This window comes from Belliella aquatica, assembly GCF_014637795.1.
Lineage (GTDB): Bacteria > Bacteroidota > Bacteroidia > Cytophagales > Cyclobacteriaceae > Belliella > Belliella aquatica.
This window is the reverse complement of record NZ_BMFD01000004.1, coordinates 323,193-380,863: the sequence shown is the minus strand read 5'-3', so window position 1 is coordinate 380,863 and position 57,671 is coordinate 323,193. Positions and strand designations below refer to the sequence as shown.

Here is a 57,671-nt window from a genome sequence, read left to right as displayed (position 1 = left end):
GCAAAACGAGATTTGTAATTTATAAGTCACAAAAAGTGCTGATTGAAGATTTGATCAGCACTTTTTGTGACTCTTAATAAAGTAATACTTAACATCCTGCAGGGCAATAGCAATATTTAATTCAGTAAGGTTAGCTTTGTCCATAAAAAAATCACTCAATAACCTTTTCTAAAATAGCGAAGTACTATTTTCCATACTTCAGCACTCTTGCCAATTGACCAGCATGATAAGCAGTGTGCGTAGTAATTCTTCCCAAACCTTCTGCTTTAGTTTTTTTGCCAAATTCTTTTGTTTCTATGATTGAATCCCAGTCCTCCTGACTATTGATGGCCTTTTCCAGTTGGACTCCTGCTTTCTCTACTATGGATTTCAAGGACTCCAAATCCGTCCATTCACCAGTGTCTTTTCCTGCTTTGAGCGTTTGGGCATCTACCCTGACATCCGTATTGCCAAATACATTTTTAGCAAATAGCAATTCCACCTCAGCCATATGCCTGATTAGAAACCCAGCGGAATTAGGACTTGCCCCAAGTTTTTTGCTAAGGTCTTCGTCTTTAAGATTTGCCAATTGATTGGTGAGTCTTGTGCGACCTTCTTTCCCAAGGTCTATAAATGCTGTCATGATACTGTGGTTTAAATGTGACTATTTCCTTAGAGGCAAACAAAGCTGCCAAATTCCATTGATGACGAGGTCTTCAATATGCCCTGCCTCTTCTTTGTCAGTTCTAATGTAATGCATGTGTAGTTCACTTGCAGGATTATTGCCCATAGCAGGTATGGCAAAACGTCCTCCCGCAGTTTTACCAGCGAAACCAATGATCCAGACATTTTGATCTTCCAAAGCCAGTGGATAATCATCCTGTTTTTTACCTTGTGGGGTGAAATTAGTCACGGTTTCAAGTCTTAGAAAGGCTATATGTGCTTGGATTTGGTCAGCTTTTGCTCGTATTCTAAAAGGAAAGCCACCGACGGTGTCCAAGCCTGCTTTTGAAGCTTCCCGCATAATGATTTTTGTGAGTTCCTGCCTATTTGAAATAGGATCATCTCTAAAAACTGTCTTGTGCCAGGCATCCACATTACTTCTTACCAAGAAAATAGCTTTCTTATCAAATGTTTGTTCCCAATAAGGTAGTCTGTTCTCATCCAATCCAGCATAGAGCGGTTTCCCGTTGAATACAATGATTTCACCCTGGAGATTTTCCATTGCTCCTATGGCATAGAGGAACTTCCTATTGGTGATGGTATCCAAATCAATGTTTGCGGAAAGATTTTTCTCTTTCATGATTTGGGCTGTTGAGCCAATGAGTTGGATATTTTGGGCTTGACTCCAAATTGGAATCATCAAAATAGAAATGAATAAGTACTTTTTCATGATAGAAATATTAAAGTGTGCAGCTGTCTGCATTTTTATTCAGGATATCTGTTTTGGTGAAATCTCCTTTGAGTACAGGATTCCACTTAAAGTCTTCCAACGTGGTGATTTGGAATATTACCTTGGCATCAGCTTTCAAAAGAAAATCGGTAAAATCATCTTCTATACTTTTTAACTTATCCAATTCACAGCCCGTCAATTTTTGATTGACTGCCATTTCACCCATTTCAACTATTACTATTGGCTTAACACCTTTATTGAGGTTAACTTGATAGGTGCTTCCATTTGAAATTTTCTGAACCACATATATCCCATCGATGGCATCATCCACATAGAAAGTTCCAAACTGATACCTTGCCCCTGTTAGGTAAATTGCCACATCAGTAAGACAGGGAGAGGATTTGGAAACAATCCTCAAGTCTGTTCTGTCGATTACGCCATCAGGAAAAAGGGCTCCCAAAACTTCATTTAGACCCATAGCTCCCAATACCAATCCATCACAAAGATGTCCGTGGAATTTTACCAAATCACCAAGATCTATCTCTTGTAGAAAGCCCAAGCGACCTTTGGAGAAATCTGTATCATTGGTTTTGAAATTGAGCATGGTTTTAGTTTTTGGTAGATATAATGTTACAGCTTCAAGTCCAGTCTGGATTTTATCCAAATGTCCTGTAAAAGACTGTTGACCGTTTATAAAATGCACATGAATATGGCTGCTTTGAGCAGTATATATTCCTTTTCCGATTTGAGAATAAACTCCAATCAATTCTCCGGATTCGTTTTCATGATTGAAGTTTTCTTGATTTCTTCCTTGTTTGAAGCCTTCTATATCAGGAGATCTTGGGGTCACAATATGGGTCACCATTTCTTCAAAATTTCCTTCCAGTTTGAAGAAGAAAGGCTGACTTATGTCTATTCCGTTTTTTGGAGCCATTTTTTCGATCAACTTTTCTAGCTGAGACATATTTTCCAACTTACCCTCAAGAGGAATTTGCATCCATTCCTCCACTTCACCATATACAAAAAAAGGTGATTCAATAACCCAATTTTTTTGAATGTAAGGTTGCCCTTCCAAATCTGCATATCCAGAATAAGGAACCCCGTCGGCAAAAGTGATTTCTCCTTGCATTTTACCTAAGGGACCCATTCCGAAAATCCGGGGATATTGCTGTAGGGTATCCATTGAAATGGTAGGAGCAAAACCAGTTTTACCCATTTCACTCATGGCACCAGCTGATTTAACTTTATTTTCTTGACCCAAGGCAGCAAAGGAAATTAAAGCAACTGAAAGAATAAGACTTAAATTTCTCATAATAAGAGGTTACTATTTTTGAATATAAAATTGAAGATGAATCCTGAAAGAATAATGAAGAATGTGACCGTTCCAAAGAAGATGGTGATCAGTTTCAAACTCATTACTTTTTTTAGTAGGGTTCCCTCAGGAATAGAAAGGCCGATAGTTGCCATCATAAAGGCAATGGCAGTTCCAACGGGAATGCCCTTGACAACCATCACTTGAATGACAGGAATAATACCTGCGGCGTTTGCATAAAGAGGTACGGCCAGAATTACGGCAAGTGGTACTGTCCACCATTGGCCATCTCCGAGATATTGCTCAAAGAAGTTCTCGGGAACGTAACCATGCATAAATGCGCCAATGGCGATACCGATGATTACATAAAGCACAATGCTTTTGACAATGCCCCACGCTTCTTGGGTGATGTAAGGTAAGCGTTTCAAAAAAGGTGTTTGCTCGGACTCGAAGTCTTCCTGCACCTTGTTTTTGTTTAAGATCAACTGTTGCACCCAATCACTGAGGTAGCGTTCAAGCTTTAATTTTCCTAAAACCATCCCGCCTAGCATTCCTAGAATAATACCTAAAATGGCATAGATCAAAGTGAATTTTATTCCAAACATCCCTAAGAAAATAGCCAAGGCAATTTCATTGACCAAAGGAGAAGTAATCAAGAAAGCGAAAGTCACGCCTAGTGGAATCCCTCCCTGCACAAAACCAATAAATAAGGGAACTGAAGAGCAGGAACAGAATGGCGTGACGGCTCCAAAAAATGAAGCGAAGAAATATTCCAAACCATAGAGTTTACGCTTGTTCAGGAAATCCCTCAATCGCTCCACCGGAAAATAGGCATTTACGATCCCCATCAGCACCGTTATGACAAAGAGTAGGATCAGGATTTTCAAAACGTCATATACAAAGAAGTTTAGGGCCATTCCTAAGTGACTTTCTGCTTCTATTCCTATGACCTGAAAGATCAACCAGTCCGCAAAACTCTGAAGCCAATCAAACATATGCTATTTGCTTTAAGCCAAAGCGGCTATGATTTCCTGTGCAGATGGCACTTTACCTTTGATCTTGACAACTTCATCCACCACTACTGCAGGAGTGGAAAGGATATTGTACGCCATGATTTGCTGGATATCTTCTACTTTGATGACGTTTGCTTCAATACTTTCTTTGGCAATCACTTCTTTGATGATAGCCTCGGTCTGTTTGCACTTCGCACAGCCTGTACCTAGTATTTTGATAATTTTCATAGTTTTTGAGAATTAAATAAGTTTTTAAATAACTGTTGGGCTTCTTCCCAAGAGTCTTTATTAAGACAATACCTGATTTTTGGAGGCATAATTTCTCCTTGGATTAGTCCCGCCTCTTTTAAGGATTTCAGGTGCTGGGAAATAGTAGATTTTGCAAATGGAATAATCTCGGTCAAATATCCATTAAAACAGCAGGATTGCTGATTTAGGATATTCAAAATCTGAATCCGTACTGGGTGGCCCAAAGCTTTGGCATACTTTGCTAGCCTTTTCTCCATGATAGAAACCTCCACATTGTTTACTATTCCTTCCATTGAGGATTTTTTATATCGTGAAATTACGATAGATATAAAACCAATCAGGTGATGAATGTCACTATCAAACAAAAACATTATCAATGTCTGATTTCAAAAAAATGAATGATATCGCTTTATTAATAATAATTTGTTTGGAGAATTTAACAAAATCTATTAGACTAATTTTATGAAAAGCTTTTTACCAAAATTCTGTCCTTTTCTCTTTTCTGAATAATCAAACCCCTCAAACCAGGACTATCCGTCATTCTTTCAAGTTCTATTTCAACCAGTGACAGGATTTCAGCCTTTATTCATTGGAAATTATGAATTATATCATTTTTAACCCTACTAAAATAATTCAAAAAGCTGTTCTTTGTTTGCGATTTGCAAACAAAGAACAGGATATTTAACTTTGTCAAATGCGAGAACACAACGGAATGCGACCACAGGATATCGTTATCCTAATGAAAATTGTAGCTTTAAAAGAAAAGCCTTGGCAATACAGAGATTTGTCATCTTCTATTTTCATTAGTATATCTGAGATTTCAGAATCTTTAAACAGAAGTAAACTTGCTGGTTTAATTGATATTGAAGGAAAAAAAATTAAAAGAAATGCTCTTATGGAGTTCATACAACATGGTTTTAAATACGTTTTTCCTCAACTCCCTGGTGCTATTGTGAATGGAATCCCTACTGCCCATTCGCACTCATTTTACAAAAATCAAATTGTAAGTCAATTACTAATTGTCTGGCCAACTCCTGACGGGTCTGTTAGAGGCCAATCAATTCAACCTTTGCATAAAGGAGTGGTAAAAGCTATCGAGTATGATGAGTTATTTTATAAATTATTAGCAAGTCTCGATATCATTCGTATTGGAAAAGTAAGAGAGGTAAAGTTGGCTATTGAGGAACTTAAAAAACATATTTTATGAATAGTCATCTAAACATTCTTCGAATTAAAGCTGTGGCACAAGCTCTTCAAGAGTTAAGTGAAAATGTAGTCTTTGTTGGTGGCGCTACAGTCTCACTTTATACTGATAGGAATTCTGAGGAAGTTCGCCCTACGGATGATGTAGATATTTTAGTTGAACTTGTAAGCTATAAAGAATATTGATGATGGAAGGACAAGTACAGATTTTGAAGATATAGTCTTTTTTCTCAATAACAGGTCTGTCATTTGGGATGAGTTAGCAAATACAACTTCGCCATTATTTGAATATCTGAAAGGTGAAATTTCAGGACTACTGCAACAAATGTATATAGATGAATGGATAGGCAGCCATCTTGAATATTCAGACCAGTTGAGAGTAGCATATATTCTTTCTTCCTTAAAAAAATTCATCTGTGTTTAAATCCAATTGAAGAAAGAAGTTCAATCTAGTCTGATCTGTCTTATTCTCTTCTCTGAATAATCAATCCAGCCAATCCAGGACTATCCATCATTCTTTCAAGTTCTATTTCAACCAATGACAGGATTTCAGCCTTTATTCTTTGGTAATTATGAATTACATCAGATTCCTGAAGCGTTCTGATTTTTGGAATAGGTTTAAATTGCTTCTCTTCCTCTTTTAAACCTTGGTGATCATTGATGATTTTGGCATGAAATCGTTTCAGAGTAATTTCTTGATCTGGATTATCCGCCACAATTCCAACAAACTCTCCTGAAGTAAGGGTGGAAATAGTAGATGGAGGAACTGCCAAATCCATCTGAAATGAATGGCTCACTGATGTATCATTACTATTAATCGATAGACTTTGTCGAGGCTGCATGATTTTACCGAAGCGATCAGAAAGCTGCTTTGCCGTATCGCCCAAAACTTGACCTGATATGATATTGCCAACCGTATTCATAATCACTTCAGCCTGCTCTCTTCCGTAATCCTTTTTCAATTGACTATAGTCTTGAACTCCTAAGGTTGTAGCAACTTTGTTTCCTCTAGCAGTGGCAATCAGACTATCTATGCCATTAAAATAGATAGTGGGAAATTCATCAAATATCAAACTTGATTTCAATTGATTTTTTCTGTTCACCAGTTTGGTAATTCTTGAAATAAAGAGTGACAAAACAGCGCCATAAACCTGCTGTTTTTGTGGATTGTTCCCCATACACACTATTTTTGGATCAACTGGATTATTGATATCCAAAGTGAATTCAGATTCTGAAAGCACATAATAAAGCTGAGGAGATGAAATTCTTGCCATGGTAATTTTCGCACTGGCAATTTGTCCTTCAAGTTGTTCTGCGGCACCTTGAAGGTAAGCCGAAACAAAAGGGTTGATCAAAACCTCAATTTCAGGCTCTGTTCGTAAAACAGAAAAGAGTTTATCATATTCTACCTGCATCAACTCAATCACATGAGGCAAAGTGCAATATTTTCCAGCCTTGTATTTCTTCAAAAACCAAATCACTGCTGTTAAGAAATTGATTGGTGATTCAACAAAAAAGTCTCCTTGCTTTTTTATCCATTCTCTATTCAAACCCATCATGATTGTTCTCGAGGATTCAGAAGCATCAGTAATATCCAACATGGTACTGGGCTCCAAAGGATTACACCGATGACTTTGTTCTAAATAATCAAAGTTTATTGTAAAAAACTTGGGTACAACTGAATATGATTTTTTGTTTTTTAAAAGCGCATTGTATGCGATTTTAGATAAATCGTCATATTTAAAATCATAGATAAACATGGCGAAACCCTTAGCGATATGTTGAGTAATAATATGTCTAATCACAAAATAACTTTTTCCTGATCCTGGTGTACCTACGACCAAAATAGCTCTAAATGGATTAATAAAGTTTATCCAACTTTTGCGGACTTTTTTTCCAAGCTTATAAACTGCGGGTAAGTTGATCGCAAATTCGTTCTCTAATTTCCTTTCTTCTTGAGGAAAAGTCTCGTTGAGTTTATTGAATATATCTGTATTCCTATTCCCCCATATTACCCTTGTGAAAAGAGCCCCTCCACTTAAGATCATCATATATCCAAAAGAAGTCACTCCAAGATAGCCCAGTTCTTTTATGAATTTATCTGGTTGATTGACAAACATAAGATGAGATAGTGCAAATAAACATAGCCCAAGCAAAACCAAGAAAATCACGAATCCAGCTTTAATCTTCATTGATTTCTTCCCTTTTGCCCCAAGAAGTGAGACCAATAACAACAATAAGCTTAGCCCTTTAGCAAACCAGAATTTCTCAAATAATCCAGTTTTCGAAAGTTCAAGCATAAACTGGTATAGGATCTTAAAATCTAAGCCCCAAAACTTAACCAAATATGTGCATTCCCAGTAAAAATGAAATATCAGAAGAGCAACTGAAACTCTTCTAGTCAAATCAAGTATTTTCCTTAATGCTTCCGCATTTTCTCCAGTTGCCATAATACTATCTCTTTTTCTTTTTACGTTTCTTTTTTAGGTTGCCAGCATCAAATTCATTTTTAGTATGATAATCTGGACCAAGTATTTCAAATGCTGATTCAAAAACAGACACAGAATTTTCAATCATGAAATTCTCGTTATTATTACTTACTCCTGTGGATTTCTGATCGAAAGCTTTAGAACTATTTGACTTTTCTTTGAGAGATGTAGCATTCAAATTCTCCTCATTTACTCCCACCAATTCAAATGCATTGTTAATTGCCTGAGCAGTAAAATCCTTCCCTAACTCAGAGCCTTTAAAAACACTCCTTTGAAGATTATCAACATAAGTGCAACCGTATAGCCTTCCTGATTCATTAAAAATTAAATGAAGAAAAACACCCTTTTTCTTAAGTAATTCTTGGAAGGCTACTAAGCCAATTTGCTTACAATTATTAGTCGTCTTTACGACCATAATTCTTTCCATCAAATTGGCTTTCACTAATTTTAAACTTGCATCAGATTTATTTTTCTTATTGAATAATGCCTTTTTACTGATCCGGTCGAAAGTAGGTTTATTGTAAATACTGCTGGATTTTATAGGCAGACTTACTTTTTTTCCTCTGGAGTCTAGAATGTTATAAACTAAGCCGTTTTTATGCATGCTATCACCTTTTCTAATCACTAGTGAAGCATCTATATTGAATTGCGCCAATACGGCTTTGAATCCAGCAAAAGACTCAAAATGATAAGTCCTCATTACTTCGGTGACAATATTGCTAATCAAAGCCTTTGTTTCTGCTTTCCCATAGGAAGCTTTCTCTAATGGTTGATATATCAATTGAGAGCTTTTCTGCTCTTCTGCCACAACCAAATTAAGTTCGACCTCCAATGCTTTTCTTGCTGTTTCAGACAGCGTTTTACCGAGATTATGGGTTTCAATTCTTTTACCTGTTTGGGCAATATTCGTTGTGACTATATGGATATGTGGATGGTTGGCATCATCATGTCGATAAACCAAAAAGGGCTGTTTTCCAAAACCTATTCTTTCCATATAAGTCTGCGCGATATACTTCAATTTATCATCATCGAGCTTGTCTTTTTGAGAGAAGTTAAGGGATATATGAACTGCATTCGTTTTGGTTCTCCTGTTCAGGTTAGTTAATTTTTGAAACCTATAAAGCTTTTGTGCTAGCGTCATTTCGTCAACTCTCCCCATAAATCCTTGTGCATGAATCAACTTGGCGACCTGTTGTTGCATCTTGTTTTCATTGTAGTGTAATAGTCCTCGGATTGCCTTGCCGGTCGTTATTTTTGCAACCATTTTTCCAAAAGAGGTTGAATGCAATTTTTCAATTGATCTTGCTTTTCTAAAACCACTTCCAATCTTGCTTCCACCTTTTTTACCAATGCCAATTTCTTAGAAAGATCTCCAGTTTGATGAAAGAATTTTGTCAACTGATTGATGTTAATTCCCACTGAATTGATTTCCTGATATATGGTAGAAAGCTGTTCTAAAAAAATATCCAACCCCCTGTCATAAGTTGTCACGACAAGTTTATTCTTAGATAAAATATCTCTGATTAAACCGCTCATCGTAAGATTCTGTGACCTAGATAATATACCCAATAACTCTTGAAACTTAGCCTCTGAAATTCTACTTTCTACCCTTCTAGGATATCCTTGATTTTTGTTGTTATAGCTATTCATGGTTTTTTGATTTTATCATTGAATGATTACGAGTTCCGAGTAAATCAACCTCCTGTGACTTCGGAACTTTTGGAGGGAAACGGAATGGCGTAGACATTCCTACTTCTTGCTGACTGCTGCTTCGCGCAGTCCATAGCCTTTCGGCCTCTGAGCTTAATTTTTATAAATCTTTATTCTTGACCCTTACAATATGTTTGGATCTACATTTAGAATTCGTTGGAGAAGTCTTAAAAGTCAATGCTCCAGATTCCATATCCATTGTCGTGCAGCCGCTTTCCAATCTAGGATCGGAACATCTGAATCTGTTCTCCATTCCATAGATTCGAAATAGAAAAAAAACAATTCTGCTTCTTCCGAAGGAACATCTCTTTCCCTAAAAAACAGCTTAATCTGATCGATCTGAGGTGAGCACCTAAGAGGCAGCGCTTGGCTCTGTAATTTTTTTATCGGTTCCATCATATCCAATTTTTGGTTTGGATATAAATGTTGAAAAGTGATTAGACATTCAGTCAGTAGCTTAACCTAAGGTGGGAGAAATTATGTCTACAGTTCCTTTATAAATTGATGGACTATTGAAAAAATTATTAAAAAAACATAAAAATTGAAAGCAGCTTTTCATCCAATTGTTTGAAAAACTACCTTCAATGATACAGCTCCTTGCAAGACCAATTTAATCAGAATGCTTCCTCGAAAGAAATCCCAATAAACACTAGCACTAAGTTTAATTCTCTATTAAAGCCCTTTTTCTATTTGTCTTTGGTGATTTTGGATAAGTCGAAAAGCAGTTTCTTTTCCAACTTTATTAATTTCTTCTACGAGACTTTTACTGTCTAAAACAACACTTCTAAATTCAATATAATCAGAAGCGAATTTTTCATAATTGCTTGCTCCAAACCAAGAACTCGTTCTGATATTACCAGCCTGTTTAGAAGCATCTCCCCAAAAGCTACTGTGCAGATGATTCTTTTTCATATTCTCGATAATTTGCAGCATCTCAGCCTTTTTCAATAACAAAGCTTGGTATTCTGCAATGATGTCCTTAGCATAAGAATCAGAAAATATTCTTACTTTTTCATTGTAATGCGTTACAAAAGCTTGTGCAATATTCGTGTTTTCTCCTAGTTTTTTGATATTTGTCAGCACAGTATCTTGAAGGTATGCTTTCCCTTTGTCAGGAGTTGCGCTAAGTTCCGCCTTTGACTTAAGAGAGTTTCCTAAGCTAGCAAGGACCTCATTGATTCCATCCCAGCCGCATCTCTTATCCATAAAAGTATTATAAAATTGGAGGTTAGCTAAGGGTGCATTATTGAATTTTGCAGGGGCACCTAAAGTGGTTTCCTCTGTCGTAACGGACAACTCCCTCCCAGCCTCTGCTGTCTTGATCACATCTAGGGTATCTTTTTTCTCATCAGCGCTAAACCGATGATTGTAATCTAAATCCAATAATTCTTCTAGGCTTAAAGATTTGGCTTTATCCTTATGCTCCTCTTCCATCATTCCAACCAAATTCTCCCGATCAACTAAAGCTGTTTCTCCCACATCTGGATGAGCTACTTTTTTATTAGAAAACTCAAACGAGCCGAGTGATTTTTCTGCAAATACAAAATTTAATTCTTTCCTAAAGAAAAGCAATGCTGAAGCTACAAGAACCAATGAACCTTCCATTTTGGCATCACCTTTAGTTTCATAAGTCAAACCAGCATCCTCTTTGATTTTACTACCCACAGGCGGCTCTCCTAATAGGAAGTCCTTTTCGTAAGTAATATCTCCTCTAATTCCAAGGCTCAGTGCAGCTCTCAGCAACAGTGCTAAAGCAATTAAAAGTTGATGACCACCTTGTACTCCACCAAAGACTCCACCTGCAATATTCCCACTAACCCCCGTACTTGCTTTTAGATGGATCGCATTTTTTTCCTTATCGAGCTCAATAATTGCTGCTATTTCATTATCAAATTGAGCCCCAAACTCCAAAAACAATCCAAATACAGCTGAAACAGCTGGAAAAACAGGTATTGAAGCACTCAACTCATACCTAGATCCCGACCAATTTTCCCCGAATAATTCACTTATTTTTTGAAGTGGATTAGGCATACTTACGTTTGCCTTACCTGCAGTAATGCGGTAATCAGGGGCAGCCTTATTTAGCCCTATTCCAACTTCACCTTCTATCTCGCCACTGCCTTTTACCCCCAGGTAATCAGGCAGATTAAGACGCATAGCACCTTGGGCATTTACTTTTAGTCCCCCTTCTTCTTTAGCCTGTGTGATGGAGTAGGACTTTGGTATAAGGCTAAATACTTTCACATTAAATTCTTGGCCTGAGGCTTCAGTTTTTAATTCTTCAAAAGCAAATCCTTGTTCATTCCAGTCAATATTTTTTCCCTTAAAGCTTTTTTGAAAATCATTGATGTGGACATTCAAATTCAGTTCATGCGCTTGAAGTCGGTTGGCTGCTGAATTATAATTAAAGCTCGTAACCTCCGCTTCCTGCTCAAATAATTTGAATTTCAACTCCCCTTGATTAATCGCATAATACTTCTCTCCCTCAGGATTCCAATGTATATCTACCTCCCCACTCGTTTTGAAATCTTTAAACCCTAATGGCAGAGCACTGCTTCTAAACTGGTAAGCCGTGTGCCCTTCAAAGGCACGAGATGACTTCGAGTAAGAGATTTCAGTTTCATCTAAACTAAAGAATCCATAATCTACTTTTGGAAGCGCTCCTTGGATCGTTTCATAATCAAACTTCTTCCCCTCTAAAGACACACCAGTGGCAGTCAAAGCGATAGGTCTATCAAAAATAGTTAATTCTCCTCGAGCCTCTACTACTGAAAATTTCTGTGCGCTATACGCATAACTCAATCCATTCAGCTCAAGTTGAAATGCCCCCACCTGAGCCATTCCACTTGCATTTTCAATACGTATATCTTGAATCTGCTGACTTTGATCTAAGAGAATTCCAACTTTACCTGTGCCATTTACTACATTTTCAATTTGAAGACTCAGTTTTCCATTCACCTCTATAGATTGACCTTTGACGTATTTGACATCAGGATCAACCACTGCTATGCCCAATGTACTGTCTATATTTCCAAGCAGCTTACCTTCTAAGCTAAGGAAATCTGCTTCGCCATTTTTTATGGACACACCCAAAGCTTTTAGGCTTGCTTTGGTTCCTAGAATGTCTAAACTACAAGTGGCTTCCTGGACAAGAAATTCCTTTTTACTGTAATCATAATCTAGTTTAGTCAGCTCAAAATTGATCCCATCAAGCACAAATTTACAAGAAGCACCCTTAAGCGTAACCTGATGGAAGGTGTCATCCTTATTAAATTCAATATCAGCTTTGCCACTTGATGAAATTACACCTCCAAGAGCTAGGGCTAAATCACCTGAAAGCATGTATTTCCCTGAAACCAAATCGAAATTAATTTCGGTATTGCTGATGCTAAAGCCAAGTCCTGAATTAAACTCTGCCCCTTTTTGTGAGGCAGTTTTAATAAGAGCCTGATCAGCTGCCTCTATAACTTCTAATTCAGAAATAAACAACAAATTAACAGAAGGTGGATAAGTACTCTTATAGGTTTCTACAGCACCATTTAATTGTTTATAATGGTCGACTGCTTCATAAAACAGTCCTCTATTTTTAATTGGATCAACCTTAAAAGTCTCCAGACGCTTTTGAAGATTTTGATATTGCGCTATGATTTCGGGAAAATTACTATTGGTTTGATCTAAAAATCGTTGGATTGACGCTCTTTTTAATGCCTCATTTTCATCTTCTTTAGCACCAGAAACCGCAGGTTCTTTGTGTCTTTCCAGCCATGTTCTAGCCAAAGGTTTTAATTCTTTAAGCAAGGTTTGTTTTTCTAGGACATCCTTAGATTTATTGAATGCCTCAGCTTTTTTTAGAAGAATGGAATAGGTGCTTTCTTTCCCAATAAATCGGTTAAATCTTGCCATCCGAGTAAGCTCACCTTGAAATGCAATCTGAGCTTTTTCACCCATTTCAAGCCCCTCAGATTTTAAACCATGTAGCTGCTCTTGATACCCTTTATATGCAGGATTTACTTCACTTTCCTTAGCAATATTCTTTGAATCCAGCTTATCTATCGACTCGTCGGAATGAGAACCTATTGATTTATCATCCTTTGTTTGCAGTTGAGTTGTCACACTGCTTAGATTCGAGTCCGATAAAGCTTTAGAAGGCGTTTTAATCTTTGTATTCAACGCCATATTTCCCATCAGGTCAGCCTCTCGTTCAAGAACAGCATCATTATTAATCGGTAGACCTTTGTTACTTTCCAATTTCGAATCGCCAGTCCGTTTTTTTAATTGCATTGTAGGTTTTACCCTACCCTGACTTTGTTGGACAATATGCCAAGCCTCATGCGAAAGGTGCTTTTCTTGTCCCGGAGCAAGATGGATATCTTTTCCTTGCGCAAAAGCATGAGCATCCATTTGAGCTGGCTCCTTAGAATTGCGATGAACTCTTATATCATCCATGGCTAAGCCAGATAGTTGCTCAATCCCAGTTTTGAGCTGATCAGGCAATCCTGTCTTGTTTTCCTGACTTGGTTTAGCTTGAGTAGGTGGACTTAAAACGCTATCAGTAGGAAGCGCCGGTTCCTTACCTAAACCATTATCTAAATCAGAATTGGCCAAATTTCCAAGCAAATCAAGGGCTGCAACTGACGAACTCTGATTGGCCAAATCCACAAATGCACGTTGACTTTCAGCTTCTGGCCTAAGATCCGAAATTTGAGCAACAGACTCTTGTTGCTGCATCGTCTCCAGATCAGATGATCTAGCATGATCTTGATGGTCTTGTGATTTTTTAGCGGGTTCAAACATCTATCAAGTATAAAATTTAACCCTAATATAAGTGAATTCTTACATGTTCAACTTTCCTAATTGAGCTGATTTGGTACAAAGCAATGAAATGCATCAGTTTGTTTATGTATTGCTTTACCAGCATTCATATTTTAAAAATTAATGACCTCAACTTTAAGAGATTACCCAAAAAATTAAAACTACTTTCCTTTTCCCCTATTTTTTTCACAGAATAAAAAATCGTCATTGCCAGAATTGACTTTCAAAATTAAGATGTCCTTCGCCCAGCATTTTATAAAATTACAGAAGCATAAACAGCAAAATTCAATTCACCTACAATCCAATTAGTCCTTAGCTAAATTCATTTTAAATGGTAGAAATAGATCAAAAAAGTTGAATATATGATAAAGAGGAAGATAATGTAAATTATCTGAATAAATTAGTTTTACATTTTTCATAGCTTTCGGATTGGAATTAGAGGTAAAAAAAAGTCACTTCCGTGCTTAAAGCTAGGCTTTACTATCTCATCCATGAGGAACTAACAAAATAAATAGTTTGAATTTTATGGGATTACAGCATCATCAATCTGAGCAAGGAAAATCAAACATCGAATTTTTACCTGGAAGACAAAGACAAATTTATGATCTCTTAAGCCTTTTTCAAACTTCACAATTAATTGGATTATTTGGCGAAAACGGAGCAGGAAAAACCAGCTTAGTAGAAAGAGGACTTCTTCCTGAGTTGCAAAGCGGTTTCTTAGGTATTGGAGGGAGAAAGTGGAATACCATTTCCATCCGTCCAGGTATATCCCCAATTGAAAACCTTGCTGCTGGTTTCAACCAACTCGCTGTTTTGAATGGCAAGCAGAAGCTTGAGGAAGAGGTTCTTTTAAGCAAAACAATGAAATCAAATCATGAAGGATTGAGAATTGCCTCTTCCAAGTATTTGAGTGCATCAAATGGTTTCAACTCTCTATTGATTATTGATAATTTTGAAGATCTTTTTCAATTTAAAAATGTAGCGGAAAACCAAGCAGATTGGGATCGTACTGTTAAAAGTTTCATCGCCAATATTTGTAAGTGTGCAACCAATACCGGCGTTCCTATTTATTTTTTAATCCTCCTAAGATCTGATTTTGTGACCTCTATTTTTGAGCACAGACAATTACATGAGATGCTATCAAATGCTCAGTATAGCCTTCCTCCTTTTAGAAAGGCAGAATTCATGGAAGTGATTGAATCAATGCTCAAGCCCCATCAAGTTTTAATAGATCAAGAGGCAAGAGATACACTCTACCTTGAATTAGGCAATGACCTCAAAAACCTCACCTTGCTCAAATTATTTTTTACAAAAATGATTCTGAACCTAAATGAAAGTTCACAAAAACAAATCAACAGAGAGATCCTACAAGCCATTTCGATTGAACAATTGTATGCTGAATTAATAGAATCCTTTTTCAATCAAAAATCAGCATCTGAAAAAAAGTTAATTGAAAAGATCTTCAAACAAATCACAGTTGTTCAGGAGGGGTCTAGACAGCGTAAACCCATTCAAACCGAGCAGCTTTTAAAAGTTACAGGAGCTGATTTAACCACTTTAGGTCCATTATTATACCAGCTTCAGGAGGAGTTTAAATTTCTCCTAGAAATCATTAATCCTTTTCAAGAAAGAATAGAAGTTCGTGATCAGAACGCCATTTCAAGAGCATCAGTGATCAATATCAAAAACGAACAGTTTATTGCTTTTTGGCCCAGATTAGCCGATTGGATCAAAGAAGAAAAAGAATCTCAGGAACTATACAAGCGCTTAAGTGAAACAGCGGAAATGTTTGATCAGGAGTTAACCGGTTATTTAAAACCACCTGATTTGGATTATGCTTTAATTTGGTACGAGAAATATAAACCTGATGAACTTTGGGCAAACCAATTCAATAAAAACCATCAAAAAACCATCCATTACCTTCTTGAAAGTAAATCCAAGTTTCAACAAGAATTAGTAAAAAAAGAAGTAGAGCAAAAGGAAAAAATCAAAAGAATCCGAAAAACGGGATTTTACATTCTATTAAGTTCTCTGATTATCTTGGTCGTAATTGCAATTTTTGCCATTGATGCTAAAAAGCAAGAAGCAATAGCGCATAACGCCCGAGAAAAGGCAGAAAGAGAAAAAGAAAGAGCAGGTCTAGAAAAAGAAAGAGCAGACCTGCTTTACAATGAAGCACAAAAAGCCATGAAAGAAGCTCAAACCAATGAACAATTGGCACTTCTTGAAAAAAACCGTGCTGATGAAGAGTATTTAAGGGCAAATTATTTAAGAGCAGAAGCAGAGAACCAAAAGTTACAAATCCAAGAAGCGTTCCAAGCCTTAGATCAGAAAAGTGATGAACTCAACTTGACTGTTTCTGAATTGCAAGTATCAGACTCCCTTAAAGGAGTCGCTACCAAAGCAGCAGAAAGTGCAAGAGCTTACCAAGAGTCGATCAATAAGATACTCTCTCTGAGAAATCAACTTCAGAAAAAAGACTATCAAAAAGAAGAACTAGATAACTTGTTGAAAGAAATTCAAGAAGCCTATCAAAGCTATAAATTTTCCAGTTTAGCCTTTAAAGGAGCTGCCTTACCAAACAATGATCTTTATCAAATTCTATTAGATGTTAGAAAAGATTTGATCAATGTAAAGGCCTTAAATGGAATTGCGAATGATATCGCTAGTCTTCAAAATGGATTGAGAAAAATAAATGTTTCTTCTTCAGGAATCTTAGCAGCAGGTGGAGATGACGGGATTTTACTTTATACAAAACAAGCCATCACTAAGGGAGATTTGGAATTAAAACAAATTTCAATTGGTCAAGATAGGATTAGAGCACTCGCATTTATCAATGCAAAAGAGGTGGCTATTGGAACAGTCAACGGTAAACTTTTCAGATTTGATACCAATACCGCTTCCCTCTCTCCAATTGCCATAGGAAACCTTTCAAATCAAATAATTGAACAGTTGATTCCCACCAAAGCAGGCTTATTTGTGCTCACAGCAGGAAAGGTATTACGCCTCAACCCCTTCACAGCAGGTGAGACCGCACAGATCAATCAAATATTTGCAAAACGTATTTTCAAACTCAATGACCAAAAGATTTTGGTAGTCAGTCAAGATAATACACTCCTTGTTCTAGATACAGCTACACTCCAATGGCAATCTATTGGTTCTGATTTAAAAAAGACATCAATTTCTGCCTTAGTAGCCGATGGAGATAGGCTTTTCCTAGGCTTAGAAAATGGAGACATTTATGTCTGTGAGGCCCTTCAAATTGGTAGCAATTTCAGTATTAAAACAGAGTTTGTTGTTTCTGCACACCTCACTAGGATCACAAGCTTGGCATTTGATCCATCATCTCAAAAGCTATTTACTGCAAGCCTTGATCAAAAAGCAAATATTTTTGATCTCAGTCTCAGACGGCTAGGCAAAGACTATATCACCAACCATCTTCTACGCATTGAAGGCTTTGATAAATGGATTTGGGATTTTGCACTTGTGAAAAATCAAGAAGAAGATGCCATCCTAACAGTTGATGAAAATGGTGAACTAAAAATATGGCAGACTGGTACTGAAATGCTTTACAAAGAGATTTTCTTGAATAGAGAAATGAGCAATAAACCTGCGAAATAAGCAAGCAAATAACTGATTTAAATAATCTACGGCAAATTTAAAAGAAAGGTAGGGAATTAGAAAGTATGACACTTTTAGATCAAAAACTAAGCAATTTAATCTCTGACATCTCATGGCAGCTTCAAAAAAGAAGGGCAGTGTTTTTAGTAAAGACAAATGATGCATTCTTGAATGAATTTTTAATTTCAAAACTAAAAAACTTCAATTGGATCGATCATTTAACACAAGGAAAAGATGTGCAAACAACGGAAAATAAATCCTCTGTTAATTCAGACTTAAACCCTGTAAATTTCAAGGAATTCTCCAATGAACAAGCCCTGATGGATCAACATCTGTTTGATACATTCACCCAAAAAGAAAAATTTGAAACAACTATTTTTATCACTCCATCCCATTTCATTCATCAAATCCTTGCTTTTCAGGCTAAAGAAACGGTTTTTTCATCTACTATTTTTATAGCTGTTTATATTGAAGAATTGGCTCCCACTATTTTTGAAACACATTTAACCTATGATACTCAAATCAAGCTAACTACTCGGGCCCGAAACTATTTAATTGATCAAATAGAGCATAATCAAGTGAGTTTAGGAAAAGTTTTCTATGCCGCTCAATTTTTCAAAGAGAACACCCTTCATCAGGAAAATGACGACATGGAACTCCAAAGGCTTGAGTTTGCCCTTCGATCTGTTCTTGATCAAAAAGGAAGCGCACTGCTGAAGCACCTATCCAACAAAATCTCTGTAGAAATCATCGAAGCTTTTTTCCGAAGCCTAGTCTACGTGGAAGAAAATAAAGTAATCGCCAGAGAATTAGACCTCCAAGGCCTATTTGATTTTAACCAAGCACCCAAAGAACAAATTGAATACATTTTAGAGACCGCTACAGCTCACCCCTATCAGATTCTAATTCAAAATCAGCAAGGCTATACTTTCACACTCTCTGAATTTTTGGTAGAATGGAAAGATTTGAGAAACTGGATCAAACAGGAAAAAGCAGCACATCAACAATATAAATACTTTGTAAGCTTGGCCTTATCCTACTTCAATGAATCAGGATCACTTTTAAATAAAGATCAAATTGAAACTGCTTTAACTTTAAAAGAAGAAATCTCTTCCATTTACAACTGGGATAAAAAGTATAGGTATGACAAAGAAATGATTTCAAGTTTCATTCTACTATCTCAAAATAGCTTGGAAGAAACTTTAAAAATGCAGCAGAAGAAAAGAGCCCAATTACTAAAAAATTCTGTAAGAATCAGTATTGCTGTCAGCATTGCCTTTTTGTTATCCTCTTTTACTGCCCTCATCGCATACCTCGAGCGGAATTCAGCTGTTGTTCAGCAAGAGCTAGCGCTTCAAGCTAAGGAAGAAGCTGAAGGAGCGAGGAAGACTGCTGAAGTTGAACGATTGCTAGCAATAGAGGCTAGAAAAAATGAAAGCACCGCCTCTAAAAAAGCAGAGTCAGAGCGCCTAATTGCCTTAAAAGCCAAAAATCAGGCAGAAATAGAAAGAAAAAATGCAATGGCATCCTTAGAGCTTGCCAAAATCTCTGAATCTGAAGCTTCTCAGGCAAAGGGAATAGCAGAAAAAAATGAAGTTTTAGCCAACGAGGCGAAAGAAACCGCCCAGCTTAATTTTGAAATAAGTGAGCGGCTTAGAAATCAACAAGAAGCCAGAGTAGCTGCACTTGAAGCATTAGGTTTATTTGCAAATCAGTCCTTCCAGGAAGGCCTGTTACTCGTACGGGAAGCTTATTTTAAAAACTTAAATAATAAAGGGTTTCCCCTTCAATCAGACATTTTTCACGCCCTCCTGTATGCAAAGCTCAATTCCAATACAGCTGAACTAAATTTTAGCTTGGACCATCCTGCTAAATTTCTGGCCCTTTCACCCAATAAAAAAGCACTAGCCGTGTATACCATCAATGGCGAGATTAGCATCTACCGAACAAAACCAACTGTTCAGCACATCAAAGTGATCAACTCAGGCTATATCCAAACCTTAGCATTTTTGAATGATGAAGAAATAGTTTATCAGACTCTTGAAAAAGAAATATTTACTTCTCACCTCAAAGAGTCCAATTTAATTCTTCCCCTAGCACATAGAAAACAGCCAACAACCGCATTTTGGTCTGCATCCAACCCTGCTCCTTTGATCAACGATCATATATACCAAAAGCATGAAGGCTTAAAGCGCTCAAATGAAAAATCTGCAGTCCATTTTATTCTTCCTGATTCGGTTGGCAAGGCAAGCGTTTGGGCAGAAGGCAAAGTACTTTTCCAAAAGAAGGCATTTGACGACAAAAAAGAAATCCTATTTGAAGCATCCAGCAATATTGTAAGTCTCGCTTGGTCTCAAATCCACGACAGGTGGATTCTTGGATTAGAAAATGGTCAAATCGTAAGTATGAACTCTAGCCAAAAAAATAAAACAGAATCTTTTGCAATCCACCGATCAAAGATAAGCCATCTAAAAATCATTCCCTACAGCCATCAGACAGAGTTAATGCTAAGTACCGGATACGATGGGAATATAACGCTTTATATCTTTGAAAGTCAAATCCCGATCAGCTCAAGTATTTCCTCTAGAATCGAGCTTCAGGGACATCGCAGCTGGATTACTGGATGTGCTATAGATGAAGAAGATAAAATTGCTTATACCGTAAGCAATGACAGAAATTTAAAAATTTGGCCGTTCCAAATTGAACAATTATTAGAGCAGTAAGAAAAAGACCCTATTGGGTCACCGAAAAAATGAAAAAAACATTTATCAGGCTAACAATTCTCCTACAAATGACGGCCCTTGGTGCCTCTGCACAAAGCAATTTATGTTCGAGCAATACGCTAGAAAATAGCAAAGATGCATACGAAATTGGTGATTTTGGTGGCGTAAAAAAAATTTTAGAAAGTTGTGTCGCCAATAGAGGTTTTAAAACGTCAGACGAACTGAACAAAGGCAGAGAACTATTGGCACTTACTGCTATTGTGGAAGATCAGTTAGATGTTGCCACGCAATTGATTGAGCAAATTGTAAAAACAAATAGCAAATTTGTCCCTAGCTACAGAAATATTGTTTTCAATTTGATATTTGATCAATTGAAAAGAGAGAATATCGGTGTGACCGTAAGTTCTGTATCAAAAAAAGCGGAAGACCTCAATACAGCTCCTGCAACCGTTAAGTTGGTCACTCATGAAGAAATCATGGATAGAGGCTATATTGATCTAATCGATTTACTCAATGACCTTCCTGGATTTGATATCAGTAAAATTTTTGCTGTCACCTATGCAAACATCTATCAAATGGGTTATCGACAGGAAAATACGGAGAGAACACTATTCATGATAGATGGAATTGAGGAAAATGATTTATGGCTCAATTGGGCATATATCTCAAGGCAGTATCCCCTATCGAATATCAAAGCAGTAGAAGTTTTATATGGTCCTTCATCAACCATGTATGGACCTAGGGCTTTTGTGGGGGCAATTAATATCCTCACCTATTCCCCAAAAGAACAAGCTGATGATAGTCTAGAGGATCCCAGTAGAAAAAATGGAAAAGAGCAAAAAGTATACCTACATGGAAATACGCAGCTGGGGAATTTAAATACAAAATCAGCAGACCTTACTTTAGGGTTAAAAGGAAAAGCAGCTGCAATTCAAATTACAGGAAGATATTACAGTTCTGATGAACATGATATGTCGGGAACAGAGTTTTACAATTACTCACCCAATGACATTGATCACCTGTCATATAGACATATGAATTTATCAGGAAGCATCGGCTCTTATTCCTTAAATGAGTACATAGCTAATTTTAACTTACCTTTAAGTCATCCGTTTTACGAGGTAAATCAGGATGCGCAAGGAAATATCAATCAAGTTACCTTGACCCAAGAGGGAATCAATCATGCAAGAGAGCTCGACAGAGCAGCCTATACTGGTAAAGTAAATGGAGTGCCGATCGGTTATTCCAATCAGACTGAAAATTATTTTTTAAGTGCCAAAGTTTCAGTAGAAAACTTCTTATTTGGAATTAGACATTGGAAAAGAACAGAAGGATTCAATTTTTATCAAGATATTGATGTTGCCGGATCTCAAAATGGATCCTTGTGGTCACCAGAAAACACCACTATTTATGCCCAATATGACCGTGAAATTAACGAAAAAATAAGTATTTCTAACCTTTCTAATTTTGCTGTTCATCGGCTTGGGAAAGAATCAAATAGGGTTAACTTTATCGCCTTTGGTGACCCTAGAGCAAATTTACATCTGGCGCATCTATTGGACCCTAACTCCTTGCTCCCAAGCATACGAGGTGCAAGCATGGAATCAAACACCTATGGTACAGAGGTGCAAGATGTATTCAGCACTTCTATGATGAAAAATGGCTGGAGAAATCGATATTATTATTATGAAGCCCAACAATTCAGAAATGAAGCGCGGTTCTTCTATGAAGGCTCAAAGATCAAAATAGCTAGTGGAATCGATTTAAGAAGTACCCTTACTCAAGGCGATTATTTGATTTATATGGATTTTGAGACAGATGCAGCAAACCAAAAAGCTTATCAAGACAAACAGGCTAATATTTCATTGGCTCGGGAAAAAGGAATAGTTGAAAATCAGCTTGAAGGAAGTAATTTATTTTCCATTTTTGATATCGGTTTTTTTAATCAGGTCACCTTAAATCTAGGGGAGCGCTTCTACTTGAGTGGTGGAAACAGAATAGACTACAATAAAATCAGAAGCTCTGGGGGTTATGGCCTTGCTTTTAGTCCTAGGATATCTGGCATATACAATGGTGAAAACACTACCCTAAAATTAAATTACTCCAGAGGATTACAGAATGTTTCTCAATGGACAAAATATTCTACAGGTGGCGGGAGAGTCCCTAACCCAAATTTGGAAACAGAATCTATTCATTTTGTTAATTTAGAATACTTAGGCCGCATCATGAACGGAAGCCTAGGTTGGGAAATAAATGCTTTTGGATATTTAATTGATGATGCTGTAGCTTCAGGGGTTATCAAAGGAGTAAGGAGAAACTATAACGCTGGGTCTTACAGAAACTTAGGGTTAATGTCAGGCTTTTATTTTAGACCAGAATCAAAAAATTGGAATATTCAGGTTAACCATACTTTTTTCAAACCAGAAAAAATCAGTTCTACCCTATTCGAATTAGAAGAGCCTTTGAGATTAGGAGATATTGCCAGTCATAGGATTAATTTATCCATAACAAGAAAAAACCAACTGGGAAAACTCAACAACGTCATCAATATAAGAGCGAATTATGTAAGTGAGCGACCTCTAGGACAAGGCACCACACAGAGTCAAAATTTTGGTTTACCTGGGATCGGAAACATTCCAGCCTATTTATTATTGAATGGAAATATTGGATTCAAAATTCAGACATTACCTTTCTTGCGGCTTGATTTGAGCGTAGAGAACATTCTGAACAAGAATATTTTAGATGGGAATAACCCAGAATATTTTCATCCAGGTCCAAGAGAGGCTTCAGGAACTTTTAATATGATGAATGATATCCCCGGTAAGAGTTATGGAGATAGAAATGTTCCTTATATCCCTCAAAGACCAAGATTTTATTTGCTAAGACTAAGCTACATGCTGTAAAATCTAATGAAAAAAACAAAAAGTTTTAAAATACTTTCATGGATGATTTTGCTCTCCCTTGCCTTGGGAGTTTTCATATCCTATTTCTTTGTTTTTGTAAACGCACTCTTTATTAGCGAAATAGGAACTTCACAACTGCCTTTGGCTTATGTGATTTCAGGAATAGGTGGGATCTGTATTACTTATATTTTCAATAAAACAGAAAAGCGCTGGGGCTTTGCAAAATCTTCCTCCATTTTTTGTCTTTTTTTTGCCCTTGTCATGTGTGCCCTTTGGTATATGTATACTGAGGGACTATACTATTCTTATTTGATCTTTTTCGCTTATGCATGGTTTTGGATATCCATCAATTTCACCTCTTTGGTATTTTGGAAGCTTCCAAGCAACTTATTTGATCTGAGCGAAAATAAAAAATACAACAGCATTATCAGTACAGGAGAGGTAATTTCGGCCATCATTGCTTATTTGTCTGTTCCAGCATTACTCAATTTAGAATCCTTCACGAGAGATAAACTTCTGCTTATTTCATTTATAGGGATATCTTTATTTGCTGCCATCACCTTTTACTTGGGAGATAAAATAGAAAAAAAACCTCAGGAGAAAAAAAACTTACCCAAGGAATCTAATGATCACAAACAGAAGCAAGTCATCAAAGAACCCTATTTCCAATTTATCTTTTATGCAGTTTTTCTGGCTGTAATCATTCAATTGCTTATCGATTTCAGCTTGATGGAAGTTTCGGCAAATTTAATGACAGACCCAGACGAGCTAGCCAAATATTTCGCATTTCTTTTTGGAGGGATGAGACTGCTTGAGTTAATTCTTAAATCCTTTGTATCAAAATTCCTTGTGCGGGAATATGGCGTCTTTATAAGCCTCTCTACCATGATATTCGCACTTGCGCTTATTGCTATCATTGGAATTTCTTCTTTATTTATTGGGTATATCGGTATGATCTTAATTGTAGCCTCTTTGAGTAAGGTTTTTGAGCGCTCCCTTTACAGAGCTATATATGCACCAACGATCAATGTCTTGTATCAAGCCTATCCCATCGCCAAAAGAACCACAACACAAAATTACGCAGATGGGTATGGCAAAACCCTTGGTCAATTTGTTGCAGCCCTATTTATCTATGGGATTGCATCTATCACTTCTTTTGAGAAAAAAATATTTATATTACTTCTCAGTATTTTAGTGATTTTAGCTATTTGGTATCTTATTTCAAAGAAACTTATTTACTATTATAAAATTGAATTGTCTAATATTTTAGATTCATTAGGAAGCTATCAAATCGATTCAAAAAAAAATAAGCTTAAAGAATTAGAAGAGCACAATGCGAACAAAATCAATCCATTAGATTCTGAAAATAAAAAATTAGGTCCTACAAAAATTAATAGGCTTGAAGAAATCAAATTAAGCATTGCTAGCTTGACTCATCTTGAAAGTGTTTTTTGGGGAAAGCCATTTCAAAAAATCAATTCAAACGAACTCTTTGAAAGCAAAAAAAATAAGCAGGTATTGGATAACCAAATGCTTCAAAAAACTGAAGCGCTCATTTATAGTCTGTGGGAATCCGATCACCAAAACTTAATGAAATTACGGGAAGCCTTAATCCCCAACTCGAGTTCACTAGATAGAAGAGAAAGTCCTTTTCTTAAACTTGTGGAGCTGTTGATTCACACCATCATTTTAACAAAAGACCCAAAATTCAACTTCTATAATTTCCAAAAGAAAATTAAATCAATAGATTTTCTCTATAGCGCTGTGATTCAAAATTTATCAGTTAAAAAAGTAAAAATCCTGTCTAATCAGGATTATTTCTATTTGTTAGAAGAAAGAATTCAAAAATACACCTATCTTCTGATGTGTTATCAAGATCTTCAAAAAAGCAGTTCTCAGCTTAGTGAACTTCTATTATTTGAAGCTACATCGGTTAAAAGTAATATTCTCCTATCCCTTGCCTTCCAGCATGATCCAGAGATTTTAAATAGAATCATTACCATGTTAAATAAAGCGGATAAATCTCAGGAAGTAATCGCTTTGGAATTACTCGAATTGGTTCTAAAGGAACAGGAAAAGAAATGGATTTTGCCAATATTTAAAGAAGAAAAATATGATAAAGTACTCCAAAAACTGTCCAAAGATTTTCCTCAGGTATCCTTAAGTAAAGAAAAAAGACTGTTATCTATGCTTGGGAATCAAATTACAAACCTTTCTGGACTTGTAAAATCACAAGTACTTTCAACTTTGATGGAATCTTTTCCTTCTAAAATCAATAGAGAATTAGAAAATACATTTAAAAAACATGTTGATGTTCAACAGCTGAACCTGAAATTACCCTGTAGAAATGAAAACTCAAAACCTAAGTCAGACCACAAAATAAGTCTAAGTGAGGGTACTGTTGAACAAGATTTTTCAAACAGGCTCGAACGGGAAGCGCAACCACTCTCTTATAGGATACCTCTTGAAAGCTATTATTGGACGACGCAAATTAAACAATTGAATGATGATATAGAAAGCGGAGCAGTCTTAAAACAGGTTTATAAAACTTTGTACCAAGCAGTTTTCCCTTTGAATCACTTAAATTAAGATTCATGGGTTCTCTCCATCTACCTCCGGATTCAATCTCTTGAAAACAATAAAAACCAATAAGCGAAGCACATACAAAGAAATCAAGACTAAAAACCAAATGAAAATAGCCAATTGAACTAAATACAGCTCGTCAATAGTCGTCATAGTAGGAGACGCTGATCTGAGCTGAATTACACTCAAAACAGCATAGCTAATCCAAATTGCTGCATAAGCAAATAGGAATAGAAGGGTGAGTTCTTTTATGATTTTAAACATCTTAAGGTCAAGGTTTATTAATTTTGATTAATCCACCATACTTTTCAATATAATAGCTTGCTGCAGCACCTAGGAAAAATAATAAAAAGTAAGTCCAATTTCCTTGTCCCAAAATACCAAAATAAGTAGCAATGGAGAGCGTAATAAAAATGAAACCGAAAAGGAAGATGATCCTATAAAGTTGCCTAGCTAAAATGGTATCCCTAAAGCGCCAATCCGAAAATGCCAAGGCGAGTGTAAAAAAAATGATAATCGTAAGCATGACAAAAGTGACCACAAATAGCTTTTCATATTTCTGGATGAATGAAGCAACTTGGATAGGGTACCCCTCCATTTCAGCAATGGGGTCTTGAACATAAACTGTGTTTCCTGTGAATTTCTCTTCTACAACATCCCAAATATCAGTAGATCCCAAGTCATAGCCAAGTGCCCAAAAACCTACTCCTTTAAAGTTCTTAAATAATGCCAAGTCAATCTTTTTCGCTAAGGTATAAGAATCATCATACCAGCATTCCACAGAGGAATCATCCTCAAATTCTAAGAAAAAATAATTTGTCATAGACACTTCGTCTAAGACAGGACTAATCACATAGCTGGTATCTCTCGATTCAAATACCCTAGAAACTTCTGACAAAGTTATTTTTCTTTCAAAGTCAGTCTCGTAAAAGCCCCCTGCCCTGTCCCAAGTTCCTGACCACTGAGATCCATATAAAGGCAAAGCTAAAATTGATTTTTCAGCGACTAAACCCATTTTCAAATATTGACCAATAGAATTTTCCAAACTGAGACCATCAGCGACATCCGTTCTTAACGGTGCTACAGCTGTTCCATTTTCAACCAATTCATGATAATCAAGACCCTTAATAATGAATAAATCAATGTACTCGTCTAAATCCTCGATCTCAGCAAAAAAATTATCAGGCTGGGTGGGTAAGATTAAGGAGACTAGCATCTTTTTAGCTATAAAACGATAATCTAAGTTGTCTTTTATAAAACTAACAAAATCCAAAAATTTACCAGCACTTCCTTCGGGAACGTTAAAAAACTCAATCTCTATGCCATCAGCATCTCTTTCCCTGATCAAAACGGCAATAGAATCTAAGGTTGTATTCCAGGAAGCTTCATTTTTGAGATATTCATTCAGATTATTTTCACCTTCCAATGCAAGATTCAATAATACTTTTGTGCCATGCTGTTTGGCTGAGTCTATTAAGGCTGTTTCTCGCCATTGTGATATTTGTACAGGATTCAGATAGCTCCCTGTTTGTGGGTCGATTTTATAAGAAAAAAAGGAAATAGTTGAAATCAGATCGAAATTATATGACTTCCACACATCACCCATCCAATAGGGATACCAGGTATATACTTCTACATTTTCTCGCAGTTTCTTTTGAAACAAATCTTGTCTTTTAAAAACATTTTTTGAAGAATCATATTCAAAAGACTGCAAATAATTATTTGTTTTTTCACCATTTAAACCATCGTAAAGAAAGGCATAATCTTGAATAAATGACTTTTGAATCAAAGGAGTCATTTGGGTTTTAGCAGTGTCCAATCCTTCGGACTGATCTCCCAAACCTAAGGCTGCAATCAGACCTCCTGAGGTTCTTTCCAAATAACGCATTTCAGAAGAAACCCTTCTGGTACTCGATTTCAATTTAGAATATTCTCTCCTACAAGAGAACAGCGTTAAAGACAATAAAAAGAAAACAAAAACTAAATTATAACTTATCTTTTTCATATGAGTGACAATAATATTTTTTCAACGCTAGACTTCACTTCAACTTCCTGCAGCACACTGAAACGTTGTCTAAAAAGAGCCAAAATCCGAATACTCAAATTAAAATCATACAAAGTTGATTTATTGGTCATTTTGAGGTAAATCTTCCTATCATCTCCTATGTTGCTTGGGCTAAACATGGCATAATTTCTTTTGCTGTTCTGACTTGGTTCCCAGTCATCTTCTTTAATCAGACTTTGTCCATTGAGCCAAACTTTTTCCTTTTCTTGATTGGTGATCCATATATCAAGCTCCGGAAAAGAGAATTCAGGTAAATAGGTAAAAGAACGACCCGTCAACTCCTTGATTGAAAAGTCTTGAAAAGGATCCTCTCTCCAAATCTCTTTTCTTTCAAAACGAAGCTTTTCTTTTTGTTCAGAAGGGAAAAAGAAGATTGAAAAACCAATCAATTCTTTGTCTTTATTAAATAAGATCTCTTTCTCAAAAGATGCAGTTTCAACAATATTTAATTTGTGGGTAAGTCTAATGTCTTCATCCAATACCGTTTCAAAGAGCGTATCAAATACCATGGTATTGACCAATTTCAATTGCGTAATTGGCTGCTGAATTTGTTGAAGCAAGATATTTTCTTTCTTCGCTTTTACCTGAATATCTAAGAAACCCTCATGCCTTAAAATGCTAAAACTTTTAATGATCACCTCGACTTTTCCTGCTTGCTTCGCTATAAAATCTAGCTCAATTTTTTTTCCTTTTTTTACACTCATAGATTTCTCTATGCTCACCTTATTCAACAAAATTTCAATTTGGATTGCTGAGCCTTTATTGACAATAGAGGAATAATTAAAAAATACCCGATCCCCTGCATTAATTTCAAAATCAAAGGTTTGTATTTTACTTTTCGGAAGGATATCTACTGACTGAGATATAATCTGCTGAAGATCAGGATCCTCAATTGTAAATCCTAAAAACTTCCAAAGATCCTTTTTATCAATACTAATTTGCTTTTTCTCGTTAAACAGTTGATACAAACTATCCCTTTCAGCATCTTCAATTTTAGCTAAAGTTTCATTTGAATTAAAAAGTTGTAGTTCCTCTCCTATGTACCAATCAAAGTCGCTTTCATTTTGAAATACTTGGGTAAATAGGGTATCTATATCCGTTAAACTACAAGACTTCATCCGATACGTATTTCCAAAAACACTCCCAGAGGATGAGAGTAAAGTACCCATCCCAATAATAAAAAACACCAATAATCTAAGTTGATTCACCTTTTCAATTGTTTACTTAATTCCTTTGCTAAGTCTCTGTAATCCTGTTTCACTCTACTCTGCTTTTCAGCAATTAATTCATTTCTAATCAACTTAATATCATGAAGCTTTCCTACATATTCATTATCAAACTGTTCTTCAGATTGATAAAACTTTTTCATATAGTCAATTTTATACTTGCTCTCTTCCAAAGCCAATAGTTCATCATAAGGTCCTTGAGAAGCAAATAACTTGGTTAATACAGGAGCAATTTCCACAAAAAGAATCATCAAAGTAACCGCCCAAGGTGCCCAACTGTCTAAACGGTTTAAAGCTTGAATTCTGGCTAAAAGTCCAGAAGAAAAAGAAGATTGGATATGCTCTTTTTCTTCAAGAAGCTGACTTTTGAAACGATCCGCTTCAGCATTTAACTCAAGTATAGAAGCCTGAATCGCACGTTCTTTTGCATAAAATTCAGTGATGAAGTTTTCATACTTTTCTTTTTTTCGAAGGCATTCTTCTCCCCTTCCTTGTTGACCTGTACCACAGGTACCATCACATTCACATTTGTACTCTTGATAGTAAAATTCCTTTAACTCAAAGTAGTGGTTTGATTGGCTTTCATACGCTTTCTTTTTATCATCAATTATGGCGAACTGCACAGCATATCGTTGTTCAAGATTATGATTTTTTTGAATTAAATCCTCTCCTAATTGTTGATCAATTTCAGATTTAAATATTTGCAATTCTAAAGGTTTCGCCACCACCAATGCAATGCAAATTGATAAAATCAGTCTCGGACTAATTTGCATTAGTTCATAAATAAACTGGTTTTTTTTTCTCAGTGTAGCAACAATATATCTGTCCAAATTAAAAATAATCAGCCCCCAAAAAATTGCGATAAACAAATTAATCCAGGCAGACTCAAAAATCAAACTGAAAGCAAAATAAGAGGAAATTATAGCCAATATGCCAGTAAAAAGAACTGATGCACCTATACTAACATGTTTGATTTTTTCTGAATCAGGACATTTCTCTAAGACGACCTGACTTACTCCAGAGCAAAACAACAAAAAAGAGGTCATGCCCATATCAGCTTTTTAATTTCAGAATACTCACTATTTTTTTTATCCAAGCATGAATAAAACTTTGTTGCTTGGGGGCATAAGAATCAGAAATATTTAATGACTCATCATGTATTTCCAAGGGTTTCTTATTCCTATTTACTTTTATAGGTTGAATGGTGACATTTTTATTGACAACTTCATTATTTGCGTGCAGTTCAAAATTCAGAGCAATGGATTCACCTATAATGAAATCATAAAATCCAATATTATCTAATTTACCCATTTTTGCTTCGAATAACTTTGACCTTGCCTTACACACCCACTCAATCCTCACCAAATCATTAAAATATACCGCATAAGTTGGTTCATTTGTGGCAGCAGGATCTATTTTTATATATTCTCCTAACTCCTTATTGAATACCAACACCACTAATTTTAAATCTTCGTCTTGATAGCATTTAATAAAAATAGACAAAGAAGTTTTACTTTTTACATTTTTGGAAGTAATTGTAAACAAGCAATCATCTTGGATAAATAAAGTCTCCTCGCTATGAGGATCTACGCTCTTATTTCCTGGATCTAAGAAAACTGAATTAGAGTTTTCTACCTTCCAAGAAAGCTTCACTTCATCTCCTCTATAGACAAAATATTTATTTGCCGAAAAAGTAATTTTGGGAGCATCTGAAAAAGAGGATATTTGTTTACATGCATTCATGATTAAGTCAAAATCATGACGCTTTTTAATAAAAAATTGATCTAAATCTTCTTCCCGATTTACCGATCTGTTGCTGAAGAATAGTTTACTATCAAAAATAGAAAATTGTTCCACTTCTGGATCAAAAGTTGAGACCTCTAAAACACCAACCTTTGCCCCAGCATTGGCTATTCTATGGATCAAATTTGCATTTTCTAGCGTCCTATAACCTTTTGGCAATAGAATAATTAGTTCGAAGTATTTACCACGAACCTGTGCTTTGATGATTTTATTTGATAAGTCTAAGAAAGCTTGCCCATCAACCAACATTTGAGCTTGGTATTGGAACATTTCAAGCTGCTTATTAAGCTCTTTCTCTAGCGCTACAGGATAATAATAATGGTCAAACATCACTAATGTGTTATTGAAATTTTTAAATCTCAGCTTGAAATTCAAACTCAGCTCCGTATCATTTTCTATTAATCAAGTAATTTATTTTACTGATTTTCCTTCTTTAGCCATTTCCCGAAGTAGTCCAGCCTCCAAATCAATTTTCAAAACTTCGTTCCTCAAATGCTTTTTGGCTATTAACCATGCAAATTGCGTAGCATTGTTAATTGCAGCACCTGAGACTTCATACTTTTCAGCTAATGTATGTACATCTAAATCTTTGGCAAAAGTGATGCTTTTCAATGCGTTATTCCACATTTTGACTCGATCTTCATAACTAGGCAAACTAAAATACATAACGGATTGAAACCTTCTTAAAAAAGCACGATCTATGTTAGGTTTTAAATTGGAGGCTAAAATAACCAAACCATCAAACTCCTCAAGTCTCTGCAACAAATAAGAAGTCCCTTGATTTGCATATTTATCTTTTGAATCATTAATTTCTGTACGCTTGGAAAATAGAGAATCCGCCTCATCAAAAAAAAGAATCCAATGCTGATTTTCAGCTCTATCAAATAAGTTAGATAAATTTTTCTCAGTTTCGCCAATGTATTTAGAAACTATCCTAGATAAGTCTACTCTATAAACAGGACAAGCACTCTGACTACCTAAAACTGCAGCCGTCAATGATTTTCCAGTTCCAGGTGGCCCATAAAACAAAGCCTTATAGCCCTTTTTAAAACTTTTAGATAACAGTGAATTGGATTTAATTTCCTCACGGTGTTGCATCCATGTTAAAATATTTGCCAATTCATCCTTTAAGTGACTCGATAAGATTAATTCATCGATTTCTATTGGAGAATTTAATTCTTTTGCAGGAAAGTCGGCAGAAAATCTAGGTTTAACTGCCACTCCAGAGACCAGGTGATAGAAAAAATCCTCGTTGATCGTAAGTGGATTTGACCAAAAAGAATGGAAAGCATGTTGTTCCTGCATCAGCAAATATTGATTCTTCACCAAAAAGTGACTGTTGGAAAATATATTAAACAAATCAACCCGTCTCATGATATCCTTGCCATGAAGTACAAAATGAACCGTTTCTAAAGTCGGTTTAAATCCTGTTCCTGATTTTGATTCTAATCCACCAAATTCTGAGAATTGTCTCCCAATGGATTTATTCTGAATAAAAAAGCAGTCAAAAATCTGTGGATAAAGTAAAGGCGCCAAACTCATGAGTAGAACGATACGCTCAGTTCTACCCAGCTGATTCTCTAATAAAAATCTATAAAAAGGAGAATCATTACCTTCTAGTTCAGGAGGTTCAGGTAGGTCCAGACTTACAGACGAATCATCAAAGTAAGTCCGCATTCTCCAATCAATAACAGCTTTCAACCATTTGAGATCTTCTACTATAGGTTGAACAAATAACTCATTAATTTCTTTTATTGCCATTGAACTGTTAGTCTCTTCTTCATCCAACTTAAATTAATCATAGAAATATTCCAAGGTAGTGTATCCAATAGAACATCATAAGCTTTTTTCTCAACGATCAACTCCCACCTGTTGTCCTTTTCAAAAAGCCTACCTTCTCTGTTTAAAAAAGTCTCTCTAAAAGTTTCAAGCTTGGTTCCTCTAATCTTTTCCCAGTTATAGATTGTCCCCTTGATCAGTTTCTCACAGAGTTCCTCTTCTTCTATGGAGAGTTCTAAGGTAGGAGATACCGGAAAATCAGGCTTTACACCACATAAAATTTTATTTAAAGTAAGATTCCATTCCTCAGACTCCACCTTTCCAGTTGCTATATATTGAAGAAGCTGTATGGCTTTCTCTTCCATAATTTCTCCACTAAATTCTCCATTTTGAACCATTCCAAGCGCAGAAAAGAATCTACCATAAAAGGGCCAGCATAAAATTAATCCCGCATTCGCAATCGTTACCCCTTCCCCGTAGTCTACTTCTTCAATATCCAATTTTTCTTCCACTTTTAACATCACAGTTTCTTCCTCGAGATCATCTAAAATACTTTTGATCTTCTGGCTAGCATTCATCAACAAAGCGAATAATTCAGATTTGGCTTCATTAGGGTTAAAAACTTTTGCAACTAAAACGGGATCTACCTCTTTAATCCAATTTTCTACGACAGGAATTAGAATCTCTACAGGATGCTTTATATGTAGATTCAAAGTCTTCCAAATATCTGTGATGTAAATTAACCTATCAAGCTTTTGAGTAATGCGCAGCTTCGCAAAAAGATTCTTATTGAGTCTATTTCTAATATTTCTATTCAAAAAATCTAAATCGACAGGAAGCTTTGGATGAATGAGTTTAAAATACCAATCTTCATCCAAATGACTCAATAACTTAATGATATTTTTCCTCCCAAAATTTGATTGCAATGCACTAAAAATCAACAATCTGTACCTTTTTAATGATTTGCCTTTTGTAGTTGAAAGCGCTTTTCCTAAATCTTTCAAGCTAATCTGATCAAAAGGAAGTACACCATCACTTAGGAAGCGTTCGAGAATTTCATCTAATTCCAGCTTTTTTTGGTTTTCAAAAGTTACAGTACGCAAACTTTTAAATAAATTTGGAGCATTAGTTTCAAATATGTCTAACTCCTCATGTTTTAATTTTAAGATTTCTTGATAAGTCTTCTTCCCTTGGGGCAGGGATAAAAATTCATTAAAAAAAGACCATACCTTCTTTTCAAAATTTATTGTGTTAGAATAAAAGTTCTTTTGAAAGAGATTTAAAAACGCAACAGCACCTGTTTGACTTTGCTTATTAAAATACTGCTCAAGCCAAATAGACAGCACTTTTTGTCCTTTTATTTGTCGCAAATAAGGGTCAGGTCCTTTGACAAAATAACCAAAGATTTCACTTTCAGATTTGATAGAAAATAAATCCATCCAAAAATCCTCATGAAAATCGTAAGACCAAAGCTTATTAAGAGGTATAGACCTTATTTCTTCAATTATTTCTGGGGTGATTTTTCGGAGACTTTCCTGTTCCTCAAAAAACCTAAGTCCTTTGCTGATTAGCAGATGAATATAATATTCAGAAAAGTCTTTTGAGTTACCCAGCAACAAACGTTCATTTTTATTTTCCAAATGCCAAATTTGAAACCATTTGTTTGCTAGTGTTCCTCGCTTCGTTTCAAGACTGATGAAAGGAATTCCAGCGATCAATGAAGGCTCATTTGCTAACCTAGAGAAAAAAGTAGTCAATTGATTTTCGCTCTTCATTAATTTATTCATAAACGTATAAACAAACTGTGCTTTAAAAGCATGACTTTGAGAAACAAGATAAAGTTTATTAAAGAAATAAATTTGAAGAATATTCTGAAAATAAACTTTGTCTTTGAACCTCACCGCAAAAGCTTCCCATGCTGCCAAAATCGGTTGGTGACTTTTTAAAATGAATTCTTGTGCAATCGCTTTTTTGAAAAAATTTTGGTAGTGGCTTATACCAAACGAATTTGGAAAATAGATAAAATCTAAATTAACAGGAGAAAATAGATCACCAACTCTTCTCCCCTTAGATGTAAGCATAGAATCAAACTCAGGCTTAAACCAGTGTTGCTTTTTCAATTCAGCAAGAAACAAGACTTCTTCTGAGGGTGTAAATCCAATACCTTCAAAGAAATCCAACCAATTCATTCGAAGTGTAAATTGTTCTCTACTGATAATCCTTTGATCCAATAAAAAAACAAGAATACTTGAAATCGTCTCAATAGGAGACAAATAAGCATTTTTCTTATCCGTGATTCTAACAATTAGCTCAGCAAATACAAGATGCTGCTTTTGCGGATCTGATACTTTAAAATACTTCAGAATTGAATGAATTTGTTTTATAGGTAAAAAAACATTCACTTGTTGATATGCTTCAACAAGCACTATTTTCAATGCTTGTGTATTTAAAAATTGAAGGAAATGATGCAGGAGTGGATTAGAATCGGTTTTTTTTAGTACGCTCACCAAGGCCAACTTGTTTTCAATCACCAACCTATTGATATACCGTATATAATCCTTAATCTCATTGCCTTCAAATATATGAGCACTTGGAAAAACAGATTTATTGATCAAACTTTCAAAAACAGGAATAGCATGCTCTATTTCTTTCACATTCGGATTAAAAGCAGCAAAGTAGGAAAGATAACCCTGCTGATTCAAGATTTTCAACTCCTTGCTGCTTTGCGGCATCACGTCACCCTTTTTATGATCTGAAAAATTTTCAAATAAATCAGTATCCTTCCAAAATTGATCAGAAAAAAGCCTATCAGTAGCAGCCTTATCCAATACTAGAACCCACAAATCTTGATAGTCTAATTCCTTGGTTCCAAGAATGCTAGTCCATAAAATCTTTTCTAAAAAAAGCCTTAAAGCCTCACCCTTTAGCGTTATCCATTGAAGAGTTGCTAATTTCTTTAAAATCTCTTCTAATAATTGAAACTGAAGCTTTTGATGATGAGCGTCTAAAAAATAGAGTAAGTCTCTTTTCAACCATTTGGGAGCTTGAATTAAGATATAATCTCTCAATTCTACATTGAATTGATTTTTTTTAAGAGTCAATAGAAATTCTATTGCATATTTTGAGAGGAGCAGCTGAAATAGACTTTGTTCATTGAATTTATAAGCATCAGGAAAAAAGCTATAAATCTCATTCTTTCCAATCAAATGAAAAAAGCGAGCGATTACTAAATTAGGCTGCTTATAGCTTAAAGGATCAGCCATTTTCGTTGTACGAAAAGGCTTAAGCTCTCCTGCATTTCTCCATTGATTCGCTTTACCATCAACTTGTATAATCCTGTTAGACGTGCTTTTTATAGACAAATCAGCAATTTTTAAGAACTCCAGCGTCCATTCCTGCAAGCTAGCTAAAGTATATTTTCTTTGAGGAGCAAGTAGAATTTGATAAAATAACCAATTGAAAACCTTGTTCTGCTGGTGTACCAAACCATGACTTTGAGTAGTTTGACCTAACCATTGGATATATTCCTCCATAAAGGAAGTCAATTTGGGATTTATCAAGTTTACTGATTTTAAAAAAGTAAGCTTATCTCCTTTAAAGTCAACTGGCAAATGTTGAAAAATCTCAAGCAATATTTTCTTTGGAATCAAATGCTTTTGAGCTTGTAAGGAAGAGACCAATTCATTAATTTTTGACTTCCTATTTCGATAAGCTCCCTTGAGTTTATATTGCCTCTTTAATTTATTATAAGAACTTTCTGTGAGGTCAAGACTAGAATTTTGACCTTGTGCAATCAAGAGTGGGATGAGCAATCCCTCTTTTTGGACATTAAATTTAGCAGCAAATATTTCCCAAAGTTCAATCAAGTTACTGGTTTCGCCGAGCCTACTGCCTTGAACATTTATCCTCAGCCAATCAACGACTTTTGAATCGCTCCTTTTAAATTTCATTTTGTACAATTCCAAAAATAAGTTGAAGACAACATCCTTATTTTTGAAATCATTTCCAACGATACCTGAATAGATCTGAGGTGAAAAAGGAGATAGAATTAAACTTGACGCTCTATCTTTTAAAATATCAATATGATAGAGTCCCATCAACACTTGATGAAAGTTATTCAACTTGTATTTATTCCCTCCTGTATCAATTGCTTTTAAAGTATAAAAAAGCAATCTATTGTATTGAATACCATACTTCTTCGCGGTTTGCTTAAATAAAAAGCGCAAATAATTGGAATCAGAAATAGCATTGATCTTCTTATTCAAGAAAAGTTCAAAAGTGATCTCATTAATAGACTTTCTTACTTGAATAAAAGTCTGGTTAATAGGTTTATATTCTTCTTGAACTTTTTCAAATACAGCAAGTACCCATTGTAATAACTTTCTTTTCTCTGGAGCAACTAACAAAAATAATTTACCAAGAAGTTCTTGAGAAACAGATTCTAAAAACCTTTTCTTGATGGAATGATTTTTTCCATGGGTACGTAAAAAATCAACAATATTTTCTAAGTTATCTTTTAATAAATACGCGAAAAGTGTGTTGAAATTTTGAAATTTATAAGCTGACGCCCTTCTTTCAGGAATTGAATATCCATTTTCAAGATAAAAATAAAATTTAAGCAATAGACTTCCTCTCAAATTCTCCTGCTTGTAAGTTGATCGATGACGAGCTGAATTGTTTTCAAGTAGATTTTCCTTTTGAAATAAAATACCTGAGTTACTAGGAAACCAACTCTTATGATTACTCAAGTATTCATTCCCAAGTACATTATTGTCAATGCTTCTACTTAATACAAAGAATAAACTTTTAGAATCCTTCAATTCATATGGATAAAAAATAAAATCAAGCAATATTTTCTTAAAAAGAATGCCTATTTGATGGGTACTGAGATGCTTAAATCTTCTTTTCAAAAAGAATTGAATAGAGCGCATTTCACTTTTTACGGGCAATTGATTTGTACCCCGAGTCGCAAAAAAGACCTCTAAAAGAAAGTCTTCTTTTATATTTTCAATAAATCTTTTTCTTAAAAGTGGCTGCCTTTGCAACTGTTTTAATACCTTTAAAAGCCTCTTTGGGTTTTTTTGTAGGGCTTGTTGAAAAAAAACATTGCTATTAACTGATTTGGTATTGACCCACCAAGGCATCACAGCCTGATACAAAAAATACTGTATCAAGATAAATGGCAATTCCTCCTTTGAAAACTGAAGACCTGAATTAGATTTTAGGAATTTCTGAAGAGCAATGATAAATGCTTTCTTAAATTTATCGAGCAGGTTCGTTGAAAAATCGTCTAAACTAAGCGTACCTAAATCTATTTCTAATTTATTGATGAGTAGATCCTGTTCACTTATTTTAAATACTGCAAGTTGTTGATCTATAAATTCACTGAGTTGATCCACTACAGCATCAGGAATTTGACTCACTAGAATATCAAAATCTGATCTTTGGTCAATTCCTAATTCAAACACCAATTTATCTATCAAGCTGTCAGTCATTCCCTGAAGTAAAATTGATTGACTTAAATTCTTGCAAGAGTTGAATCAGTTGAAGTGCTAATCCATCAATTTTTTTTAGGTCTTGCTGATCCTGATTCTTCAAAAATAACCACTGATGGTAGCGCTCTTCAAACTGTTCGATTTCTATCATATTCAAAAAGTATATTTTCACTCCTTGATGGGCCATGACATGTTCAGCAACTAATTTCTCCAAATACTTTTTAAAATCATTTTTTTGAAAACGTGCTGGCCAATTTGGGAAAATAAAACTTAATGTGTCAGAAAATGGAAAATTCTGAGGGAATCCATGCCCCGCCCCACCCATATGATTCACTTCCATAAAGTTTTCTGGCAGAAGCGCCTGAACATTCAGGGCATTGAAAAAATTCATTGCATTGTCAATTGCTCTTTTTGCTCCAGGTTTAGAATTAAAAGTTCCTTTGATTTTGGCAAAAGGTTCATGCTTATAATTATAAATAAGAACCGCATAAGTATTTGTATTTTCCTGCTCAACAATACTGTAATTATCAATATCTATTCCGTAGCTTAAAAGGTCTTCTCCCAATGATTTTTGCTCTTCCATTTCACCAGGATATAAACCTTCTATAAATTCTTCTCCCTCAAAATTTAAAAAAGAGAAAATAAAAGAAACAGGTTCTAGCGGGCGCAGAAGGATATGCTCAAGCATATGAAAACCCTCAGATTGCTCATCCAAATCGTTTAATTTATCAATTATCTTTGCCTTGGCAATGATGCAATCTTCTGAAATTGAGGATTCATATAAGATAAATGGAGTATTCATACCACTTTGTTGCATCATGAGGTAATGCATGTCTTCATTTGGTGAATAGCGGGTATAAATCTTTTTTTTGTTTGAGGTAATTTGAAATATTTCTTGTAAAAATCTCAAACCCTTCCCGTAGAAATGAACCATCCTATTCTGATAAGCTTCTTGGGGTAATTTATAAACTTGAAATTCCCCTTCTTCAAACGATAGACTTTGAAGCATCCATTTCAATTCCTTGTCTTTTGGTTCTGATTTTTTTGTAAAAAGTGTTTTTAAAGGAGCAGATAAATACCTTCTTTGATAATTTTTAATGTTGAGTGCTATGGCTATTCTTTTCTCAAGACCAGAAATATTTTCAGCATCCCATACCTGTTCTCCTTTAAGATCAAAAGCTTTGGATTTATTCCTACCTATCTCAATGATTTCATTTAAATAGCTCATCTTTGTTTGGATAATCGGCAAATTGAAGTGCTCTTGTCCATCAAGAGTAGCCGATTTATAAATTTTCTTCAAACTTGTTTCATCAATTTTTTCTCCAAACCTCGCTAGTAAATGATCTAGCAGTCTGTTTCTCCTCTCCACAAAATCATCGCTTATTTGTGAACATTGGTGGAGAACATTTAAAAAATCAGAGGTGTCAGGAAGAATATTTTGAATGAGTGGGATTTCAAGAGGTATCTGATTATAATAGCTTTCTTTCAGGTCACGCGTAGAGAACAAAAACCTAAGTCCAGAAAGTTGAGCAAGGTATGAAGCCATCATTTGTTCAAAGAAATATAAATAAGCAGATACCTGATAGGTAGAAGATTGTAGCACTTTACCTGAGTTTTTTGAAACTCCAAATTTCCCTACGCCATACAATTCAGGCAATTCATTATGAATTGGATAATGCTTACGGAGCTCTTCTAATGAAAATCGCCCTTCAGGAAGCTTTTCCTCATACCTCAGTTCTTGGTGGTAATATTGATTAACAGATACCCCTTCAGAGGTAATCAGTTGCTTGGTAATGATGGGGTCAATGTCATATTTAACGTTATTCTTGAGAAGATGAATAAAACTTTGAAAAGTATCAGTTAGTTCATCTAAGTATTGGATTTTTGGAAATTCATCCTTTGAGAAACGGACAAAGTTATCAAAAACAGGTATTCCATTTTTAAGAAGAACAAGCTGATTTATCTCCTTTACCCCTTCAACTTCCAAAATCAACTCTTTAATTCTAGAAATGTAAATGGCTTCAATTTTAGGAGTCAACTCGTGATCGAATATAAAACCAAACATAGGTAAAGGTCCATTGAGGACTTGCTCAGCTCCATAACCAGCTTCTTTCCAAAGTTTAATTGGATCATGAAGTTCTACTTGAGGGTTGATATAGCTGTCCAAAGCTGTATAGATCTTAGCCATGACCAATTCTCCTAAGGCATCCGATTCAATACTGATTTCTGCCTCAATGCTCAAATAAACTTTTTTAAGAATCCATACTTGTTCCAAGTCATGACCAATCAATCTATTTTGATGAAACAAATCAGTAACCTCATTTTTTAAATATTGAAGTTCTAAATCAGTCAAGTCTTCACTGCATTCAATAAAAATCTCAAATAATCCTTTCAAACCCATTCTATGATCTTTGATTGGTATCACCCAAGCATTTGCAACAAGTTTGATCCTATCAATAATAAGTTTTCTGTAATCATTGATTGTTGACGGAGAAGAATTAAAAACTTCTGCAGGACCAAATAATAAATTTTCTTTTACATTATTGAAATCATCCTTACCAAACAAAAAGAGATCTGCAATAGGAAAGTCAGTCCTGTATCCTAAGTCAGTCAATGCATAGCATAAATACTCTAAAAAAGTGACGCCCGGGTCATGGTAATTGTAATCCGTCCAAATTTTACCCGAGAATTTTTGCGCATGTTTTAGCCCCTCTTCAAATAAGAGGTCATATCTTAAAATAGTTTTATCGGTATGTTCTGAAGGAATAAAATTTGACACGGATATAAAGGAGTTAAGAAATTAAAGAGTTAAAAAGGGAGCAAGTCACTCGCATTGAAACGAATTGGGTAAGGTTCCCCTGTTTTGGGATCTAATCCATAATGCCTTGCTGTTTTGACTTGCAGTGCATAGTCGTATAAATCCCCAGTCCATCGAAACTTAAGCCTATTGAAAAAACTCCCATAATAAGCGCCTGTTTTGTTAATTGCGCCATTGGATGCTTTACCACCAAATGTATTTACTGCAATTACATGAGCCAATGCGTACCGTCCACTGCCTTGTGCTCCATCAATCCGAAACATCAATTCGAAAGCACAGGGTTCTTTGATTTTATCAATGACATCATACCACTTTCCATCACCTGGAACTTGACCACTATAAAGAGATCCAATTCTACCTTTAGAAGTAACTATTCCATTTACCTCTAACTTGGTTTTAGGATTATCCACACCCACGCCCACCTGGCCACCACTTTTTAGGACCAATAAAGGTACTTCCCCTTCCTGTTGAAAGCTCAAACCATTTACTTTCTCCTTATCTAAATTGATGCTCCATTCTGGCTTTATTTGTTTGAAATTTTTATAGAAAGAAATCAACTTGTTAGAGTTACCTATTGGTGTAATTCTAAACCCATTCTCTCCTTCTCGAGATATTCCATCATCAACAATATTGACGGTAGATTCTATCAAATCAGCAAAGTGCCTTTCAGAAGGAGCAGTTCCTTTTTTAAAATAATTCAATAAAGATTGTCTATTTAATAATGTCATAGCTAAATATTAAAGTTAAAATGATAAATCTCTTCATCCTCAACTTCTTCAAGTTTTACAGAGGGCTCAATAGTAGAATCAATATTTCCAGAAGTGATAATCAGATTTTCACCAAGTACTAAATCTTCAAAATCAAAAGGTTCCGGAGTCATGTATTTTTCTTCCTCTATCAATTCAATTCTTTTCAATGGATAAGGAACCAAAATTGACCAAGGTTTACCGATATCTACTTTCTCCATACCATCTTCTATCAAGGCACCATCTACAAAAGAGAACTCTCCATTTTCATTTTGGTACATATGTACCAGAGAGAAACTGGTAAAAAACTTCACATAAGATCTATTTGTTATCAAATTTAGAATTTGGGATCGCTTGGCATCTCTGTAGGTAAATACCAAGGACAAATCTTGGTAAAACCAGGGGCAAGTTTTTTCCAACAACTCTTGATAGAGCTTCTTAAATAATAGGCCTGTATCTAATGAATTAAATTTTATTTTACCCTTGATCAATAAGTACTCGTATTGTGGATTGATAACCTTGAATGTAGCAAATGGATTCACTATTTTCCCAAGATAAGTTTCTAAGTCTTTGATTTGGCCAGGATTCATTTTTGGGAGGTAAAAGCGCTGTTTTTCTTCTATTTTCGGAACTCCAACAACTACAATTGATCCAACATCCACAAAACCTTCAAAACCAAAATTGCCAAAGACTTTGACAAATCCAAGCCAATCAAATTCTTGAAGCAACATACTTTCAATATCCCATTTGGTAACTGCTCGAAACTTATGCTTAAGGCTATCACTCACTCTTTTATAAAAGGCCAATTTACTTTCTTCAGCTTTTCCTCCTTCAGAAGCAATAGGTTGAATTATTTCTAAAACCCCTTGGACTTGCGGTTCAAAAGATTGCACCTGAAAAGCTGGTAAAACAGGCTGATGAATTTTATCTTCCTCCAATATGGCTTTCGCGGAGAATGCATTCAAATAAATGCCTGAAATTAAACTTGCTATTTCCGAATTATCCTTCGTCCTACAGCAGATCCAATAACAATCCTTAGGCATCACCAAATTATCCAAACTAATATCCTTTGGACCCTTAAAAGAGATTATACCCGATCTAGTAAGACCATATGTTCCATCAAACAAAACATCCTCTATTTTAAATGGTTTCCAAATGTCGTGGGCTAAATAAAACCAATCAAGCTTGGGAGCTTCTCCATGAAACCAATTTTCATTTTTCCCTATTTTAAACAAAACACTTAATTCATCAGGGAATTTTTTAGCATTAAAACCAAGAAATAAAGCACCCTGAAGTTCGAAAAAAGGCAGTAAGCCCTTATCGAAAACTAAACCATTCTTGAGTAAAAACTTTTTGCCAAATGGATGAATCTGAATAAAATTTTCCTGTTTATCAGCAATGTTGACAAAGGATCTTGATCCCATAAAATTAATTTCCGATAAAGCACTATAATCAATAAAAAAATCCTTAGCCATCGGAGAGAAAGGTTCTTCAGGAGCCTCAAAAGAAAATCCAGATTTAGGCTTATCAATCTGCTTATTAGTAGATTGAGTTAAACTTTTATTATAGACATCCGCATAAACATCAAAACCAAATCCTATTGAAGGAGCTATTAGTTCTATTTTTAAAAACCCTGTCATTTGGTCTACTGAAAAATCAGCATCCCCTTCAAAAGAAAAATCATACTGGGGAATGATCTCTAATTTTGAAAGGTCGAAAAGCTCAATAAGCCTTTTATCAGAAACATTCCCATTATTTTCTTCAAACAAGTTTACTGAAATAGCATTCTTATGATCTTTTGGCATAAATCTATAGTCCGACAAAGCCTGAATTTTCATTTTGAAGCTTTCATTTTGTATTCCATAAGGATAACCCTTGAAGTAAGCCTTCATATCCCCTTCCAAAGGAAGGCCATGATGCGTCCATCCAATTTTCAAGGTTTCCAAATCTTTACTAAAAATCTCATCATTTCCAACAAGCAAATAGCTACCCACCTTCGGTGTAGGGCCAAATAAATCAAATGGTATTGATTGGTCTAGAGGCCCATAGCTACTGAAAAGATTTAAAGTCTTTAATTGCTGAACATCTACTAAAATCTTTATTTGTTCCAATTCTAAAAATTGTAAGAAAGAATAAGGATGAAATACACTTTGATTTTGAAGAAGGACTTTCAACACAGGCTGTTTGAGTGACAGATTATCCTGATGAACTTCTTCTACATATGGACTCATCGAAGGATAAGAAGGTCCCAAGGTAAATGAAAGTTGAAAACCATCTTGATTCCAATCTAGTGGTGGAATGACCTCATAATTTTTAATTTCAGTCCACCCAGTAGGACTTGAATAAGTAAGATTCAGTGATCCCAAGAAGATTTGATGAAATATCTCCTCGGGTAATTGATTCCGTGTTTTAGAGACAGACATCAGCATGGCTAAAAAATATTGGAAGCTTTCCTTCTCGAAGAGAAAATCAATTTTAACAGAGCGCGATCCTCCCTGAAGTCTTAATGTTGGTGAAGAAATGGAAAAACCAATTTCCACTTCCTTCATTGTTTTGGATTCATTACTTAAAAACCGCTGTTCTTCACCAAGTGCTAAAAATGGTTCAATAAGTTCATTTGGATTGATATTCTTAGAATAAATTCCATTGACAGTTTGGAAAGCAGAACCAGGGTCTATTAATTTATTTCTCGAAATGAAGAGCGTGAAAAGGTTATTCAGTGAGATGTTAGAAACTCTTAAGTTGTCTTCAAGTTCATATTTAATATCTTGTCCATCTTGATTTTGTCCAGCTAATACCTTAACGTCCTTCGGAATAAAAATTTCCTCAGCATCAGGATCCACTCTAGCATAGCAAAGTATGGTATCAGGCACTTGATCCAGTATTCTTTGTCCCAAGATTTCCTCGAAGTAATATGACATCAATCTATCCGGAACAGTATTGATCTCATCTTGAAGTTTTTTAAACAATTCAAAAAAAGTTAAAAGAAGACCAACATGAGGCTCATGATCATCTTTTTGTGACAAATTCACATGGATCAGCTGTTTCGACCTTTCAACTAAATTAACAATCGTTTTTAGAACAGGGCGATGTAAGAGAAGCAGCTGCTTCAAAACATAATTTAATTCTAAAATTTCTGCTCCCCATCCTGCTCCAGGCCTATTCAGAGCCTGATCTTGACCAGACCAAAGTTTATTTAACTGCAGGTCATCCACAGGAAGGATTAAAGGACTGCCAAGTTCTTGTAGCTCTTTAGAAAGCAATAAGACTTGAAAATATACTTGCTTACACCTGTAATTAATAGCGGCTACTAGTTCCGTTTCTAATGTGCTACTTTCCCTTTGCTTATTGTATTTTGATGCAAGCAGATACCAGTCATCAATAGTTTTAAGCATGAATTTTATTTGATCAAAAATACGAGTGATTAAAATTGCTTTTTCTTGATCATTTTCACTTTTCTCAAAATTAAGAAGCGTTTCTGTTTTTTCTCTTTCCGCAGATTTGATATCGAAGCTTTCAATTTCAGCAAGCAGAAAAAGTTCGTCTGAAATAAAAAACTTGCTCCAATCACCTTTGTGGTTAAGCTGATCATCAAAAAATTTAATTTCTTTTGAAAGTCTATTTATAAATTTCAAAAAATCACTTAAAGTCCGTTCATCGGGCAGAAAATAGCGCGTATCTAAAGGATTTGAGTTGACTTTCATGTTTATATCTCGAACAAAGTTTACTTGATGATTCAAATTATTATTCAGGTATGTTGGTACCTTCAAGGATGTAAAAAGGATAAACTATATTGTCACGTACATTTGACGCTTGTATTTCATATTCTACTTTAAAGTGAACTAAGCCTTCATTGATTCTATCATCATCAACATCCACATGATGTACCATTATTCTTGGTTCATAAATTCTGAGATCATTTTTCAGCCTTTCACAGAGGTAATTTAAGTTATCCGTCCCCGCCATATCATAAACATGATCTTGCAGGACAGTTCCATAATTTAATCGAAGAAGCCTTTCTCCCCTCTTTGTATTCAAATAGATCTCCAAACTTTGTTTGATATCCAAAGCATCGCTCACCATATTAACCTTTCCAAGCTCACTATTAAAAGTAACTGGAAATCCCCAACCTCTACCTAAAAAACTCTTTTCTTCTGCCATCTCTTCTTATTTTCATCATAACATTATTAGAAACCATTTTTATCGCTTAACCTCCAAAATGATCTTTACTTATTGATAATTCGTCTTTAAGCATATTCATTTTTAGGTCTTTTTGAGTGCTATTGAGTATATGAAAAATGAATTCATGGCCAAAATCAAGCATTGGACAGCATTCCCTGAAATAGATAAAGTCAAAGAAAAACCATTTATTCCCCTATTGTATGAAAAAATAAGGATTGTGGCTACATCCATCCCCTGAGTATTCATGAAACCAAAATGATTAAAAGAGAATAAACTAACTCCCTGTTTTTCCATATCCATCAGTTTACATTAATCATTGAACCTTTAATATTCACAACTCCTGAAGATTTGATATCAGCTCCAGAACTACCGCTCAATTCAACCTTGGCTTTGGCTTTAGCACTTAGATTTTTCCCTTCGATTTGAACATCCCCAGCAGAAGAAGAAACCGATACCCCTTTGTTGCCCTTTAATTCAATTTTACCCGAAGATGATAAAATAATATCCTTTTTTGAGGTGATACTAATGCCTTTACTTGAAGTCAGAATGATATTTCCATTTTGATCTTCAATTTCAACCCCCTTACTTTTATCAGAGACAAGAATAGAATTTTTACCGGGTGTTGATATCTTGTAAGCCTTATCCTTATCATCAAACTCCACCCTTATTCCTCCTTTAGTTAGAATTGATTTGATGTTATTTTCTTTAGTAAATGTTTCTTTAGCTTTATTAATTTTGCTGTAAAGTGAACCCAGAACAACAGGAAATCTTGGATCATCTCCTAAAAAACCTATGATAACCTCAGAATTAAGTTCTGGTATAAAAAAAGAGCCATAACTATTTCCGGCATACGCATGACCTAGCATGGCCCACAATCCTTCACCTGTGTTCTTTAAACTCGGAATCATCACCTTGATTCTGTTCTTTTTATCCGGATCACCATCAATTTTTTTAACTATTCCAACATGTAAACCAGAAATAGACTTTACAAGAAAAGGTGTAGGAGATTGAATTTGATTCATCCATTCATCTTTCAAACCAAAAGAAATTCGAGATAAAAACTCTCCATTTTCAATTCTATGCTCCACTCCTGTTACATAAACCAAACCATTAAAAAGCTTTCCAAATCCCTCAAACTTCATCAGATCACCTAAAGTTACATCCGTCATCCCCCTAAAACTTATTTCACCAACTATTCTTTTCAATCTTGCATTGATCAATACCGCATCAGCGATAGATTTTAATTCTTGTGATTGAATTGGGACTGGCACATGCCATTTCAAGCTAGTTGGAGCAGTTATTTTACCTAATTTTTTACCATCAATACTGCCAGGTTTATCTAATTGAGAAGGTTCGGAGGCATTTTGTTTAACTTCAGATTCATTAAAAACATCATAATTAACGGCTTCAAGTTGCTGAAATTGACTTGATCCATTCAATTCAGCATGGAAACTATAAGCATCCTTTCCATAAATCAATACAGCTTTCTCTGTCCCCGAAACCTTGGGCGTTGATATCATAACTTTATTGAGACCATTAAAAACAAGCATTCCATTTGCTTTAGCTCTATTCAATATAAATTCCCAATCTGTGCTTTCATATCGAGAAATAAAATCATGCTGTAATTTCGTAGCCTCTACATTTTTCAGCATGCCTCCACTTGAAAGGATAGTATTGATGATATCACTATCTTTTTTCTTTTCGTAGAGTTCTGATGACTTTTCAACTGTTAGCTTAATGGCCTTATCAGCAGCCTCTAAAACCACCAAACTTCGAGACGCATAGTTTAAGTATCCCTGCCCGATATCTAATTTGTGTTTAACTATAATTCCAGAAAAAACTTGAGTATTCTTTTCTGAATAACCTAAAGCGATTTCAATTTCTTTACCTGGTTCAAAGTCTACATTTTCACTTTCCAAAAATGCATTTTCGTAAGAGTTACCCCCTAAAATTGAAATTGAAGCCCTGGCTATTTTATTCACTTCAGATTTTACAAAAATCTTCATAACCACCAACTCTTTAGACAAAGGTTTACCTCCTATCTTTATTTCAAAAGAAATCGGTAATTGTAAAGAATCATTTGGTGATTTTCCAGACATATGGGGCTATTTTTCTAAAGGAGGAAACTCCAATTTAGATCCAATTTTTAATTTTCTAAAAGAAGGAAGGTTGTTGAAAGCAGCAACTTTTAAATAATACTTAGAATCATCGTAAAAAGATTCACACAAAGAACTGAGCACATCACCATCTTTAACCGTAATAATTCGGGTGATATCTGGACTTTGAAATTCCCTACTGATAACTTTTTCATCCACTTCTTCTATTAAACTCAAGTTGACAATTGCTCTAATAGGATCCCCCGCAGAATTGAATAGTGTATATTTTACACTAAAATCATTGATTTTTCCAATTAGGTGGAGAGTTCCCCATTCCAACTCCACGAAAGGGGGTCTATGAGAGGCTCTAGTAGGTTTAATTGTAACTTTTTTTAATAAATCAATTGAATCTTTAATTGATTTTCCCGCACTTTCCGAGGAAAGTCCATCAGGAGTATTGGGGATAGCACCAGAATTGTCAACCATAAATTCAAGGCTGATTTTTTGTCTGCTATAAACTTTATTTTTATCACTTACGGGCATTCCTGCTGCTGAGGCAGGTTCATCATCATCTTCAACTGTTTTATTAAGATCAAAACCTACATTAATTTGTTCAGGGTTCATTTGTAATGTATACAGGCCACCACTTAATGGTGAACTGGCTGTACCATTTCCGAATTTTTCGTAAGCTTTTAATTTTAGTCTTGATGCACCTTTACTCATTATAAATCATTCATACTTTTTAGTCTATGTAGCACCTCAGCTGTACAATCATCAATAATTTGCTTTCTTTGTGCATAAGTTAGTTTTTCAGCAGCCCCTTCTTTATTTTGTTTTAAAGGAGCTTGAGTTACATTTTGATCTTTTTGATCACTACAAATCGCACGAATAATTAATTCTTTAATATGAATTGCCATTCCTACTATTTTAAAATTTCCATACTTGAAAAAGCCATTTCAATAGATTCTATAGCAACAGTTGACTCTTTTGCATTAAAATCTCCCATAGACCATTTCACTGGAATCACATTATAGAAAGCCCAAACCATTCTTGGTTCTTTAGGGTTTTTATCGAGTAAGGAGATAATCATCTGCTTTGGACTGATTTGCGTCTTCTCAAACTGAATGCTCTTAAAGCACCATTTGATCAATTCAGAATTAATGGAACCTAAACCCCTTTTAAGCGTTATTCTACTTCTTTTTACTTTTTTTGGAAGATGATAAACCCAATCATTTAGTCCTCCTTCCATTTTTTCTTCTACTTCTAACTCCGCAGCAATTCCAGAAATTTCACTAAAGTAAGTATCTTCAAGTGGAGTATATTTGGTTGAGCCAAATGCTACGGCGAAGTTATAAGCTACAGGCGGATCTATGTATTTCGGCTTGTCTGCCATTTTATCAATTTATCTAATTTAAAAAAGGCCGTCTAAAATCTTTGCTAGTTAGAATACCAACGAAGATATATAGACAGCCTTTAGAATTGTAGCTCTTTAAGCTGCCTCAATTCTTAAACCTTCATGTGCAAATATGATTGTTTCAATAGCTGCTTCGCTGCTTTGAGAGTTCATATCAGTTGGGGTTATCTGCTTAGGAAACGCATTGGTAAGTGTCCAAACCATTTTAGGTTCACCTTGCTCATCTAACAATCGGATGACAACAGTCAACCTCTCGTAAGTATTTAAGCTGATTTTAGAAATCCAATCGTAAAACTTATTATCAGTTGTGAATACGCCTTTTTTAAGCGTAATATCTCCATATTTCATTAAGCCAGGCATCTTGATTGTAGAATGCACAGGACTATTCCCATGTCTATACTCAATAACCTCTGTGTCTATATCTAGCCCTGAAACTTCTTGAAAAGGCAAATCGGTCTGATCCCCGATATCCACTGAGAAATAAAATTTAGGTAAAGGCCAAAACTGATCCTGTTCTCCACCTGTTCCTGCGGTTGGTGCTGCCATAATTATTAATTTTTAGTTGATAATTGATTATGATTTTTGTTGTTGTTGTTCAAAAGAAATGACAATAAATTCAGCCGGTCTTGCAATCGCTACCTTAATGGTCATTTTCAATATTCCATCTAGAATATCATTTGGTGTCATTGTAGTTCCAAGCCCAATCTCTACTGAAAAAGAATCTTCCGGACTTTGTCCAGCAAGAATACCTGATTGCCATTGATTCAGTAGGAAATTTGTTACTGTCGCTTTTAAAGTAGACCAAGTTGTAGAATTATTCGGTTCAAATACATACCCTTCAGCAGCTGCTTTAATGCTTTGCTCAAGGAACGTCATTGTTCTTCTTACAGAAATGTATCTCCAATCTTGACTATTTCCATCCAATGTTCTCGCTCCCCATACCAATACACCTTTTCCCTGAAAAGAACGGATAGCATTGATTGCTTTGCCATTCAATGGAAGGTTTAATTCTTCTTGGGTAGTATTGGTAATTTGGACACTAGGACTGATCACTGAGCCTAAAGATAGATTTGCTGGCGCTTTAGCTACATTGATAGAGCTATCAACCATCGCATAAATACCAGCCATTCCTGAACTAGCAGGCATCAAATTCAGCTTTTCAATAATTTCGCTTAATACTGCATTTAGCTTTGGACTTACAACTTTTAGCGTTGCTTGAATTGAGCTTATTTCCTCTTTACTAGAAGCATTTTCGATTTTCGCCAATTCATCTTTAATCGCATTTGCTCGTGCTTCATTGATCTTTCCATTCTCCAAGTCATCATTCACATCTTTTGAAAGAATTTCAATCAAATCTGTTCGATTGTTGATATTAGTAAAATTGACTTCTGAGGAAGAAACGATAGTTGTTTGAACAAAAGGATAATAGGCTGCTCCCCATTGTAAGAAATTTGAACCCACTCCTTCTCTAAACTGATTGATAACATCTTTATCATCATAAGATCTTTCTTTGTTCCCATCAAAAACATCCAGAATTGCAAACCTGTTTTTAGTTGCGAAACCGCAATGAAGAAGCATAGCCTGTTGAAGCGAATAGCATTCATCTTTACTAAGGAGAATTGCCTCAGGAATGACTAGAAGGGTAGGCTCATTATACTTCAATAGTTGAGGAAGCCCAGAACCGGTCGCCTCATCATTAAAGTCTTTCGCTTGAATACCAGCTTCATAATTCCCAACAGAAAGGATATAACAGTTTCCTCCCCCATTTGAGTAAAAGAATTTAACTGCACTATGCAAAAGGAAACGGGTAGATGGATCTACCTCTAATTTGTAACCTGTTACACTAGTATCATCTGCACTGATTTCGAATTTGACTTTAGGTGCTCCACCAAAGTATTGTTCAAATTCAGCAAAAGAAGAAATTCTAGTAGGTACATTTTTTAGGGATTTAGATCCCTTCGCTGCTTTTTGGGTATATCCCAAAAAAACAGGAATAGCCGTAGCTACTGGTACTACTGAAGAGGCAAAGGCGCTTTTTTCTTCGATATACACGCCCGGGGTTGCTAATACAGTTGCCATAGATTTAATTTAAAGTTTAACATAGTTTTCTGATATATAAGTATTGTGATGCTCATCAAACTTAATTGATTGAGGTCTTGGATTCGGAAGGCTCTTTTTATAGGTTCCTAGTTGATTTGATCTTTCTAAAACAAAATATCCATTCCAAAAAGACTTCATAGGCACCAATTCTTTAGAAATAAATTTATATGCAAGGAAGCCTGATGTAGTTTCTACAACCTCTAAGTTTTCAAAAGACACCTTTCCTTTAAATTCTCCTTCATTTTTAATTTGCAATCCATCAAACTGTTCCAAATTACCCAGAGAGGAATAGCAAATGAATACTATCTTAACCAATCTAGTTTTCATAAGAACCACTTTATTTCTAATTTGATAATCAGAAACACCATCTTTTAGACGTGGTAAAATAGCAAACTCGTTGGTGTGTTTTAATCTTAGAATTCCCGCAAGACCGGGCTTATCAAGACTGTTATCGCTCACTTGTAGGTTTTCACTAAAATGAATAAATGTCTCAAAATCATCATTCAAAAAGTATTTGACTTCTGGATTGATATTTAGGGATGTAAATGAGAAGAAATAAGGGCTTTTAAATCTAAATTCAAAATCAAGATCAAAGGAATCACCAAAAACAGCATTGTTATAACTATTTTCTTTATTCGCGGCAAGGGAGAACCCGCCTACGAAAGGTTTGAATATAAGCTTATAGTTCTTAATTAAAAGTCTAGATGAGAAATTTGGCTCAATAATCAAGTCTGTACATATCTGATCGGGATAGAACTCATGTCTAAATGCACAAGAGAAAATCTCTTCATATTGACTTTTGTAACGATATGTATTGGGATTTATATCCATTTGATTTTATCCTAATTAGTATCATTTTGAGATGTGATATCTTTCAAACTGATTGCTGCTCGGGCTGCATCCTCTAAAGACTTTTTATTTATTATATTTTTTTTAGACTGACCAATAATTGAGGGAACCTCTTCTCTAATGAGATTATTGGTAAAGCTTAACAATTTCATTTTATAAATCAGAGAGGGCATATATTTTAATCCTATCATTCCCCAAATATTACTTAGCTCTTTTGAATCTAGATTTACATATTCAAAGGCAATTTTCTCCACATTATTTGACAGCAATGGCAAATTACTCCTATCGAATACCCTACTCCCTTGAAAAAACTCCAAAACGATTGATACAAAACGAAGTGACTCCAAATAGTTGGGGTCAGGGAAGTTGGCAATAAACATCAAATAAATATTAAAATGCATAGGTGGGTTCATTCCAGCATTAGCCTGATACGCCCCATTTTTGATCAGCTTTTCTTCCTCCAAATGCTGTAAAAAAACACAAAGTTTATTATCTATTTGCGTATTTAAGCTTCCTTTCATGTCAACAGGATTTGTCAAGATCACCATGTCATCTTGAAGGTTAAGCTCGTTTCTAATGTATTCATTCAACGAAGCAATTACTGCTGGCACAACTTTATGGATCATTCCTTTCTTATCATTTTAAAGATTTAAGAACAAAAAGTAGCCACCTTCCTATATAAATATTCAATAACAAAATTACTAGGCCAACCAAAACATAAGGTAACACAAACATCTCTGAAATTGTTGAAGAATTATCAGTCAACCATAGAAATATGAAAAAGACTGGTAAACATAAAACTGCCAGAAGTAAATACATCACGAAGGATAAAACTTCTTGAAATATCATTTTGCCCATTGTCAAATATATCAATATTTATTGTTGGGAAAAGGATACAGGATTGAGTTTGAGGCACTTTTCCTGTGTTTTGAAATTAATTGTAAATAAAGCGTCCTTGTTGTAAACTCAACAAAAAAATTCTACTGATCAAAACCTCATTTGCTTTAATTTATTAAATCATAAATTGATCTAAATTAAAAATCACCCAAAACCAATTTAAAAGTTAATAATTCAAAAGTATCACTTTTATTTATCGAATAGGTCTCCTTCTGTCCCTTAAATTTTTCAACAACTTGTCGGAAAGTGGTGAATTAATATGTAATCAACAAAGTAAATTGTTCTTCCAAATTCATAAATACAGGATGACAAAAATTGAATTGATCACAAAGGAAGATTTGGAAATGTTAAGACATCAAATCTTGGAAGACTTAAAAGTATTTTTCATTCCAAAAAAGAAAGTTGTCAAAGAATGGATGAAAAGTGGTGAAGTGAGAAAAATGCTCAATGTATCTGCAAGTTCACTTCAAAACATGAGAATCAATGGTCTTTTAAAGCCCAAGAAAATTGGAGGAACTTACTATTATCGCACAGCAGAAGTTCAGGCCTTATTTGATTGATATTATGAAAGAAGAACAAATTATTCATACCCATCAAAAGATTTCACAAATAGTCAATTCTTTAATAAACGACAATACTTTCCAAACATCCCATATTAGTATCGGGTTGGCGCTGATTCATGAATTCCTTTTAAATGGAGGAAGTGAATTTTTCAGAATTTCACGTAGAAAAATCATGAAGCATTCACAGGTAAAGTCCCTTGGCACCTATCACAGGTGCATGAAAGAATTGGTCAAAAAAAACTTAATCACCTATAACCCTTCATACCATCCTAAACTTGGTAGTGAAGTCAGTTTTGTTTAAAATACATGCATTTACAAATCATAACCTTTTTTCCTGCTTCTCCAACTTACCTTTCAACTTCATCACATATCCTTATTAATCTTTTTGTCCAGTATTTTGGCATAATATTGAGTCTCCTAGAGTGAACTATGACCTAAAAGTTTTGAGACAGTTTCCATAGCCTTAGCATTTGTCAAAGTAATGGTGATTTCAAAAGTATGCTTTATTCTGTAATCCAATCGGCAGGTCTTTTATTTAGAAAAAGGACTTACCTAAGCATTCCATTTCATTATTGATTTTCTTCAAATTTTAGTTAATTGAAGGTATAAAACGCAAAAGATCACATTTATAAAATGTAAGATTTTAACTTTAACTCTGATAAAAAATAATCAAAAAACGTTTATTTAAACCATTTGAGGTCCATTTTATGATCCTCTTTGTTGAATGCTAATCTTCAATTTATCGTTAAATTAAATCCTCTCTTTGATCCCATTAAAAAACGAATACATTAGAGATAGTGTGTATTCTATTGGTTCATTTAATTTAACTGCCCAATCTTTAGCAATAATAGATTCAAAACCTTTTGACAAGTTTTCTTCCAGAAGCCCATAAACCTTCTCTTTTACTTGATCTGATTTTCTTAATATGATTGCTGCTTCTCTTCCTAACACTCTTGAAGCAATCAAGCGTTGACTTTTTTCTCCATCACTCTTCAAGTCTTCAAGCAAATCAAAGTGATCATCCAAAATATGATTCCACATCAACATATAATATTTTGGTATGATTAAAAGAATGTCACCGAGATCATTTTCTCTCTCCTCAGGCCTATCCGACCATGCAATCAATTTCAATATAATTATTCCATGTAGAGCAGGTATGTTTATCATTATCTCTTCAACATAAACTTGCATTGGTTCAGACATCACTTCTTTTAATCCGAGTACATGAAGATCTGTTTGACGTTGATCAAAATTAGCAGTATAATTTTCTTCAATTTCACCAAAAGGCATAACATCAATTACGATATCGAACTCTGGGTGGCGAAATGTCCAAGGCGCAGTCACTTTTATAAACCCTTTCTTTTCTAAATCTTTTATGAAGTCTTCATATTCAGATTTAGAACTAATCATGATAGCAAAATCAATATCCTTTGTACCTCGAGCAGGTTTTATCCCATCTTTAAGAAGCTCCAATGCAATTGCTGTGGCTCCTATTAGATAATAGGGAATTCCTCTTGCTTTGAATGTTTCATCCAGCAAATCAAATACTTCTTTAAAGTAAGGAATACCCAATTCTTTGTAACTCTTAGAGATATCTGTCATCAATCAATTTGGCTATTTCAAGACTTCTTTTATCTCCATTGATGATTAAATCTGCATAGACCAGTAATGGCGGAGCACATCCTTCTTTTTCATTCCCTAACTTCCAGAAGGTTTCAAAAACTTCAACTTCACCTGTTGGATCTGGCATTAGTCGTGTCCCCTTAATAAAATCATTTGTTTTTAAATCTGTGAATAAAATAAATTTTTCAGGCCTTAGATAATTCGTCAATAAATCCGCTCCAGATTCTCCTCCCCATCTGGTTTTTTCTGTAGGCAGATCAACTTTCTTCCAGTCTTTATCCCTGGGTAGCCTATACCTTCCTTGGTACAATGTATTTTTCAGAGTTGTCCTATAGCCATTGATCCACTGTATAATTGCCTTTTCTTTATTGACCCACTGATAACTGAATTTATTTTTATTAACCAATAAACCGGCTGTCTTTAGCCCCTTGAGGACTAAAGGGATATTTCCCAAAGCTACTCCAGCTTGATCCGCAAGTTCTCGCTGATTAATATTAAGGTTATGATCATCAATCAACAATTTGAAAAACACTTTTAATCCTGTCTTAGTAAAAGCCCTGTTAGTCTCGACTTCCGCACCCTTGAGTGTTGGAAACTTATCTATCAAAATGAAATGATCCTTGGTTTGAATAAATGCATTTCCATTGGCCTCTAAATAGTTAATACGCATCTCCCTAAGTAAATCCCTGTATTTGGGATAAATCCGGTAGGCAACCAAAAGAAAATCGGGATACTTATCATTTAATTCCTTAAGGCTTCTAAAGATATGCTCTCTTACTTCCTGCTTCACTTCCACATTGAACTTCAGATGTCCCTGAGGAATTTCTAAATCTATGTACGCGTCCATTTCTTTATTTTCTTGGCATTCCCAATGACCACTACCTTGAAGAAGCGGAATGAACGTATGCATTGCATGATCTAAAATTTCTTTTTCTTTCATGTTCACAAATATAGCATGTTCACGAGACGTGAACAAATAAAATTAATGAACAAATATAAGTATTCAACAACTACATATTAGTATCGGGATGGCGCTGATTTTTGAATTCCTTTTAAATGAAGCATTCACAGGTAAATTCCCTTGGTACCTATCACAAATGCATGAAAGAATTGATCAAAAACTTGATCACCTATAACCCTTCATACCATCCTAAACTTGGTAGTGAAGTCAGTTTTGTTTAAAATAAATACATTACCAAAATCTATTTGAAAGCCCGACTTTATAATTTTATAAATACCGTTATTTATTCAGACTTATTTAGCCTAACCCTTATCTTCATCATTTCTAAAGTGATTGTATTTCACATTTTGGTATAAAATAGAGTTTCTTTACAAGAGCTAGGACCCAACTCAAAAGTTTTGAAATAGTCCCCATTGAGATTTTATTTCCTATTGAAATTTTTCTCAAAAAATTTACTTATTGTCAAAAAGCGCTCAACACTTTGATTACTTAAGAAGGATTACTTACCTTTTCAACGGTGTATAAACTTATTTTGCCTCAACGTTAGTAAGTCCTGGTTTCGCAACAGAAATCGATCCTGCCCAAACACACATTGTTTTACTAGTTTCCAACAAAGCAGGTAAACCCCCAATTTTAAGTTTTTTAGCAACTGGGCTCCAAGGCATTACAGGAACAGGTATACAGGAAGAAGGTACAAATACAGGCACTGGTCCAGCCATTTTCCAATTCATAGGATTAGCTGGTGACTTACACTGACCAAAAGCAGGAATATTTAAAAAAGGAACAAAATCCATTTGCGTGGCTATAGGATTAGTTTTAGCGTTCATTGTTCTACCTATGGGAAGAACTACCATGTCTTTAGGTCCTGCACCAAAGGAACATTCTAATTTAGCACTCATGCAAACACATTTTGGCATAGTCGGATATAAGTTTAATTAAATAAAGATGTTTATCTTAAAAATCGCATCGTAGTTTTTTAACAAAAGTAAGCGCTCAGCTTTTGAATTCCAAACATTTAGCTAAAGGGATCTAAATGCGTTATTTCCTCTATTTCAAAAATATAA

Annotated in this window: 43 protein-coding genes (1 of these 43 only partly in view); 10 read left to right on the top strand and 33 right to left on the bottom strand. The window is 35.1% G+C overall.

All coding sequences use genetic code 11. The annotated features are described in order from the left end of the window. Window positions 1–18: the end of a peroxiredoxin gene (locus IEV57_RS08275; protein WP_188441564.1), read on the top strand. Its footprint begins 630 nt before the window's first position; only the last 18 of its 648 coding nucleotides appear in the window; its start codon lies off the left edge, out of view; its stop codon occupies window positions 16–18. A gap of 166 nt (window positions 19–184) precedes the next feature. On the opposite strand, the gene IEV57_RS08270 is transcribed toward IEV57_RS08275, so the two are convergent. The 6 genes from IEV57_RS08270 to IEV57_RS08245 are packed head-to-tail and all read right to left on the bottom strand — an operon-like array spanning window position 185 to window position 4,239. Then, window positions 185–622: a DinB family protein gene (locus tag IEV57_RS08270; RefSeq protein ID WP_188441562.1), complete on the bottom strand. Its 438-nt coding sequence runs from the start codon at window positions 620–622 to the stop codon at window positions 185–187. 21 nt (window positions 623–643) lie between these two features. Next, window positions 644–1,372 (bottom strand): acetolactate decarboxylase, encoded by a 729-nt coding sequence (locus IEV57_RS08265; protein ID WP_188441560.1) that lies wholly within the window; start codon window positions 1,370–1,372, stop codon window positions 644–646. A 10-nt stretch (window positions 1,373–1,382) separates the two neighbouring features. Continuing rightward, complete coding sequence (locus IEV57_RS08260; RefSeq protein WP_188441558.1) at window positions 1,383–2,684, bottom strand: acetolactate decarboxylase; 1,302 nt, start codon at window positions 2,682–2,684, stop codon at window positions 1,383–1,385. Next, window positions 2,681–3,679 (bottom strand): permease, encoded by a 999-nt coding sequence (locus IEV57_RS08255; RefSeq protein ID WP_188441556.1) that lies wholly within the window; start codon window positions 3,677–3,679, stop codon window positions 2,681–2,683. The genes IEV57_RS08260 and IEV57_RS08255 overlap by 4 nt, the downstream gene beginning before the upstream one ends. Before the next feature lie 12 nt (window positions 3,680–3,691). After that, window positions 3,692–3,925, bottom strand: a complete 234-nt coding sequence (locus tag IEV57_RS08250; protein WP_188441554.1) for a thioredoxin family protein — start codon at window positions 3,923–3,925, stop codon at window positions 3,692–3,694. Further along, entirely contained in the window at window positions 3,922–4,239 is a 318-nt protein-coding gene (locus IEV57_RS08245) for an ArsR/SmtB family transcription factor (protein WP_188441552.1), read from the bottom strand. The genes IEV57_RS08250 and IEV57_RS08245 overlap by 4 nt, the downstream gene beginning before the upstream one ends. Window positions 4,240–4,685: 446 nt before the next feature. Between IEV57_RS08245 and IEV57_RS08240 the strand changes: the two genes are divergently transcribed. Then, window positions 4,686–5,153, top strand: coding sequence for a hypothetical protein (locus IEV57_RS08240; protein ID WP_229744271.1), 468 nt, complete (start codon window positions 4,686–4,688; stop codon window positions 5,151–5,153). Continuing rightward, window positions 5,150–5,335 carry a hypothetical protein gene (locus IEV57_RS08235; RefSeq protein WP_188441550.1) on the top strand — a complete coding sequence of 62 codons (186 nt, stop codon included), beginning with the start codon at window positions 5,150–5,152 and terminating at the stop codon, window positions 5,333–5,335. The genes IEV57_RS08240 and IEV57_RS08235 overlap by 4 nt, the downstream gene beginning before the upstream one ends. Before the next feature lie 278 nt (window positions 5,336–5,613). Here the strand turns inward: IEV57_RS08235 and mobC are convergent, their stop codons facing one another. The 5 genes from mobC to IEV57_RS08210 form a co-directional block, all read right to left on the bottom strand. Beyond that, window positions 5,614–7,599 carry a conjugal transfer protein MobC gene (gene mobC / locus IEV57_RS08230; RefSeq protein WP_188441548.1) on the bottom strand — a complete coding sequence of 662 codons (1,986 nt, stop codon included), beginning with the start codon at window positions 7,597–7,599 and terminating at the stop codon, window positions 5,614–5,616. Between the two features lie 4 nt (window positions 7,600–7,603). Further along, on the bottom strand, window positions 7,604–8,902 hold the full coding sequence (locus tag IEV57_RS08225) for a relaxase/mobilization nuclease domain-containing protein (RefSeq protein ID WP_194383020.1): 1,299 nt from the start codon (window positions 8,900–8,902) through the stop codon (window positions 7,604–7,606). Continuing rightward, a complete protein-coding gene (locus IEV57_RS08220) occupies window positions 8,887–9,288 on the bottom strand; it encodes a plasmid mobilization protein (protein WP_188441540.1) in 402 nt (133 codons plus the stop codon). Before IEV57_RS08220 ends, IEV57_RS08225 begins: the two co-directional genes overlap by 16 nt. A gap of 234 nt (window positions 9,289–9,522) precedes the next feature. Further along, complete coding sequence (locus tag IEV57_RS08215; RefSeq protein ID WP_188441538.1) at window positions 9,523–9,747, bottom strand: hypothetical protein; 225 nt, start codon at window positions 9,745–9,747, stop codon at window positions 9,523–9,525. 273 nt (window positions 9,748–10,020) lie between these two features. Further along, the gene (locus IEV57_RS08210) at window positions 10,021–14,142 is read right to left on the bottom strand and encodes an eCIS core domain-containing protein (RefSeq protein ID WP_229744270.1); all 4,122 of its coding nucleotides are present in this window, start codon (window positions 14,140–14,142) and stop codon (window positions 10,021–10,023) included. Window positions 14,143–14,685: 543 nt separating this feature from the next. On the opposite strand from IEV57_RS08210, the gene IEV57_RS08205 reads away from it, so the two are divergent. The 4 genes from IEV57_RS08205 (at window position 14,686) to IEV57_RS08190 (ending at window position 25,996) form a co-directional block, all read left to right on the top strand. Continuing rightward, on the top strand, window positions 14,686–17,781 hold the full coding sequence (locus IEV57_RS08205) for a WD40 repeat domain-containing protein (RefSeq protein WP_188441536.1): 3,096 nt from the start codon (window positions 14,686–14,688) through the stop codon (window positions 17,779–17,781). Between the two features lie 65 nt (window positions 17,782–17,846). Continuing rightward, window positions 17,847–20,504: a hypothetical protein gene (locus IEV57_RS08200; protein WP_188441533.1), complete on the top strand. Its 2,658-nt coding sequence runs from the start codon at window positions 17,847–17,849 to the stop codon at window positions 20,502–20,504. Between the two features lie 29 nt (window positions 20,505–20,533). Further along, entirely contained in the window at window positions 20,534–23,407 is a 2,874-nt protein-coding gene (locus IEV57_RS08195) for a TonB-dependent receptor plug domain-containing protein (RefSeq protein ID WP_188441531.1), read from the top strand. A gap of 6 nt (window positions 23,408–23,413) precedes the next feature. After that, entirely contained in the window at window positions 23,414–25,996 is a 2,583-nt protein-coding gene (locus tag IEV57_RS08190; RefSeq protein WP_188441528.1) for an MFS transporter, read from the top strand. Between the two features lie 3 nt (window positions 25,997–25,999). Here the strand turns inward: IEV57_RS08190 and IEV57_RS08185 are convergent, their stop codons facing one another. The 11 genes from IEV57_RS08185 to IEV57_RS08135 form a co-directional block, all read right to left on the bottom strand. After that, window positions 26,000–26,254, bottom strand: a complete 255-nt coding sequence (locus IEV57_RS08185) for a hypothetical protein (protein WP_188441526.1) — start codon at window positions 26,252–26,254, stop codon at window positions 26,000–26,002. Window positions 26,255–26,261: 7 nt separating this feature from the next. Next, window positions 26,262–27,995, bottom strand: a complete 1,734-nt coding sequence (locus tag IEV57_RS08180) for a glycosyl hydrolase family 18 protein (protein WP_188441524.1) — start codon at window positions 27,993–27,995, stop codon at window positions 26,262–26,264. Further along, window positions 27,992–29,263 carry a hypothetical protein gene (locus IEV57_RS08175; protein WP_188441522.1) on the bottom strand — a complete coding sequence of 424 codons (1,272 nt, stop codon included), beginning with the start codon at window positions 29,261–29,263 and terminating at the stop codon, window positions 27,992–27,994. Before IEV57_RS08175 ends, IEV57_RS08180 begins: the two co-directional genes overlap by 4 nt. After that, complete coding sequence (locus IEV57_RS08170; protein WP_188441520.1) at window positions 29,260–30,327, bottom strand: DUF4407 domain-containing protein; 1,068 nt, start codon at window positions 30,325–30,327, stop codon at window positions 29,260–29,262. Before IEV57_RS08170 ends, IEV57_RS08175 begins: the two co-directional genes overlap by 4 nt. A gap of 7 nt (window positions 30,328–30,334) precedes the next feature. Beyond that, window positions 30,335–31,414, bottom strand: a complete 1,080-nt coding sequence (locus IEV57_RS08165; protein ID WP_188441518.1) for a hypothetical protein — start codon at window positions 31,412–31,414, stop codon at window positions 30,335–30,337. Between the two features lie 81 nt (window positions 31,415–31,495). After that, window positions 31,496–32,845: an ATP-binding protein gene (locus IEV57_RS08160; RefSeq protein WP_188441516.1), complete on the bottom strand. Its 1,350-nt coding sequence runs from the start codon at window positions 32,843–32,845 to the stop codon at window positions 31,496–31,498. After that, on the bottom strand, window positions 32,836–38,358 hold the full coding sequence (locus IEV57_RS08155; RefSeq protein WP_188441513.1) for a contractile injection system tape measure protein: 5,523 nt from the start codon (window positions 38,356–38,358) through the stop codon (window positions 32,836–32,838). Before IEV57_RS08155 ends, IEV57_RS08160 begins: the two co-directional genes overlap by 10 nt. Beyond that, complete coding sequence (locus IEV57_RS08150; protein ID WP_188441511.1) at window positions 38,351–41,137, bottom strand: baseplate wedge protein; 2,787 nt, start codon at window positions 41,135–41,137, stop codon at window positions 38,351–38,353. The genes IEV57_RS08155 and IEV57_RS08150 overlap by 8 nt, the downstream gene beginning before the upstream one ends. A 29-nt stretch (window positions 41,138–41,166) precedes the next feature. Next, window positions 41,167–41,904 carry an adhesin gene (locus IEV57_RS08145; protein WP_188441509.1) on the bottom strand — a complete coding sequence of 246 codons (738 nt, stop codon included), beginning with the start codon at window positions 41,902–41,904 and terminating at the stop codon, window positions 41,167–41,169. A 2-nt stretch (window positions 41,905–41,906) separates the two neighbouring features. Then, window positions 41,907–45,626, bottom strand: a complete 3,720-nt coding sequence (locus IEV57_RS08140) for a baseplate J/gp47 family protein (protein ID WP_188441507.1) — start codon at window positions 45,624–45,626, stop codon at window positions 41,907–41,909. Window positions 45,627–45,666: 40 nt separating this feature from the next. Next, the gene (locus tag IEV57_RS08135; RefSeq protein ID WP_188441504.1) at window positions 45,667–46,083 is read right to left on the bottom strand and encodes a GPW/gp25 family protein; all 417 of its coding nucleotides are present in this window, start codon (window positions 46,081–46,083) and stop codon (window positions 45,667–45,669) included. Window positions 46,084–46,213: 130 nt separating this feature from the next. On the opposite strand from IEV57_RS08135, the gene IEV57_RS19460 reads away from it, so the two are divergent. Continuing rightward, on the top strand, window positions 46,214–46,342 hold the full coding sequence (locus IEV57_RS19460) for a hypothetical protein (protein WP_262891042.1): 129 nt from the start codon (window positions 46,214–46,216) through the stop codon (window positions 46,340–46,342). Window positions 46,343–46,403: 61 nt separating this feature from the next. Here IEV57_RS19460 and IEV57_RS08130 read toward each other — a convergent pair whose 3' ends face one another. The 8 genes from IEV57_RS08130 to IEV57_RS08095 all read right to left on the bottom strand — a co-directional run bounded on the left by IEV57_RS08130 (window position 46,404) and on the right by IEV57_RS08095 (window position 53,189). Then, on the bottom strand, window positions 46,404–48,203 hold the full coding sequence (locus tag IEV57_RS08130) for a phage baseplate assembly protein V (RefSeq protein WP_188441502.1): 1,800 nt from the start codon (window positions 48,201–48,203) through the stop codon (window positions 46,404–46,406). Between the two features lie 6 nt (window positions 48,204–48,209). Continuing rightward, window positions 48,210–48,923, bottom strand: coding sequence for a CIS tube protein (locus IEV57_RS08125; RefSeq protein WP_188441500.1), 714 nt, complete (start codon window positions 48,921–48,923; stop codon window positions 48,210–48,212). Then, on the bottom strand, window positions 48,923–49,117 hold the full coding sequence (locus tag IEV57_RS08120) for a DUF5908 family protein (RefSeq protein ID WP_188441498.1): 195 nt from the start codon (window positions 49,115–49,117) through the stop codon (window positions 48,923–48,925). Before IEV57_RS08120 ends, IEV57_RS08125 begins: the two co-directional genes overlap by 1 nt. 5 nt (window positions 49,118–49,122) lie before the next feature. After that, window positions 49,123–49,593, bottom strand: coding sequence for a phage tail protein (locus IEV57_RS08115; RefSeq protein WP_188441496.1), 471 nt, complete (start codon window positions 49,591–49,593; stop codon window positions 49,123–49,125). A gap of 96 nt (window positions 49,594–49,689) precedes the next feature. Continuing rightward, window positions 49,690–50,160: a phage tail protein gene (locus tag IEV57_RS08110; protein WP_188441494.1), complete on the bottom strand. Its 471-nt coding sequence runs from the start codon at window positions 50,158–50,160 to the stop codon at window positions 49,690–49,692. A 27-nt stretch (window positions 50,161–50,187) separates the two neighbouring features. Beyond that, complete coding sequence (locus IEV57_RS08105) at window positions 50,188–51,693, bottom strand: phage tail sheath family protein (protein ID WP_188441492.1); 1,506 nt, start codon at window positions 51,691–51,693, stop codon at window positions 50,188–50,190. 9 nt (window positions 51,694–51,702) lie between these two features. Then, window positions 51,703–52,545, bottom strand: coding sequence for a hypothetical protein (locus IEV57_RS08100; protein ID WP_188441489.1), 843 nt, complete (start codon window positions 52,543–52,545; stop codon window positions 51,703–51,705). A gap of 11 nt (window positions 52,546–52,556) precedes the next feature. Further along, a complete protein-coding gene (locus tag IEV57_RS08095; RefSeq protein ID WP_188441487.1) occupies window positions 52,557–53,189 on the bottom strand; it encodes a Pvc16 family protein in 633 nt (210 codons plus the stop codon). A gap of 576 nt (window positions 53,190–53,765) precedes the next feature. Here IEV57_RS08095 and IEV57_RS08090 point away from each other — a divergent pair. Beyond that, a complete protein-coding gene (locus IEV57_RS08090) occupies window positions 53,766–54,020 on the top strand; it encodes a helix-turn-helix domain-containing protein (RefSeq protein WP_188441485.1) in 255 nt (84 codons plus the stop codon). A gap of 4 nt (window positions 54,021–54,024) precedes the next feature. Continuing rightward, on the top strand, window positions 54,025–54,324 hold the full coding sequence (locus IEV57_RS08085) for a hypothetical protein (protein ID WP_188441482.1): 300 nt from the start codon (window positions 54,025–54,027) through the stop codon (window positions 54,322–54,324). Between the two features lie 449 nt (window positions 54,325–54,773). On the opposite strand, the gene IEV57_RS08080 is transcribed toward IEV57_RS08085, so the two are convergent. From IEV57_RS08080 to IEV57_RS08070, 3 genes are all read right to left on the bottom strand, one after another. Then, window positions 54,774–55,625: a nucleotidyl transferase AbiEii/AbiGii toxin family protein gene (locus tag IEV57_RS08080; RefSeq protein WP_188441627.1), complete on the bottom strand. Its 852-nt coding sequence runs from the start codon at window positions 55,623–55,625 to the stop codon at window positions 54,774–54,776. After that, window positions 55,609–56,586, bottom strand: coding sequence for a type IV toxin-antitoxin system AbiEi family antitoxin (locus IEV57_RS08075; RefSeq protein ID WP_188441480.1), 978 nt, complete (start codon window positions 56,584–56,586; stop codon window positions 55,609–55,611). Before IEV57_RS08075 ends, IEV57_RS08080 begins: the two co-directional genes overlap by 17 nt. 548 nt (window positions 56,587–57,134) lie before the next feature. Next, on the bottom strand, window positions 57,135–57,506 hold the full coding sequence (locus IEV57_RS08070) for a DUF4280 domain-containing protein (RefSeq protein WP_229744269.1): 372 nt from the start codon (window positions 57,504–57,506) through the stop codon (window positions 57,135–57,137). Window positions 57,507–57,671 lie beyond the last annotated feature (165 nt).

Coding starts and splice junctions, on each gene's coding strand:
- IEV57_RS08220 (WP_188441540.1), bottom strand. CDS start 9,288: ATGAATAGCTATAACAACAAAAATCAAGGATATCCTAGAAGGGTAGAA.
- IEV57_RS08120 (WP_188441498.1), bottom strand. CDS start 49,117: ATGGCAATTCATATTAAAGAATTAATTATTCGTGCGATTTGTAGTGAT.
- IEV57_RS08090 (WP_188441485.1), top strand. CDS start 53,766: ATGACAAAAATTGAATTGATCACAAAGGAAGATTTGGAAATGTTAAGA.
- IEV57_RS08235 (WP_188441550.1), top strand. CDS start 5,150: ATGAATAGTCATCTAAACATTCTTCGAATTAAAGCTGTGGCACAAGCT.
- IEV57_RS08270 (WP_188441562.1), bottom strand. CDS start 622: ATGACAGCATTTATAGACCTTGGGAAAGAAGGTCGCACAAGACTCACC.
- IEV57_RS08195 (WP_188441531.1), top strand. CDS start 20,534: ATGAAAAAAACATTTATCAGGCTAACAATTCTCCTACAAATGACGGCC.
- IEV57_RS08080 (WP_188441627.1), bottom strand. CDS start 55,625: ATGACAGATATCTCTAAGAGTTACAAAGAATTGGGTATTCCTTACTTT.
- mobC (WP_188441548.1), bottom strand. CDS start 7,599: ATGGCAACTGGAGAAAATGCGGAAGCATTAAGGAAAATACTTGATTTG.
- IEV57_RS08125 (WP_188441500.1), bottom strand. CDS start 48,923: ATGAGTAAAGGTGCATCAAGACTAAAATTAAAAGCTTACGAAAAATTC.
- IEV57_RS08260 (WP_188441558.1), bottom strand. CDS start 2,684: ATGAGAAATTTAAGTCTTATTCTTTCAGTTGCTTTAATTTCCTTTGCT.
- IEV57_RS08115 (WP_188441496.1), bottom strand. CDS start 49,593: ATGGCAGACAAGCCGAAATACATAGATCCGCCTGTAGCTTATAACTTC.
- IEV57_RS19460 (WP_262891042.1), top strand. CDS start 46,214: ATGAAAAATGAATTCATGGCCAAAATCAAGCATTGGACAGCATTCCCT.
- IEV57_RS08170 (WP_188441520.1), bottom strand. CDS start 30,327: ATGACCTCTTTTTTGTTGTTTTGCTCTGGAGTAAGTCAGGTCGTCTTA.
- IEV57_RS08185 (WP_188441526.1), bottom strand. CDS start 26,254: ATGTTTAAAATCATAAAAGAACTCACCCTTCTATTCCTATTTGCTTAT.
- IEV57_RS08105 (WP_188441492.1), bottom strand. CDS start 51,693: ATGGCAACTGTATTAGCAACCCCGGGCGTGTATATCGAAGAAAAAAGC.
- IEV57_RS08180 (WP_188441524.1), bottom strand. CDS start 27,995: ATGAAAAAGATAAGTTATAATTTAGTTTTTGTTTTCTTTTTATTGTCT.
- IEV57_RS08205 (WP_188441536.1), top strand. CDS start 14,686: ATGGGATTACAGCATCATCAATCTGAGCAAGGAAAATCAAACATCGAA.
- IEV57_RS08200 (WP_188441533.1), top strand. CDS start 17,847: ATGACACTTTTAGATCAAAAACTAAGCAATTTAATCTCTGACATCTCA.
- IEV57_RS08075 (WP_188441480.1), bottom strand. CDS start 56,586: ATGAAAGAAAAAGAAATTTTAGATCATGCAATGCATACGTTCATTCCG.
- IEV57_RS08145 (WP_188441509.1), bottom strand. CDS start 41,904: ATGACATTATTAAATAGACAATCTTTATTGAATTATTTTAAAAAAGGA.
- IEV57_RS08245 (WP_188441552.1), bottom strand. CDS start 4,239: ATGGAAGGAATAGTAAACAATGTGGAGGTTTCTATCATGGAGAAAAGG.
- IEV57_RS08130 (WP_188441502.1), bottom strand. CDS start 48,203: ATGTCTGGAAAATCACCAAATGATTCTTTACAATTACCGATTTCTTTT.
- IEV57_RS08240 (WP_229744271.1), top strand. CDS start 4,686: ATGAAAATTGTAGCTTTAAAAGAAAAGCCTTGGCAATACAGAGATTTG.
- IEV57_RS08265 (WP_188441560.1), bottom strand. CDS start 1,372: ATGAAAAAGTACTTATTCATTTCTATTTTGATGATTCCAATTTGGAGT.
- IEV57_RS08255 (WP_188441556.1), bottom strand. CDS start 3,679: ATGTTTGATTGGCTTCAGAGTTTTGCGGACTGGTTGATCTTTCAGGTC.
- IEV57_RS08210 (WP_229744270.1), bottom strand. CDS start 14,142: ATGTTTGAACCCGCTAAAAAATCACAAGACCATCAAGATCATGCTAGA.
- IEV57_RS08100 (WP_188441489.1), bottom strand. CDS start 52,545: ATGGATATAAATCCCAATACATATCGTTACAAAAGTCAATATGAAGAG.
- IEV57_RS08250 (WP_188441554.1), bottom strand. CDS start 3,925: ATGAAAATTATCAAAATACTAGGTACAGGCTGTGCGAAGTGCAAACAG.
- IEV57_RS08140 (WP_188441507.1), bottom strand. CDS start 45,626: ATGAAAGTCAACTCAAATCCTTTAGATACGCGCTATTTTCTGCCCGAT.
- IEV57_RS08160 (WP_188441516.1), bottom strand. CDS start 32,845: ATGGCAATAAAAGAAATTAATGAGTTATTTGTTCAACCTATAGTAGAA.
- IEV57_RS08110 (WP_188441494.1), bottom strand. CDS start 50,160: ATGGCAGCACCAACCGCAGGAACAGGTGGAGAACAGGATCAGTTTTGG.
- IEV57_RS08190 (WP_188441528.1), top strand. CDS start 23,414: ATGAAAAAAACAAAAAGTTTTAAAATACTTTCATGGATGATTTTGCTC.
- IEV57_RS08155 (WP_188441513.1), bottom strand. CDS start 38,358: ATGACTGACAGCTTGATAGATAAATTGGTGTTTGAATTAGGAATTGAC.
- IEV57_RS08095 (WP_188441487.1), bottom strand. CDS start 53,189: ATGATCCATAAAGTTGTGCCAGCAGTAATTGCTTCGTTGAATGAATAC.
- IEV57_RS08070 (WP_229744269.1), bottom strand. CDS start 57,506: ATGAGTGCTAAATTAGAATGTTCCTTTGGTGCAGGACCTAAAGACATG.
- IEV57_RS08085 (WP_188441482.1), top strand. CDS start 54,025: ATGAAAGAAGAACAAATTATTCATACCCATCAAAAGATTTCACAAATA.
- IEV57_RS08135 (WP_188441504.1), bottom strand. CDS start 46,083: ATGGCAGAAGAAAAGAGTTTTTTAGGTAGAGGTTGGGGATTTCCAGTT.
- IEV57_RS08215 (WP_188441538.1), bottom strand. CDS start 9,747: ATGATGGAACCGATAAAAAAATTACAGAGCCAAGCGCTGCCTCTTAGG.
- IEV57_RS08225 (WP_194383020.1), bottom strand. CDS start 8,902: ATGGTTGCAAAAATAACGACCGGCAAGGCAATCCGAGGACTATTACAC.
- IEV57_RS08165 (WP_188441518.1), bottom strand. CDS start 31,414: ATGTTTGACCATTATTATTATCCTGTAGCGCTAGAGAAAGAGCTTAAT.